Here is a 47,015-nt window from a genome sequence, read left to right as displayed (position 1 = left end):
GGTGGGGCACACCGAAATCAACGCTTGGGGACAGACCGATCTCTACTCTTTGATGGCAGCATCAACGAGCAAATCGACTGATTGATCCAAGAATCCCCGCGCCTTCAAGGCCGGGGAGTGTCAAACAGCTTAATATCCTTCCGGGCCGATGGTAGTACGATCGCACTCAGCGTCAGATAAATCTCCCAAACGCGATCGAAATAAATTACACCCAGCTAATTGAGCCTTGGTGAATTTGGCATTTTCCAAGTTAGTTCTGCTTAAATCAGCATTTCTCAAATCTGCATAGCTCAAATCAGCATTGTACAAATTCGCACCTTGCAAATTAGCTTTCTGTAAATTCGCACCTTGCAAATTCGCGTGGCGCAAATTAGCTCTTGACAAATTAGCACCGGACAAGTTCGCTTCCGACAAATTAGCTTGATAAAGTTGAGTGTCACCCAATTCAGCATCTTGAAACTGAGTTTTAGAAAGATTAGCTTGAGTCAGATTTCCGTAGGGTAAATAAGTTTGCCTCAAGTTACTGCCAGAAAGATTGATTTCTTGCAAATCAGCTTGAAACAAGTCATTTTCACTTAAATCTACGGCGTCAAAGTTTCGCTTGCCCTCAGAATACTGAGCCAGCAATTCCTTAGCGCTTAGCTTTTGCATTTTTACCCCTTTATGACTACAGCCAGTGCTGCCCATCCATTAGAATAATTAATGGATTTGTTTCTGCGTATTTATACCTATTGATTTCCTTATGTTAAGCTTGTGTAACAACGATCGCATTTTTTCTAAGATTTTTTTTATATTTGTCCATTTATCCGCTGCTAGTAAGTAGTTTGTAATGTCAAGATCGAATCAGCAACCAGAGAGGCTCCAACTCCGACTATGCCAGAAACTACAGTATCCATTGCTCAGCACTACCACCAACGGACCAAATATGACCCTGAAACCATTGCAGCCAAAAGCAGACAGCTAGACTGGGAAGAGCAACCTGTTCCTTTCAAGGAATATAAAATAGGAGCATATTTTGACCTCAAGCCCTATCTCAAAGAGACATCACAGGATTCCTCAGCAGATTCTCATGACAGTTGGTGGCATCGATTGTCCAACTTCCTGTTGTGCAGCTACGGTTTGACTGCTAAGGTGTCCACCATGGATGGGAGCCCGCTGTATTTGCGATCGGCACCGTCGGCTGGCGGGCTTTACCCCGCAGAGGTTTATTTAATCTCCCGTGGCACTAAGTATTTGCCAGCCGGACTTTACAATTATCAAGTGAGAACTCATTCGCTAGTGCACTTTTGGGATAGCGAAGTTTGGCTAGCTCTACAAGCGGCTTGTTTTTGGTCGCCAGCCTTAGAAGATACCAAATTGGCACTAGCAATTACCAATGTCTTTTTCCGTTCTTCTTGGCGCTACGAAGACCGAGCTTATAGACGAATTTTCCTAGATACAGGTCATTTATTGAGCAACATCGAATTAGCTGCGGCACTCAATGATTACCGACCTCACCTGATTGGAGGATTCGCAGATGAAGCCATCAATCAATTGCTTTACATAGACTCCAAGCAAGAAGGAGCAATCTGTGTAGTTGCTATAGCGGACTTGCTAGATATCAACCAAAACTTGCCAAGATTCAGAACAGCTTTACCTGGAAAAAGCACCACAGATTATCCGCACATTCCCGAAGGTCAACTGCTAGAATACCTCCATCAAGCTACACAATTAGATTCCGATACGACTGGTGCAGATGGCTGGAAACTAAATGAAATTGAAGAGGGAATAGAAGATAAATATAATTTCCCATTTTGTACTAAAGTATCGACGGTGACTCCTTCGATCAGTTGGGGATTTCACTTAGATAATTTAGAGAATACAATTCTGAAACGGCGTTCGACTCGTTCCTATACAGGTGCTTCCTTGAGCTTAGCAGAACTGCTAGCCCTGCTGGATTTTACTTATCAACCACATCACTACACAGACCAAGGATTAGACGGTTATCCTGACTATTTCGATTTGAGTTTAATCGAGACTTTTGTAGCAGTATCTGCCGTGAATGGTCTCGAAGAAGGCTGTTATTATTATGCTCCTAAAGCTCAAGAGTTGCGACAAATTAGGTTTAAGAATTTCCGTAGGGAGTTGCACTATTTGTGCTTGGGCCAAGAATTAGGCAGAGATGCGGCGGTTTTGTTGTTTCATACGGCGGATTTGAAGAAGGCGGTGGCTAAATATGGCGATCGCGTTTACCGTTATTTGCACATGGATGCGGGTCATTTGGGCCAGCGGCTGAATTTGGCGGCGATTCAATTGCGTTTGGGTGTGAGTGGGATTGCCGGATTTTTTGATGATAAGGTAAATGAGGTTTTGGGAATTCCCGCTGATGAAGCAGTGGTTTATATTACTACTTTGGGTAGACCTAGATCTTGATGTTAGTTGTTAAGTAGATGAGTGGGAAAATAGAAGGGTAGGCACGGTGGCGCTACCCCTACAAAACCATGATTTGTCACCAGAATGAAACAGCCCTGCCCTAGCCCCCCTTAAGAAGGGGGGAACAAGAGTTTTCTCAAAGTCCCCCTTCTTAAGGGGGATTTAGGGGGATCTAGACTCGGCTATGAACGAGAGATACAAAGGCTTTCAGGCGATTGTTGACACTAATGGGTAATGCCCTATGCCCTTCCCCCCTGGGGGCAGAGCTCTTTCATTCTCCAAAAAACGATGATTTTGTACGGGCGGTGGATGGTGCCTGTCCGCCCTCATGGCCTGTTGAGAAAGGCTATATATTTGTTGGGAAAAAATAGGAATCAAAAAATTACCCTGACTTGGAAAATAGTCAGGGTAAATGAGTTTCCATTCAATTAGTTTCCCTAGCGAGTAGAGACCATTTCGTGTGCTTGGTGTAACGCTTGCCGTTGCCAGTTTCCATTCAATTAGTTTCCCTAGCGAGTAGGGAGGAAATAATAACGAACTGTCCAAAGCCGAAGAAATCGTTTCCATTCAATTAGTTTCCCTAGCGAGTAGGGAGGCAGTTATCGGAACCTGCTGAACACCTTCCCGAAATGTTTCCATTCAATTAGTTTCCCTAGCGAGTAGGGAGCCAAGCCAAGTCTGTGTTTACAGATATTGTGTTTCCATTCAATTAGTTTCCCTAGCGAGTAGGGAGACAAACTTTGACTTTGCCAAACGGTGAAGAAATGAAAAGTTTCCATTCAATTAGTTTCCCTAGCGAGTAGGGAGAGTTCGCCGCAGAGACCATACCCAGAGCGGGATTCAGCCATCAAATCGACGCACCTCCCAAATATAGCATAGATGAATCACAAAAAGGAGCAAACCATAGCCCTCAAACCCTATCCCCACTTGGCATCGACGCACCTCAACGAAATTATAGGGGTTTCAGAGATTCAGCGAGGTGCGTCGATATTGGCTTAGGTTGCCTCTGTAATGCACAAGTGAGAAGCAGAAAATATAGGCTGTAATTCAATGATAGCAAGGGTTTCACTAATTTATAATTTTAAAATATTCGAGCAGGTTTCTATCACATCACCCTAGGAGGCAAAATTTGGTGAAATTGCCAAAACTACGATCGCCCTTTTACAGTTTTGCACACCACAGTCACAATTACAGGGCTGAATGACTCCGCCAAAGAAACCGGGTTTTTCATGAAAATTATGGTTGGAAATTAAGTATTTTGGTAAAAAACCAGGTTTCTGAGTCTTGGATGGACTCCCGCAAAGAAACCGGGTTTTTCAATGAATTCCTATGAGAAGTAAACATTTTGGTAAACAACCGGGTTTCTGGGACTCTCTGCTTATTTGCCAATACAAAATCTACTGAAGATTCTATCTAATACTGATTCTGTCACTTCCTCTCCCGTCACTTCTCCTAGGGCTTGAATGGCACCACGCAAGTCTATGGTCCAGAAATCTAAGGGCAATTTATCGCTAATCGTAACTAGGCATTGTTCTATACAAAATTTGGCTTTGGTGATGGCTGCTGCTTGCCGCTGATTAATTGCTAAGTCTAGGTTTTCTGCTTGCAAGTTGTCGCTGTTGACGGCATCTAAGATGGCGGTTTCTAAGTCTTCTATGCCTCGATCTAGGGCGGCGGCGGTGGTGACTATTCGGTGATTTTCAGAGGAAAATGGTAGTTTTGGGGTGGTTTTTACTAGGTCGATTTTGTTGAGGATGATGATGAGTGGGCGGTGTTTTACTTGTTGGTAAATTTCTGAGTCTGCTTCTGTCCATCCCGATTGTGCGTCTATTGTCAATAATACTAGATCGGCTTGCTTTGCTGCGATGCGCGATCGCTCAACTCCTATCTTTTCTACTTTGTCTTCCGTTTCCCGAATTCCCGCAGTGTCTAGCACCTGCACTGGAATTGGGCCGACAACTAACTGCGATTCTACTACATCCCGCGTTGTACCGGGCAAGTCAGTGACGATCGCCCGATCGCTCCTACTCCACGCATTCAACAAACTGGATTTTCCCACATTTGGGCGGCCGACGATCGCCACTTTCAAACCACTTCTCAACAACTCTCCGCGATCGGCTGTGGTCAAAATAGTTGACAATTGCGCCAAAACCTGAGTTATTTCTAACACTATTTGAGCCTCATTTAAAGGCGGCAAATCTTCCTCAAAATCTATTCTCGCTTCAATTTCCGCTAACACATCTAAACAAGTTGTTCTCAATTGACGAATGGGCTTAGCCAATTTTCCTTGCAACCCCGCCAAAGCACTTTGGGCAGCAGCCGGAGATTTAGCTCCCACCAAATCAGCGATGCTTTCTGCTTGAGTTAAATCTAGTCTTCCGTTCAAAAAAGCTCGCAGGGAAAACTCTCCCGGTTGCGCCAATCTGGCTCCGTTTTCCAAACATAATTGCAAGACTTGCTGCACCGCCATAATCCCGCCGTGACAGTGAAATTCTACCACATCTTCGCGGGTGAAAGAACGGGGTGCTTTCATGATTAATAGTAAAGCTTCATCGACTAATTCTTGACTTTGGGGGTGGTGGATATAGCCATAAATAATTCGGTGAGAGTCCCAAATTTGCTTTCCTGGACTGCGAAACAAAGTTTCGGCAATTTTGAGAGCTTGGGAGCCGGAAACTCGCACAATGCCGACACTGCCTTGTTGGGGGACGATGGCAGTGGCGATCGCTGCGATCGTTCCTCCTTTTGTTAATGATTCAGCCATTTTTAATTACTTATATTGAAAGTCTGAGGTATCTTACAGTTTATTATTGCATTTCCCCATGGATCTTCTTGCTTCTTCTATAAGTTGAGGGTGGGGTTCTCTGGTCCAAGAGACCTTTGGCATAATTCCTGTGGAACAGGCTATAAAGCCTGTTCTTGAGTGTGTTTTTAGCAGATGTCTAAGGACTACGGGGATCGGACTGATGCTAATTTTAATGCTATACTCATTGATTAACTATCCTGATTTTATGCGAAAATTCAATCAGTAACAGGGATGAGGGCATATCATGATTGGTCAACTTCTAGACAGACGTTACCGCATCATTAAAGTCACAGACTCAAATGAGGTGGGAACCACCTATTTGGCAGCAGATACTCACCGTCGGGGTTCTCCGCAATGCCTGGTTAGAAAAATGCGACTTCCCGGTAAGAGTTCGCAGATTCCTGAATCAGTCCAAACTATCTTTCAAAGAAATGCCGAAAAAATTGAAAAATTGGGAAAACATCACCAAATTCCCGAATTATCGGCTTATTTTGCAGAAAATCGAAGTTTATACTTAATTGAAGAATTAATTGCTGGGGAACCTTTAAGCACGGAACTAATCCCCGGTCAACCTTGGACTCAAAAGAAAGTAGTTGGTTTGCTTGAGGAAATATTAGAAGTTTTGATGTTTATACATGAGAACGGCTTTATTCATGGCAGAATTCAACCAGATAATCTGATTAGGCGTGAGTCCGATGGGAAATGGGTGTTAACGGACTTTCGTTTAGATGGGGAACTGAACCCGGAAATAGCTAATTGTTATTTGTCATTACCAACTTCCTCGAATTCAATTAAATGGTCTGTTGCCAAAAAACAGTCGGTGGTTGCCAAGACAGTATATACGCCGATGGAACAATGGGAAGGCAACCCTCGCTACAATAGCGATATCTATGCTCTAGGTACGATCGCTCTGGTTGCTGTGACAGGAGTTTCGACTCTTGAACTGGCTTCCTTACAAAATCAGCAGCAGAAAATAAATGGTGGCGATCGGGCAAATTGTTCTGTAGCTTTAGCAGATATTATTGAGAAAATGGTGCGCTCCGACTTTGAGGAACGCTATCAGGGTGCCGCAGAAGTTTTAGCCGACTTCAAAAAAATCAGACGAAAAATCAAGGTTGAGCCACCGCTACCAACCACCATTACTCCAGCTATGAGTCAACCGCCTCTGAAGCCGAGTCAAATCATCCTGCTCAGTATTGCTGGAACATTTTCCGCTTTAATCTTGACAGCAGGACTCATTTACTATTGGCAGACTCAAGATCCAGCGAGGTCACAGGAATTGTTCGTCCAGGGTCAACAAAAGGCACTGCAAGGGGACAAAACAGGTGCGATCGCTGATTATACCCAAGCGCTGGCCCTGAATTCTAAGGATGCCGAAGCTTTTTACAAGCGGGCTAACGCTCGCTACGACCTTGGGGCTCGCGAACAAGCAGTAGAGGATTATACTCAAGCCATTAAACTCAATCCTAGTCACAGTAAAGCCATCTACAATCGAGGTTTGGTCCGCCGGGAACTAGGGAATAAGCAGGGTGCTCTGGAAGATTTTACCCAAGCAGTCCGGCTGAATTCCACTGATGGCAATGCTTTTTATCAAAGGGCTTTGGCTTACTACGATTTGTCCGAGTATCAGGCGGCAATTGAAGATTATACCCAAGCAATTCGGTTGAATCCCAATGATGCTAAAGCTTATAGCAACAGGGGTTTGGCTCGCTCCGCTGCTGGGGACAAAACAGGAGCGATGGCAGATTTTACCCAAGCGATTCAAATTAGCCCCACAGATGCTGGTGTTTATTATGGTCGGGGTCGATCGAGATTTAATGTGGGAGATTATCAAGGAGCAATGACAGATTACACTAAGGCGATCGAATTAGCGCCCGATCGAGCTGATGCTTATACCAACCGATGCAGCGCTTATTTGAATTTAGCAACCTACGATAAAGCGATTGAAGATTGTACCCAAGCAATTACCATCGATCCAAAAGACGAAGCTGCTTATAATAACCGCTGCATTGCTTACCTGAATTTAAAACAATTTCAGAAAGCCGTTGAAGATTGTAGTTTAACCATCGAACTCAACAATAAAAATTCCAAAGCATACAGCAATCGAGGATTGGCTCGTAACGCTTCGGGAGACAAGGCCGGTGCCATCACCGATTTTACCGAAGCAATTCGGCTCAATCCCAGTGATTCAGTTGCTTATAGCAATCGCGGTAATATTTACTCGGAAGTGAAAAACTATAATTTAGCGGTTGCAGATTTTGCACAGTCAGTGAAACTCAACCCCAACAATGCTACAGCTTTCTACAGTCGAGGTCTCGTCCGTCGCCAACTCAAAGACCGTAATGGGGCGATCGCAGATTTTCAGAAAGCTGCAACGCTGTTTATAGAACAAGGAAGAGGCGATGGTTTTCAAGACGCGCAAGCACAAATTAACGAACTTAACTAAATGCTTCATCAGTTAACTGTTAACTGTAGTCCTTACCAATTCCTATCCGAGCCGGGGATTTTAGATTTAAGTTAGCCATAAATTTAAAATCCCAAATCCCAAATCCCAAATCCCAAATCTAAAATTCTTTCATTACTCATTACCAATATGAACATGGTTGGTCAACTTCTAGACGGACGTTACCGCGTAGTCCAAGTGCTGAGCTCTGGGGCTTTTGGACAAACATATTTAGCTGTCGATACTCGCCGCCCTAACCACCCTCAATGTGTAGTCAAACAACTGCGACCACCTAGCAATACTTCCACAGTTCTCAAAACTGCTTATCGATTATTTAAACAAGAAGCAGAAATTCTAGAAAAATTAGGAAAACACGATCAGATTCCCTTTTTATTAGCATATTTTGAAGACAGCAATCAGTTCTATTTAGTGGAAGAATTTGTGCCTGGACAAGCACTAAACAGGGAAATTGTAGCTGGTCAATACTGGCCGGAAGAACGAGTGATATCCCTCCTAGAAGAAGTCTTAGAAATTCTCGCTTTTGTCCACTCTCAGGGAGTGATTCACCGCGATGTTAATCCGTCCAATTTAATCCGCCGTAAACCCGATGGAAAATTGGTTTTAATTGACTTCGGCTCGGTCAAAGAAGTTACGACTCACATCGGTGAATATGATACAGAATTTCCGAGAACGATTGCCACAGGGACTCCGGCTTATATGCCGATCGAACAATTTCAAGGCAACCCACAATTTAGCAGCGATATCTATGCAGTCGGGATGATGGCTATCCAAGCTATTACGGGATTGCCCGGTACTGATTTGCCAAAATTGCAAGATCCAAGCCCTTCTCATACCGGAGAAATTGTCTGGCGCAACCGCTCTCAATGTTCTAACAATTTGGCTAATATCATTGACAAAATGGTCTGTCATCAATTTGGCAAGCGCTATCAATCTGCTGAGGAAGTTTTGCAGGCTTTGAGCAAGATCAGACATCGCCACGATCCAGCAAATAATTCTCAAAAAAACAGCCTTTCTCAGTCCAAATTCAAGTCTTATGGTAACTCGTTTTTCAATTTGGGAAGCAGGTTTTGGTTGCTGGCTTTCGCTGGGTTGGGGACTCTACTAGGTTTGATATTGCTGTTCAATTACTGGAATCGTCCCAATCCTGTCAAAGCTACGGAATATTACGAACAGGGGGTGGCAAAGTCTCGCGATCGAGATGCTGCTGGGGCAGTGGAGGCTTTTAGCCAGTCACTGAAATTCAATCCTAACAATCCTGAGACTTTGTATCGGCGAGCTAATGCCAATTATGATTTGAAAAAGTATCAGGAATCCATTGCTGATTATTCTCAGGCGATCGCTCTAGATCCTAATTACTATCAGGCTTATTTTAACCGAGGGTTAGCTCGCTACGATTTTAACGACAAGCGAGGCGCTCTTGAGGATTACACTAAGGTTTTGAGTCTCAAACCTAACGATGTTGATGCTTATTATGAGCGAGGTGTTGTTTATTTGGATTTACAAGATTACAAAACGGCGATTCAAGATTTTAGTGAGGTGATTCGGTTGCAACCTCAACTGGCTAAAGGTTATCATTCGCGGGGATTAGCTCGCGCTGCGGGGGGAGATTTGCAGGGAGCTATTGGGGATTATACAGAAGCACTTAAACTCGATGCTCAAGATACTAAAGCTTTGTACAGTCGGGGGAGAGCTCGCTTTCATTTGGGAGATTATAAGGGAGCTTTTGCCGATTATTCTCAGGTAATTGCGATCGATCCCAAGAATGCAGATGCTTATGCTAATCGGTGCAGTACGCAGTTAAATTTGGCGGCTCATCAAGCAGCCATTGACGATTGCACTCAGGCTATTGCGCTGAGCGATGAGGATGCGGTTCCTTATAACAATCGCTGCATTGCTTATTTAAACTTAAAAGATTATCCCAAAGCAATTGAGGATTGCTCTCAAGCTGTGAAAATGAATCCCAATGATTATAATGCTTTTAGTAATCGGGGTTTAGCTCGCAACGGAGGGGGAGATGCACAGGGGGCGATCGCGGATTTTACCTCAGCCATTGGCATCAATCCCAACGATGCTGAAGCTTACGCCAATCGAGCCAAGATTTACCAACAATTAAATAATTACAATAGTGCGATCGCCGATTATGTGCAAGCAATTCGGATCAACCCCAATTATGCTGCGGCTTACTACGGTAGAGGTGCTGTGCGTCGCTCTTTAGGAGACAAAGCAGGAGCGATTAGTGACTATGAAAAAGCCGGAAAAATCTTTCTCGATCAAGGACTTACCGGCGGTTACAAAGATGCACAATTTGAGATAGAAAAACTCAAATAGTCAGGGGACGATAGTTAGTTGTCTGTTGATTGTGGTGAGGAAACAATCAACAGTCAACTATTCCCAATTCCGTTTACGAGTCTTGAATTCGCTTAACCAACTCATAAAAAGGTTGCCAATTATCCTCAATAGCTATTTGCTCCCAAACCGCCTCAATCGTCGGTCTCAATAGCGATTGTTCGGGATTGCACCTGCGTAACCTTTCCGCCATTCGATCCAGATCGTCGGAGGACAAAGTTTGCAAAACGTGACAATAAAACTGCCGCCAATGTGCTATTAAATCCGTCGGTTCCGCTTCACTAAAAATTTGACTCGCATCATCTCGCCAAGTGGGAGCAAACTGTTTTCGCAACTCAAAAAAGAAACCTTGATAATCGACTTGAGACTCCGCCAGCAATTTAATTGTCAGTTGCAACAACTCATCAGCATCAGCCTCCGGCAATTCTTCAAATCCCAATTTATTGAGCATCAACTGTCGATAAGCTGCATTATAATAATCGCCAAACTTTGCCAAAGCAGCATCCAGATCGGTTTGAGCGATCGCACAAACTAGCGGTTTCTGAAGTTTCTCTAAATTCCCCTGGCAAACAAACGGTTGATTCCCGTAACAATAAAGACCATAATAGTCAAAATAAGCCGCGGTAAACTTAGGATTATAAGTAGGGATAAAAGCAAAAGGTCCATAGTCAAAACTTTCCCCAGTAATCGACATATTATCAGTATTGAGTACAGCATGACAAAATCCCGCCGCCATCCACTGAGCCACTAATTCGGCTACCTTCTTGACTAATTCAGCATAGAACAGTGCATACTTGTCCCCTGGAGCAAGACCCTCATTGCTGGCTGCCAAATGCAATTCAGGATAGTAATATTCAATCACAAAATCTAAAAGTTTTGTAATTAAATCCGGGCGACGGATGTAATGCAATCTTTCAAAAGTACCGAACCGGATGTGAGAATGACTAAAACGTATCATGACAGACGAGCGCGTGGGAGAAGGTTCGTCCCCACGCCACAAAGATTCCCCGGTTTCAACTAAACTAAAACAGCGAGATGTCCGCACTCCTAACCTATGTAAAGTTTCTGCCGCTAAAACTTCCCTAACTCCCCCTTTGAGAGTAAGTCTACCATCAGCAGACCGCGAATAAGGTGTGCGGCCAGAACCTTTGGTGCCAAAGTCATAAAGTCTGCCATCAGTACCGCGAACTTGACCGTACAAAAAGCCTCTACCATCGCCTAAATTGGGATTGTATTCGTTAAATTGATAGCCGTGGTAGCGGAGTGCGAGGAAGGGACGGACGCAGTGAAATTCCCCGAATGCTTGGATGAAATGTTCGTCGGTTACTTGTGCTGGATCTAAACCCAATTTCGGCAATAATTGGTCATTGCGAAAGCGGAGGATGTGCTGGGGAAAATTGGCCGCGGGGACTTCATCAAAATAGTCGCCACCGAGGGATTCGATGGCGGGTTCGTAGTTGAGGCTGAGCAAGGGATTGGACATTTTTGTATTTGATGCTGAAATTCGCGATCGCTCAATTATAGCGGAATAAACAAAGCCCTTGGACTACGTTCAGGGATTCGACTAGGCTCAGGGATTCTACTGCGCTGAGGAAGCCGGTCTTAAACTACCACAAGATTTGGCTCTAAACTTGCCACTAATTTCAGATTGTACTCATCTTCAAAAGCAGGTTTTTTGTAATCTAAACTCCACAGTTCCAGAGCGCAATCATCATCAGTATGTTGCGGTGTTAGTTGTAAATGAAACTCTCTAACTTCCGGTCTTACCTCGCATTTAAACTTAGCTACTGCTCCAATTTGCCTCCTATCTAAAGCGACTGCTAACCGCAAAAAAGGATGTAAATTACCAACTAATATTCGATATTTACGAGGGAGAATCATAAAATTTTCATGCTTCTTTTTCGGAGGACTTTTGCGGTGATAGCGGGCTAAATTAGCAATAATTTCAATCTCTGTTTCAGTGTAACCCAACAACTCGCCATTCCGAATTAAATAATAAGAATGCTTGTGGTGAGCCGAATGGCTGACATACAAACCGCAGTTGTGTAAAATTGCTGCCGCCCACAACAATTCCCGTTCTTCCGTTCCCCAATGATGCAAAATTCCTTGGGTTTGGTCGAACAAATTGAGCGTAAATGCTGCGGTTCTTTCGCTATACTCTAAATTAACTTGATATTTTTGGGCCATGTGTAAAATGCTGCGCTGGCGGATTGAACCTTGGTAACGCAAGCGGTTTTCTATCAAACCGTGAGACAGCATCCAGTCAACTATTACGCCTTCTCTCAAAGAGCGATCGCAAACCGTGAGAAAATCCATTCCTAATAGCGTCATGGCTTCCTGCAAAATCAAAGCACCCGCCAGAATAATTTCCGCCCGCTTGTCAGACATTCCCGGAATTGCCAACCTTTCGGCATAGGAAAGTTTGCGGAAACGATTGACTAAATCCCGCAAATCCTTTAAACTTAATTGATAGCCAGCCAGAGGACTTGGCACGGTTCCAAATTTTTCGCGAGCGTTAATAGCCGCTAAAGTTTCGATAGTGCCAGCAGTACCAATTAAACGTAGAGTTTCATCACCATTAAATTGAGCGCGCAATTCGTCGATCGGTCTTTCCAGCGCAATCCGAATATAAGCTTGCAAATAGGCAAACTCTTCCCTGCTAATCGGGTCAGTTTTGACAAATTCTCCAGTGAGGCGAACCGCACCAATTTTGGTACTGGTGAGACACCGAGGTTCTGCACTGTCTCCTAAAATTAATTCAGTAGAACCGCCCCCTATGTCAATAATTACCTGGGATTGATTGTTAAATTCCATTCCTGAAAGTACGCCGAGATAAATTCTCCGCGCTTCTTCCTGGCCGGAAATTAAGCTAACATAAAGGTCTAGTTCGTCCGCAACTTGTTTGAGAAAATCTCGACCATTAGGGGCTTCTCGAACCGCACTGGTAGCCACAGCGATTACTTGTTCGGCATTGAAGGTTTTGGCAATACCTTGAAAACGGCGCAAAGTGGCGATCGCCCTTTCCATCACCTCAGACTTCAAACACCCTGTTTTTGTTTCACAATCACCCAAGCGCACCGTATCTTTTTCTCTAGCAATAATCGTAAAAGCCGGCAATTTCGCATCGATGCGCGCCACCACCATATGAAAGGAGTTAGTACCCATATCAATAGCAGCAATAATGCGATTTGACTCCGCAGAAGCAAGTGAATTAACCATTAGAGTGTATCGGGGTTGACAGATATTTTTCATTATTTCACGAATCTACAGAAGCATCGAATCTAATTATTAAAAATTAAGCAAGGCTGACAGGGAAAGACTTTCACCGATTCGAGATGGCCGGTTTTCCATTGGATGCAGCCTTGAGCTTGGGCGATCGGCGCCTAAATTTTGATAAAATTAAAAATTAAAAATCTTAAATCTAAAATAGAAATGCTTACCAAGTCCGATCGCCCAACCGAATCCACATTCCTAGCCGTCGTGAGGCTTTTGAGATGGGACAAGCCAGCAGGACGGCTAATTTTAATGATTCCAGCCCTCTGGGCGGTATTTTTAGCAGCCCACGGGAGGCCACCCGCAACCTTGGTGGGTGTGATTGTGCTCGGCACCTTAGCCACCAGTGCGGCGGGATGCGTCATCAACGACTTGTGGGATCGGGATATCGATCCCGAAGTCGAAAGAACGCGATCGCGCCCCCTAGCATCTCGCGCCCTAAAAGTGCAAACTGCGATCGGAGTAGCCTTAATTTCCTTTGCGTGCGCCGCCATTCTCGCATTTTATCTCAATCCCTTAAGTTTCTGGTTGTGCGTCGCCGCCGTACCAGTAATTATCTGCTATCCCCTAGCAAAAAGATTCTTTCCAGTCCCACAATTAGTATTATCAATAGCCTGGGGGTTTGCCGTTTTAATTAGTTGGAGTGCAGCCGTTGGAAAACTAGAATTAGCGACTTGGTTGCTGTGGGGTGCTGTGGTGCTATGGACCTTGGGATTTGATACTGTTTATGCCATGAGCGATCGGGAAGATGATTTGCGTTTAGGCGTGAATTCCAGTGCCATCTTTTTTGGGGATAATGCCGCTAAGGCGGTGGGTTTTTTCTTTTTAGCTACAGTTGGTTTATTAGCGGCGATGGGGATTAATTTACAGTTGCATATTGGTTTTTGGTTGGCTGTGTTGGGCGCGGCAATTTTGTGGTTTTTGCAATACAGTGAACTGCGGAAGGCAGATATTCCGAATCCCGTTTATGGTCAAATATTTCGCCAAAATGTGTGGGTTGGGTTTGTATTGTTGGCAGGGATGATTGTTGGAGAGATTTTTTAATAGACATCGACCATATTTATTGTTGAACAGGCCGGAAAGCCTGTTCAAAAAGCGATATTAGCAGTTATCGTCAGGTGGAAAAACGCCAAATCTTAATAGTTCTATCTCGGCTACCACTTACGAGAGTTTGTCCGTCTGGACTAAAGGCAAGACAATAAACAGTGTCTGAATGTCCTAGAGTGTGAATCGGTTCTCCGGTAAATAAATCCCAAATTCTAATAGTGCGATCGGCACTACCGCTGGCGAGATATTTGCCATCAGGACTAAAGGCAATAGCGTGAACATCATCCGTATGTCCTGTCAAGTTGCTTTTGATTTCTCCACTGCTTAAACGCCACAGTTTAATCGGTTGCTTCGCCCCGCCGCTGGCGAGAGTTTGTCCGTCGGGACTGAAGGAAACAGTATAAACGATGTTGTCGCTAAAAAAAGAACGAGTCCAACCAATAGGGCCGTCCCCAGGGCCGTTTAAATTGCTGATTTCTCTGCCTGTGTGAAGATTCCAAAGCTTGATATTGCTGTCGAAACTTCCACTAGCCATTATATTGCCGTCGGGAGCGATCGCAACGTCATGAACTGCCCAAACATGACCTCTGAGAGTGTGTCGCAATTCCCCGTTTTCGAGGTTCCAAACTTTCACGGTACTGTCAGCGTGGTGTCCGCTGACTAAAGTTTTACCATTGGAGGTTAGGGCGATCGACCATACAGAAAGAACCACCCAATCATCGCCTTTGAGAGTGCGTTTTAGTTGCCAGGTTTGAGTATCCCACAATTTAATAGTGCCGTCAGGATTGGCGCTGCTGCTAGCAAGAGTTTTCCCATCGCTGCTGAAAGTAACGCAAGTCACGCCGCCAGAATGTTCGGTGAGATTTTCGAGAAGTTCTCCTGTTGTCAAATTCCATACTTTAATCGTTTGGTCCAGACTGCAACTAGCGAAAATTTGACCGTCTGGGTGAATCGCGACTGATTTAATAATGTCTGAATGATCTGTGAGAGTATGTTCTGTTTTCCAAGTTTTTTTAAGTTCCCGAAATGATTCTTGAAATTTTGTTTCAGTTTTACTGAGAAAACCTTCCCAAGTCGGAGGTTCTACAGCGGGATTTTGGCAAATTATGGGCAACCAGCTAACGCCACAATATTCCTGATTCCAAATGTCTTCTAGCTTTTTACGTGCCGATAGTACCGACCCATAAAAAGAACGCTTAAGAGCAAAATTAGTCAGAAAATACTGCAAAAAATCCTGTGCTACTCGATCGGGTACTGGTTCTCGCATCACAATACTTTGAGGAATTTGTAATTTAGCGAGTTCGTTGGCCAGTCCCAAGCCATCACAAGAATTAAAAATAGCCAGTTGCAAACCGTGGGATATCGCCAGCTTCAGTGTATTTTTAAGCTCATCGATATTTATAGTTTCCTGATGATTAATTTCAAATAGTCCTATTTGGCCATCAACTGTTGAGCTATGACCAGCAAAAAAGAAAATATGCCATCCTTTTTCATCACTAAGCCACTCGATAAGCTGCTTTTTTGTTGGCTGTTCTAGAAATTGACAGTCGGTCTCGTCTGGGTCTAAAAGTTCAAATATTTGCCTGTCAAACTGGATATCTATACCATCGCTATTGCCTAAAACAGCGATAATTCTGACTTTCTCAGCCTTCAATCGTGGTTTCCCAGCGCAATAATACTCTGGTTCGCTTAAGGCAATTTCAGCTTTTGTGTAATTATCTGCAAATAAATCCCAAACCTGCCAAGGAAGCTGTCTTAACTCATTGTTGCGTGTTTGAATAATTACTCTAATTTCTTCAGATCTTCTTAAATTTTGCTGTAAACTGTCTCGGATTTTTTGCCACTCACTATTTCCACAGTTGAGCCATTCATTGATGCTGAATATTAACTTTTTAGCAGATTCTTTACAAGAAGATTTACTCTGGCGTCTAGCTGTCGCACGAGATCGATTTCCTGACGCATTGTCAGAAAGTGAACTCACCTTTTTACTAAATGCAGCTTGCCATTCGCCAACTAATTGAGGAATATGAGATGCAGCGGGTAGATGACCTCTAACTACAATTTCGGGGCGTAATCCCTCTTGCCCAATCTCTAAAATGGCAGTAAACCCAAGCTCGAAGTTTCCTTCTGATAAATTCAAAATTACAAGCTTTTCCATTGATTTTTACTTATTAGCTTTCATTCAGTGAACTCAAAAATCTTCTGTTATACTAACGTCTCCCAAAATAATTTTGATACTGAAAAGCTCTGTAGGTTCGACACCAAATTCTAATTCTACGGAGTCTTCTGCATCTCCTGTTTGTTCTTCCATAATAATAGATTCAGATTCATCGAGGGCTATCACTTGTAAATTTTGTGGCAAATGAGCTGCATTATTAGTGGGATAAACCCAGACACAAATCCCTACTTCAGTCTCAGATTCAAGTGTGGTTTGGACAACAAGTGCGACTGCATGATTTCCCCCTAAATCAATTTCTTTGGCTCGCCTGACACTGTTTTCAGGTGCTGGGGTATCAACGCTTATAGAACGAGCTTGCTTTCTGGATAATATAGATTCTACAGATTGCCAATCTTCAATTAATACGAGACTACTAGAGTCAAGTTTTTGTGTTTTAACGATCGCATTTGGAGAACATTTCTGAACCTGAGCCACGAGTTTGTCAATTAATGGCTTATCTATTTCTTCGAGGGTAGCTTTCAACTCTAGTAACCATTTTAATTCAGATGATGGAGAGTCTTCTAAAGGGAGAGTTTCTTCAACAATGTCTTCCCAATTATCCACTCCTACAGCTTTACAAATACTGACAAAGTTATCTTGCCTAATGGGAATTCGTCGCCAAAACTTTCTCAAAGCTGCTTCACCGACTAAGGCATTTTCACGCCAAGGCACAGCAATTTTTGTCCATCCCTTTTTCTTTCTGGCTAAGTCAATAATTGCTAGTCCTTTTTTTGATGCTTTGAGTGCGATCGCCATTATTACCTCTACTTAACTCCTTGTCTAATTCATTTGTAGTTAATCCGATCGCTTTTGGGGGTAGTACCAGAGGGGGTACCAAAAGTGACGCAATCAAACCCATAGCCAGCAAGCATCCTAGATGTATGAAGACAAAAAAGTTAGGCCTAACTCAGTTGTCCTTTGTTCAAAAAATTGACTTGGAGACAAGAGTATGAATTGCAAAGTCTTGATTTCACCCCTCCTCATCTGCTCGATGGCGATCGGCAACATAAGTCTGGTAATAGCCGCAGTTTCAGGTGCTTCCATCGCCCGCATCGCCTTTGGGTCAGCCACCAATCACATGATACCTCGAATCTGTATCGACCGATATGGCAATGAATACCCATGTCCTTGATTAATTACTCTGGGACTCATGGGGTATCAAAAACCGGGTTTTTCTAAGAAAATATACAGTTTGCAGCCCGCAAATTTAGTCAAAAACCCGGTTTTTTTAGTCAGAGTGCGATCGCGCTGCGATCGCACTTTACCTTTAATTACAACCATTTATTTGCTTCAGACGCTGACGAGCCTTACCAATGTAAAAATCTTCATCGGGTCGATCGCACTTAGCATATTCCAGGCATTTTTTCCAAGCAGTCGCAACTTCTGCATGGTTCCCCAGATTTTCATACACTTCCGCCATAATGCCATAAGTTAAACCCCGATCGCCCTCTAGTTTCATAGCCTGTTGCAAATTGTCCAAAGCTTCTTCATAGCATCCTTGTTCCTTCCAAGCCCAAGCAAGATAAGTTAACAACCCTGCTTTGACTATTTTGTCATGCTGAACTTTCTCCGTTTCCACCAGTTTTAAACCTAGCCCAATTTTTTCAACGGATTTCCGCAAATCTTTATATTCAATGATATACAAGCGGCCCAACTTGCAGTAAGCCGCAGCAAATCCTAGGAATGCAGCCTGCTGATATAGTTGCATAGCGCGATCGACTATTCCCGCTTCTTCATACATCAAGGCTTGATTGTAATAAGTTGCTGCATTATCTGGATTAATTTTAATTGCTAGATCGAAGTGTTTTCTCGCTTCAATTAATTGCCCAGCTTCTTTTAATTTAAACCCTCGATTGTTAGCATCCCTCGCCTCCCCAATAAAAGTCACTTCTATTGGTGGGACCACAGGCTGCGATCGCTTTTTTATTGCTGCTTCCATCGCCAGCCTGAATCTTTTTTTAGTAACTTTTTTTCCTTCCCCAATCACCTCTGATACTAGAGCCCACAAACCTTGTGCTAGCCTTCTCTCGATATAGCTAGGTTTGTAGCCATAAATGTTCATATCTGCATAATCTACCTCCAGCCAGCTTAGGCGAATTATCTCTTTTTCCGCCCAATCCAGCGATCGGCCCTTCTTTTCCAAAACCCACGCATCCAAAACCTTCAACATTTCTGCCACTTCCATTGCTTTCCCCAGTTAATCTATTTTTTTTGTAATTATAAGATGATTTTTGTGATTTTTGTGATTTTTGTGATTTCTTTATAAAAATTGTGAACTTTGTGTGTGAATTTTAGCCTTGTTTTGATGATGCCACTCCTGGAAAATGTGTAGAAGTAACAACTGTACCAAACAAGGTTTAGGCGATCTGTGCGAATTGTACCTAAAGCCCTTGAGTGAGTTTAATCATTTTTCATCTCTACCAACCTAAACCAAAGTTTGTACGGTGTTACATCGGGTACATTTATTAAAAGGGTGATTATGGAGCGCATAAATGAATTGAGGTTGAAACTGGAAAGATATTCCGATCGCAGTCCCCAAGACGAGCGGTTATGTCAGCTAATTTTAAATATCTGCTTGCTATCAGGGGATAATCCCCAGCGTCGAAAATTGGTCGATCGATTATTTCGGCAACTGCAACTCTCACCAAAATTGTCAAAAGTTTCTCATCCCTATTATTATGAAGCCCAGAATAAAACTTGGCTATGGTTAAACAAGCACCTTCACGAGTTTAATCCCCAACATTCTCCGATTCAAGCCAGCCTCGTCACTTGGGTGAACGGTCATCTCAGGTATCGAATTAAAGATTTATATACTTCCCAAAATAGCAAATATCTAAACACAGTTCCTTTAGAGGCTTTAGAAACCAGTGGATTTTATGGCTGTTTGGATGCTTTGAACTGCGAAATCGAACGGATTGAGAGAGAAGAAAAACAAGCTTTAGCACGGGATATAGCCAATTATTTTAAGGGAGATCCACAACAGGAACTTCGCAACTGTCATCCTCGCAACCGTCCCGACTGCAACTGCCAAATCATTGCTCAAAAATTACTTTTGGATGAATCGCCCGCCAAAATGGCAACCATCGCCCGCCAATTGAATATCAAGGAACAAACTATTCGCTCTTTTTGGAGGCGTACAGGATTTTCCAAAATCCAAAAAATAGCGGTAAAAATTGCTGAAAAATACCCGCAATTTCTAGCTGAATTGTGATTGAATATAAATTTTATTTTAAGTCGCACGCGAAACAAGCCTTTCATCCCACACTAACCTTAGATCGGTATAGTGTGGGGATTCCCGTCTGGCTAGCTAAACTATGAAAAAAATCATTATTGGTATTATGGGGCCCGGCGAAAGTGCCACCTCAACTGATTTAGAAAACGCCTATCAACTCGGACAACTCATCGCCCAAGCAGGATGGATATTGCTGACTGGCGGCCGCAATGTCGGCGTCATGGAGGCGGCAAACCAAGGCGCAAAAGCTGCTAATGGTTTAACTATCGGTATTCTTCCGGGGAATGATACTCGCGGTATTTCTGAATCTGTAGATATTGCGATCGTCACTGATATGGGAAACGCCCGTAATAACATTAACATTCTGTCTTCCGATGTCATCATTGCCTGCGGTATGGGTACGGGCACGGCTTCGGAAATAGCCCTCGCTCTCAAAGCTGACAAATCAGTTATCTTGTTAAATGACAGCGCTGAAAGTAAAGTTTTCTTTGAAAAACTAGCAACAGCTAAAATTTTTGTGGTAGAGAATGTTGTAGAGGCGATCGCTCAAACTGGTAAAATCCTAGCAAATTCCACAGGAAATTCAAGATGAGACTCAGTAAAATCAACTTATGTGCGATCGGTGCCATCCTCACTTTCGGGATTTTAGTCACAGCCCAAGCAGAGGGGGGAATTGCACAGTTCAGTTTCCGCAACAAATTCACTCAAAAGTTAGCACAAACCCCCCCACCTCCTCCCCCTTCTACATTACCAGTAATCCCACAGACAGCACCCCCTATTACTAGCGAATCCCTGCCGGATCAAGTAGCTTTAGCAACCCATTTGCAGACCATTAGAGCCAGAATGTACGGTGCTTACTGGTGTCCTTATTGTCACCAACAACAAGAACTTTTTGGCAAAGAAGCATTGACTGCAATTACTTACATTGAGTGCGATCCCAGAGGAAAAGATGCTCAGCCAGATTTATGCAAAGCCGCCAATATCAAAGCTTATCCTACCTGGGAAATTGGGGGTAAATATTATACAGGTATGCAATCATTGGAAAAACTTGCTATCTTATCCGGGTATAAAGGTACTCGCAACTTTCAGCCCCAAGTTCCTACTCCTTAAAATATTTAACTGACAAGCTAAGTATTCTCAGCAACGGAGGACAAGGCATTGCCGTTTCCCTACAATTAATCGGGGTAGGGAAACGGCAATCCCGTGTCCTGATTATGGCTAATATTAATTGCGATGCTACTGGATTTAATATGGTTTCGGATTTTATTTTTTCCATCAACCGAAAATTTATCTATGAATCTTAATAAAAAAATGATATGTAACTTATAATTACTAAAAAAGTTAGGGGAACACTTTCCGAATTAACCTGCTACAGTTGAATGGACTTGCCTTGTCTGCGATCGCATCTCTAACAAGTATGATGTGATTAGCGATCGCATGACCATGCCAGCCGATCGACTCATTGCAAATTTGAATTATTCACGATAAAATTTAGTGGAGGTGAAATCCACCGTCATATCAATCAAAAATCTATTCACCAATTTTAATTTATTACAAAATATTCAACAACTTGTAAATCAAATAGTCGGATCGCCTTGAATAACGTAGGCATGGTAAAATGAAACAAAATTTAGTGACACTAATTGTAAGTGCGATCGCGCTTCTTGGCCTGCCCAGTTGCACAACGACAAGCAGCACACCCCCCACCACCACAACGCCTACGACTGTGGCAGCATCAACCCAAACCTCGTCGCTCAAACTTGGGGGATCGAGCAGCACATTGGGTCTGATTAAGGTGGTGCAAACCAATTATGAAGCTAGCACAAAAAATGTCAAAATTACCCAGCTAGAACCGGGGCAGTCCGAAAATATCATTGATGGAATTAAACAGGGAGTAGTCGATATAGGTGCAATCTCGAAAACATTAAAGCCAGAAGAAAATGATGGCAGCATCGAGTCTCGCGAAATTGCCCATGATGCCGTTGTGGTTGCGACTCATCCTAGTGTCACAGGGGTCAAAAACCTGACGACTGAAGATATCAAAGGCATTTATAGTGGTACGATCGCCAACTGGAAGGAAGTTGGAGGCAACGATGCTAAAATTGTGTTGCTCGATCGCCCAGAAGATGAATCTGCCAAACGACTCCTACGCAAACATTACTTAGGAACAGATTTGAAGAGTTCACCAGAAGCAGTAATATTGCGGAAAGAAACGGAATTGATCCAGACAATTCAAAGCACTCCTTATAGCATCGGTGCTTTTTCCCTTGCTCAGGCTATTTCCAATAAACTACCTGTCAACCGCCTCAGTCTCAACGGGGTTGAACCAACACTAGAAAATGTCAAAGCGGGGAAGTATCCGATGGTGCGGACAATTTCATTTGTCTGGCACAAAAATCCTTCCGAGGCTACCCAAGCGCTAATTCAATACATCTCTAGTCCCCCATCAATCAACGCGATGGAGCAGTCTGGCTTTATTTCAGTGACGACTTCCGCCAAGAATTAAGGGCTATGGCAATTCAATCCAGATACGCGCAATTACCCGTTGCCGTCAAGTTGTTATCACCTCTGTTGCTGGCATTTCTGAGTCTATGGACTGCCGGAACATTGAGTTTTGGTTATTTTGCGAGAAACAACTTAGAACAGATGGCGCAGAAGGAGATTTTGGATCTGGCTAGTTTGCTCAGGGAATCTTTAAAGCAAAGACAAGAATCAGTCAATTTGAAAGCTCGTTCGATGAGTGAGAATAATGATGCGATCCGAGCCTTAAATACTGGCGATCGCGCTTTATTACTACGGACTATATTACCACTCCAAACAAGTTTAAAACTGGATTTTGTCAGAATAGTTAATGCTGAGGGTCAAATCTTAGTGTCTTCGCAGTTAGGAGCCATTGGACAGGCCAAATTGCAGGATACCTCTATCAACCGCGCCGCTCGCACTGGACTAGAATTATCGGGAATTATGTTGTCAGAAAATACTGCTCCATCTTCGATGATTGGCTTGATCTCGATTAAATCATCTCAAAAGATACTGGCTGGCTTGGTTGCAGGATTAGCCATTGACGACGCAGTGTTAGAGTCAATTCGGGGCGACACATCGATAGATTTAGTGGCTTTTGATGACGAGAGAGTGACGGCAGCTACTTTGCCACTTAACCGCGATCAGTCTTGGCAATTCCCCCAACCAGATGATTGGCCCACCAAAATCATGATTGCCGGCGAAAAATACATGATCAAAACAGTCAAGCTAGAAGGTTTCGATCGGGCAACTCTCAAAATTGCTGTACTCCATTCTGCTAAGGAAATCGAGAAATCAGAACAGCATTTATGGTTTGTGGTGGGTAGTTTTGGTCTATTAGGAAGTGTCCTGATCGCAGTTGTGATGATCGGAGGATTCCGTATGACTCAAGCTCTCAGCCGTCGAATTCAAGGATTGACTAAGGCAACTCAGGAATTAGCCACAGGCAATTTAGCCCTTAGTATTCCGGTTGATAGTCAGGATGAAGTGGGTCTTTTAGCTCAGGGATTTAACAGTATGGCAGAGCAAATTACGGATCGCGATCGGCAACTGAACGAACAAGTGCAACAATTAAAAATTACCCTTGAAGAATTGCACCGCACCCAAAGTCAAATAGTGCAGAGCGAAAAAATGTCGGCACTGGGGCAAATGGTGGCGGGAATAGCGCACGAAATCAACAACCCGGTCAACTTTGTCCATGGCAATTTGCGTCATATAAATTTATATATTCAAGACTTATTCCGATTACTTGATTCCTATCAAAAACAATATCCAAACCCACCTCAATCTCTTCAAAATGAGCTGGATGATATAGATATAAACTTCTTAACTCAGGATATGACTAAGATTCTTCAGTCGATGAAAGTTGGGACCGATCGCATTCGGGATATTGTGCTTTCCTTGCGTAACTTTTCTCGCCTGGATCAAGCGGAATTCAAGCCTGTAGATCTGCATCAAGGCATTGATAACACCCTGATGATTTTGCAACATCGCCTCCAAGCTAACGAAGAACGACCAGCCATTGAAATAGTTAAGGAATATGCAGAACTACCATTTGTAGAATGCTATGCAGGTCAACTGAATCAAGTGTTTATGAATTTGCTATCAAATGCGATCGATGCTTTGGAAGAGAGTAATGCAGGGCATAGTTTTGAGGATATTGTTACCAAATCGAATCGGATTTGGATTAAGACTACCACAATTGAACCAGACTGGGTGCAAATTGCGATCGCGGATAATGGTACTGGCATTCCAGAGAAATCGCGATCGCGCCTATTCGATCCTTTTTTCACAACCAAACCCGTAGGTAAGGGTACAGGATTAGGGTTATCCATTAGCTATCAGGTGGCTCAAAAGCATGGTGGCAAACTATGGTGTGATTCCACCCTGGGTAAAGGCACAAATTTTATAATTGAGATTCCCATACATCAGCCGTTAATGCCTACTTGAAAATCAATTTGTGGTGTTTAAACTAACTGTCCTATCTATTTCGGTAGCATCGGAATTATTAGTAGCCGAAATTAGGAGACTCCAGGTGCCGTCTCCTTTATATCCTAAGGAGTGCAACCGGAATTGATATCAACTATCAACTATATTCTCACTCAAATACTCCTTAACAATTTTCAAAATCCGTGCCGCTGCCAAACCGTCTCCAAAAGGATTGATGGCCATTGCCATTGCGTTGTAAGCATCGGCATTGCTCAGTAATTCGGCGGCGGAGTCTGCTATTAAATCGGCATCTGTACCGACGAGTTTAGCAGTGCCGGCGGCAATTGCTTCTGGTCTTTCTGTGGTTTCTCTTAATACTAAAACAGGCTTCCCTAAACTCGGTGCTTCTTCTTGTAAGCCGCCGGAATCTGTGAGGATTAAATAGCATCTTTGAATCGCTCCTACTAATTCTGCGTAATCTAAAGGTTCAGTTAAAAAGACTCTGGGATGGTTGCCCAAAATAGCTTGTAAAGGTTCTCTAACTGTGGGATTTTTATGCAGTGGTAATAGCAAGGCTGTGTCGGGAAATTGCGCTAAAATTTTGAGAAATGCCTTGGCAATTCCTTGTAACGGTTCTCCCCAATTTTCCCTGCGGTGAACTGTGGCTAAAATAGTGCGATATTTGCTCCATTCTAAGTTGGGAATATTACATTTGGGTTCGCGTTTGGCTACTCCCAGCAAAGCATCAATCACTGTGTTGCCTGTGCGGTGAATTTGTCCCAAAACGGACGATCGCACCAAATTTTCCGCAGCCAGGGCTGTTGGGGCAAAATGCAGCCGTGTGAGCTGAGATATCAACCGGCGGTTAGCCTCTTCTGGGTAAGGATTGAACAGGTCGTCTGTTCGTAATCCGGCTTCTACGTGACCTAGAGGTATTTTTTGGTAAAATGCAGCTAAAGCAGCGGCAAAAGCTGTGGTTGTGTCTCCTTGTACTAGGACAATTTTTGGTTTTAGTTCTTGAAACAAAGCTTCTAAACCTTGCAAACTGCGGCAAGTAATATCTGTCAAGGTTTGGTGGTGCTGCATAATTGCTAAATCTCGATCGGCTTTTAGATCGAACAGTCCCATGACTTGCTCGACCATTTCTCGATGTTGGCCTGTTAATATTACTTGGGTGTCAAAGGATGGGGAATTTTTGAACTGTTGAATTACTGGGGCTAGTTTAATTGCTTCTGGGCGGGTTCCTAGGACGATGCAAATGCGGTGTGTGGCTTCGGGCATGGTAAAGTTAGGTGTATGTTTATTTATATTGCTGTTGGGTGGGGGCGGGTTTTTGAGATTGTGAGTTTTAGGCAATTATTGTTGGTGAAACCCGCCCCTACAAAAATATTGGTCTGGATGCAATATCTGAGTAGGTTTATTCATATTGCCATTGGTGGGGGCGGGTTTTTGAGATTGTGAGTTTTAGGCAATTATTATTGGTGAAACCCGCCCCTACAAATTTATTGAGATTAGTACATTTTAAATTTTTAATTTCTTATGCCTCGTTATATTCTATTTTACAAGCCTTACGATGTTTTGACTCAATTCACTGATAATTCAGGAGAAGTTAAACGCCGAACTCTGAAAGATTATATTCCGATTCCTGACGTTTATGCGGTCGGAAGGCTCGATCGCGATAGTGAAGGTCTGTTGTTGTTAACGGATGATGGACAAATGCAGCACCGACTCAGTGACCCGAAATTCGCTCATCCCCGTACTTACTGGGTGCAAGTGGAAGGGATTCCTGATGCAGGTGCGATCGCTACTTTGCAGACTGGTGTCACTATTCAAGATTATCGGACTCGATCGACAAAAGTGCAATTATTATCAGCGGAACCCCTGTTACCGCCACGGGAACCGCCGATTCGATTTCGCAAGCATATACCCACAGCATGGCTGGAAATGACCCTGACAGAAGGCCGCAATCGACAAGTCCGCAGGATGACCGCAGCAGTAGGCTTCCCGACTTTGCGGTTAGTCAGAAGTGCGATCGGAAATTTGCGTCTAGAAGGCCTCAATCCTGGTGAGTGGCGCGAACTCACCCAAGCTGATTTGAGATTTTAAATGGGATAATTACCAATACATTTAAAAGTAAACCCCCAAGATTCAACTACTTTCTCGGTGGTAAAATAAAACTCTCTTTTCCATTTTTATCCTTTCGTACCTGAGCTCCCAATTGGACAAGAGCTTGTTTCGCCCTTTGGCGCACAAGTTGGTCTTTTGTTTGAGCATAAACCATATTCCAAGCCGAAAAGCGTACCTGGACGCTATCGGGGTCTCGACGCAAATATTCAGCAGTAGCACGAAATATCGGTGCTAATTTCTGACCTTCTGGCGTTTTTTCTACCCAGTCAGCAGCCATTTCGTGCGATCGAATAGACTCAGGAATATCACCCAGCAGCAGCAATTCGTCAAGTCCTTTATTTCGCCATACCGTCCACGCTTGGGGGTCAATTTGTGGCGACAGGACATTAGTACCGCGTTCCATTAAATCGACTGCAATTTCTGGTTTTGCTTGGTAAAAAGAAACAGCAACTGACAGAAATGGGTAAATTTCCACTCGCCTGGGGTCTCGTTTAGTGATGATGTCAAAATAATCTTGACTGAGGCTGTAACCAGTGATGTCTCTGGCTTCGTCATCGCCAAAATATTGCAAAAATTTCAGAAATGTCCAATCTGCAATTAAATTGTCAAATCCAAAACTGGGGATGGCTTTGAGAATTTTCAGCCGCAGGGCTTCTTGCTGTTCGGATTGCTTGAAAGTAGCGGCCGAGATGGTCGGTAAGGGCTTTCCCCCCTCAGTTTCCCTAGCAGAAATTCCGCCGAATTGCTCCTGGGACTGCATGGTAATGACCCCGCAAGCGGCTGCTATACCAATAACTCCACAGAGGAGCAGACTCAACCACTTGTGAGAAAATTGTTCGATTTTAGCTTGCACGGCACTTGGAAATTTAGGATATTAATTAAGTTTAAAGGATTAGTCGGTCAGCGTAAAATTCAGTAAAATAGATTGGTGATTGGTTGGCGATCGGTGAAAAAGCTAGTTAAACTGTTCAAAAGGATGCCATAGCCTCCGCAAGAAAGTTTATTTACAGTGATTTGAGATTTTCTAGCAATCGAAAATCTTCCATCAAAAATCTAAAATAGAATTGAGCCAAATTCAATGAATATAGCCCGCAGACGCTTTTCTAAATTACAGGCAGCCCTGTTCAATGGGGCTCTGGCGACAACCGCTTCCATATCTTTGTTTGTACCTGGCCTGAGTCAATCCGTCCGTGCTGAGCTTCAAGATAGCCCCAAAGCTGTTTTAGACGAGGCCTGGCAAATTGTGAACCGAGAGTATGTTGATGGCAGTTTTAACAAGACTGACTGGGAACTTACCCGCCAAGATTTGCTCGGCCAAAATTATACCTCTCGCGAAGCAGCCTATACTTCTCTCCGCAAGGCATTAGAGAAGTTAAACGACCCCTACACCCGCTTCATGGACCCGAAGCAGTACGAAGCGTTGACTAATCAAACTTCTGGGGAACTAACAGGGGTAGGGATGAGGCTGGAAGCGGACGAGAAAACTAAGGCGATTACGGTGGTTGAGCCGATGGAAAATTCCCCGGCCCTCAAGGCTGGGATTCAAGCGGGCGATCGCATTTTGGTGATTGATGGTAAACCTACTACAGGCATGACTGTTTCTGATGCTGCTCAAATAATTCGGGGCGCTGAAGGCACTAAAGTCACCTTGCGGATTGCTCGGCCTGGTAAAAGTGAGTTTGATATTACCCTGACTAGGGCCAGAATTGAGGTAGCGGCAGTTCGCTACAGTCTCAAAAATGAAGGAGGTAAGAAAGTCGGTTATATCCGTTTGCAAGAGTTTAGCTCCCACGCCGGAGAACAAATGCAAGCAGCTATTAAAAAGCTCTCGGATCAGAAAGTTGATGCTTTTGTGTTGGATTTGCGTGGCAATCCAGGGGGTTTGCTACGTGTAAGCATTGATATTGCCAGGATGTGGATGGATACCGGGGCTATCGTCCGTACAGTCGATCGAGCCGGAGATTCTCAGGAAATGAAGGCAAATCGGACTGCCCTCACTGACAAGCCTTTGGTAGTCCTTGTAGACGACAATTCTGCCAGCGCCAGCGAGATTTTGGCTGGTGCTCTCAAGGACAATAAACGCGCCACGGTGATGGGTGGTCAAACTTTTGGCAAGGCTTTAGTACAATCGGTGCATTCTTTGTCTGATGGTTCGGGATTGGCGGTGACGATCGCTCACTACTATACTCCCAACGGTACTGATATTAGTCACAAGGGCGTTACTCCCGATGTCAAAGTCGAAGTCACCGATGCACAAAAGCTGAAATTAGCTAACAAACCGACTTTGGTTGCTACTAAGGACGATCCTTGTTACGCCCAGGCGATCGCACTTTTGAAAACTACCGCTTCCTCAGCTCGTCCTGTTGCTGCGAATGAAATTGTTGTTCCTCAGAAGTAGATGAAATTGGCACTTAACAATTAGCTTGAAGATAAAACCCGCACCGGCGGGTTTTATTTTGGAAACTGGGTTTTCAACCCTGTTTTAAAATAAACTCTAAAGGCAAACCATCTGTATCGGCAATAAAAGCTACTTCGTAAACATTTTCTCCGATCGCCTGTTGAGTCGGTTCTAATAAAACTTTCAGCGGCTGAAACTGGCTTGGTTCCTCACAAGCTGCTTGCTCAAACCGTTGTTTGAGAGACTCTAACCAAGTAGGCAAGTCAGATGTCACCTCAGTTAAATCAAAGGATAGATGATAATATCCAACATAATGCTCGTCTCCAAAAGCATCTGGGGCTGGTTTGGGTTCTGGGATTTGGATGAGTTCAATGCGTCCGTTGAGGCCTTCCATCCAACAGGCTAGAGTGTAACCGGTGGTAAAGCGATCGCTCACAGTAAATCCCAACTGTTCGTAAAAGGCGATCGCCCGGTGAATATTAGCAGTACGAATCGAGGCGTGGTGCATTTAACTAATGACTATTCAAACAACCGAAAATAGGGATATCGAATCGGAACTCCTGGCTCTTTTTCCAAATCAAAATTAATCACTTCCCAGCAAGGTTCCTCCTCAGATTGGGGGCTAAAATCCACAGGTAAACCGTAAAGCTTCGGCATTGCAGATTCCGATTGACCCCGCCAAGATGTGCTGCGCTCTAAATACACGCTGATTAATTCCCTATAGCGTTGGGCAATGATGATGCGAGTTGCTCGATAACCTTGAGTATATAGTCGATCGAGCGCTTCGTGAATTTCAAACCGAATTCCATCGGGGTGAGTGTGCTGACGATACCATTCATTTTCCCAGTGACGCCAGTGTCGCCCCGACTGAAGGTGAACTAAATCTCCCGTTTTTGGATCGGCCTCAAATGCCCCGTGACGCGGACACAAATAGGTATCCGTGAGGGTGAGAGCCGGAATTGTTTGGCGACAGTGGGGACACTGAATCTCCGGGCCAAACATCGGGTATTGCAAGGCTACTTCGATCATGTAGTGCGTCCCAAAATTTTTTCTCTGCAAAAGTCCCAAATACTTGTATTATATCTTGTATTGAGCCTTGGTTAAGGTCAACCCATTTTTTCGATTAGCAATCCCAAGGAATCCGTGACTACACTTCCTTCTTATTGGCCGATTCCCGATCTCTCCCAAGCTGCTTTTGTCGCCCCAGGTGCTGTGGTTATGGGTAAGGTAGAAGTAGGTGTGGGGGCGAGTATTTGGTACGGGGCGGTGGTGCGAGGGGATGTGGAGCGGATTGCGATCGGCTCTTGTACTAATATCCAAGATGGATCTGTTTTACACGGCGATCCAGGAAAACCGACGGTTTTGGAAGATTTTGTGACAGTGGGACACCGAGCGGTGATTCACTCAGCTTACATTGAACGGGGTTGTTTGATCGGGATTGGGGCGATCGTCCTCGATGGAGTTAGGGTAGGAACAGGCTCGATCGTGGGTGCCGGTGCGGTTGTCACCAAGGATGTACCCCCTTACACCCTAGTTACCGGAGTACCTGCGAAGCGATTGCGGGATGTTTCCCAGGAAGAAGCGGCGGAATTAATCGAGCACGCTAGGCGTTACGAAAAGTTGGCTTTAGTCCATGCAGGTAAAGGGAATGATTTGGGATTTTTTGAGGTGAAGGAATAAGGTTTTCAACATTCATATCAACTTAAAACTGAAACCATCTGTCTCTCTCGTTTTTATCGAAGTCTAGATCCCCCTCGCATCCCCCACCCCCCCCTACCCCCCCCCAAGGGGGGAAAAAAGGGGAGTAGGGGTTGACTTTGATCGGAATCTTGTCCCCCCCTTATTAAGGGGGGCTAGGGGGGATCTCCGAGCTAGTTTTATTTGACATCAATGCTAAACAATAGTAATTAAAATCAAGCAAAAAAGTATTGATTTCTAATGATTTACACTACAGAAAAATTCCTAACTGAAGTCGCCAATTTCTAGAAGGCATGGATGACATCCTTAAGTACAGGTTCTCGCAAATGTTGTTTTAAAGATTTCAGAGTTCCCAAATCGACTGAACATCCCAAAATATCCTGCAAATAAAGCCGCACTTCGATAAATTCAAAGAGTCCTACAGGTTGATTAAATTCAACTAAAAAGTCTACATCACTATCTGAACGAGCTTCATCTCGTGCTACTGAACCAAACAAGTTAAGAGATTTTACTCCCATTTTCTGCAACTGTTCTCGGTGTGCGGCTACAATTGCTAGTACATCATCGCGTTTCATAGCTTGTTTCCCAAAACTAATTTAATATTAAGGTAGTATGTTGAGAATTGGATGATATGGGCGATCGCAAATCCCTGATTGATTTTGTGACAGGCGGGGTTATTGCCGACGGGATAGCTGGGTTTCAAAGGCTTTTTGATGGGTTTGGGAGAGTGCGGGCGATCGCCTAGATATGTCTTTGGGAATATGGTAAACTCAAAAACATCCGGCTAAGGCTGTCGGAGGAGTAAAGGTGAAAAGTAATCATAAAGTACCCCAAGTAGCCTATTAACTGATTTAGAGAAAAATTTAATGAATCCAGACGTATTTTTGGAACAGAAAGATGTTTCGCCTTTGATAGCAGCATTAACTCGCTGGTCACAGCAGGTTATCATTGCGAGCGATCGCCAAGATGTGTTGAATAATTCTGGCATTCATCAGGCTTTATTAAACCAGATTAAATTTGATAATAAGGCTCCACTTTTTGCTAATAATTTAGTAGCAGAACTCAAAAAATATTCTTTTTCATATCAAAAAGCTGATTATCATCCGCTGGTTAACTTCCTGCAATATTTGTGCGATAGCGCTCAATCAGAAATAGATGAATTGCCCGAAGAAGATATTGCTTTATTTGGCAAGTTACTGGAAGAAGGAAAGGACAAACTTAATGCTTTAGCAAGTCGTCATGCCGTAGGTAGGATCGAATCACCAAAAGGAACTGGTATTGGTACTGGAGTATTAATTAAGCCTGATTTATTACTCACCTGCAATCATGTTTTTACTAAAAGTCAAGCAAAAAAAGCATGGGTGCGTTTTAACTGCAAGTCTGGAACCCTCCCGTTAGACAACTATTTATTTGAACTAGACCTTAGCCCTGATGTGGCGAAATCCGATCGAAAACCGATGGTGTTTAAAATCGAAGATTATTTGCGGGAGATCGGTTTACAAAGCAAAGGAGAAAGGCGATCGCTCTATTCCATCATGCAGCGCCCTTTACCGCCAATTGATGATGAGACAGAGGCAGAATTGCGATCGCTGGAAACACTTTTTGAATAAAATAAAATTTAGGAGTTTGAATCAATGACTATAGAAGTTCTTACCCAGGTGGACAAAAAAAATATTCTGGAGAGACGGTTCGGAGTTTCACAAAAAGCAATTATCGAGTTTTGTCAACGTTGGCAGATCATTGAATTTGCAGTATTCGGTTCGGTTTTGCGATCGGATTTTCGTCCTGATAGTGATATTGATGTGTTAGTGACTTTTGCGCCAGAAGCTAAACGGGGTTTGACTGAAACTCTAGAAATGCAAGATGAGTTAAAAGCAATGTTTACCCGTGAAGTAGATTTCATCATCAAGAAAGCCCTGGAAAAAAGCGAGAATTGGTTACGTCGTCAAATTATTTTAGATTCAGCACAAGTGATTTATGCCACGCGATAAGGAATCCTTGATTGATATAGAAAGAGCCACCAGACGAATATTGCGTTACACTGACAAGATAAGTCGAGCTGAACTGGAAATGAATGATGAAAAATTATCAGCCATTCTCTACCAGATTGCGATTATTGGCGAAGCAACCAAACGGCTATCTCAAGATTTTCGTCAGCAACATCCAGAAATCCCTTGGAGAGAGATAGCTGGAATGCGAGATATGTTGATCCATAAATATGACCAAGTTGATTTTGATGTAATCTGGGATGTTGTACAAAATAAGCTTCCTGAACTTCTAACTCAATTTGAACCAATCCTCCCATCTCCTGAAAATTAATTGTGAAAATCACAAACCAAAAGTAATTAATTATGGCGACTAACTATGAACTTGTTAAAGCCTGAAGAACAAAGAAAGCTTAAGGAAATTTTAGCCAATAGTTCACAACTGAAAACTGCTGACTCTCGCATTGATTTTATCGGAGCAAGTCCTCTAAGTAGTTTTCTTAATTTGATTCGTACAGATCAAAGGGATTTTAATGGTTTTTTTAATCACCTGATTACTGAGATTTCTAAAGTTAGACCTATCAAAGATAATGAAAGCTCGGAAGAAAAATTGGCATTAGTTATTTTATTAGAATATTTTATTCATAGTGAACAAAATTTATCTCCGGAAGATGAAGAGTTTATAAAATATTTGATTCAAAAAAATCAAACAAAAAAGAGTGATGAAGATAAAATAGATTGCCCGTATCAGGGCTTGTCAGCATTTACAGAACAAGATGAACACCTATTTTTTGGACGGGATAAGTTTGTCGAGCAGTTAGTGGAGGCTGTGAAAAAATATCCTTTAGTACCTGTCATTGGTGCGTCTGGAAGTGGCAAGTCTTCCGTTGTGTTTGCTGGACTAATTCCCCGGTTGCGGGCAGAGGGAACTTGGCTAATTCAGTCTTTTCGTCCGCAGAGTCAGCCGTTTTATGGGCTGGCTTCTGCTTTGGTGCGTTTACTCAAGCCGGAATTGGATGAAATTCAGCAACCTGGACGAGCAGCGGAACTGGCCGATGAGATGAACCAGGATGGGTTGATGATATCGCAGGTTGTGGCAAGTATTTTGGATCGTAATCCAGGCAAACGAATCTTGTTAGTAATTGACCAATTTGAGGAATTGTACTCGCTGTGTCGGGATGAGAAGGAACGTCAGCGCTTTTTAGATCAATTATTAAGCGCAGTTGAGGTAGCACCGGCTCAACGAACACCTAATTTTACCTTTGTTTTCACTCTGCGGGCTGATTTTTACGGATATGTGCTGTCTTACCGTGGGTTAGTGGATGCTCTCGAAAAGTCTACCCTGCCACCGTTGGGACCAATGAGTCCTCAAGAGTTACAAGAAACGATAGAAAAGCCTGTGGAGAATTTGGTGGAATTAGAGTCGGGGTTAACTGAACGCATTCTGGGGGATGTGGCGGCGGAACCGGGAAATTTACCGTTATTGGAGTTTGCTTTAACTCGATTATGGCAGACACGGCAACAGGGGAAGTTTACTCATGCAGCATATCTGGAGATGGGCGGTGTTAAGCAAGCTTTGGCTAAACAGGCTAATACGATTTATAACAAACTCAGTTGGACGGAACAGGAACAAGCACAACGTATTTTCGTGCAAATCGCAGGTAATTAGCCAATGAATAAAATAGAGAACTATCGCACCCTAATCAAAAAGATTTTGAGCGAGTACGATCGCCTTTTTCAAACTTACCTAGCTAACTCTAATTTTGGCTCCCGCTGGTTCAAATGGTAACTAGCGCTTTCTTCGAGCAATTGACGAACAAAATTAGGTTCTTGGGAGTTCAATGAATGCAAAATATCTCGATACAAACGACAAGCATCATCATCGTTTAAGATCCGGCCGTGAAGGATTCTCGTCCATTCCGAAGCAACAAGCATTAATTGCGGTACAACTGTAACAAAGGCTTGAATCTGGGCTGACACATCAAAAGATTCTAGAAAATGAATCAAACCAAACATGACTTCTGGCTGTTCGCAGCGATCGTCTAAAATCAGATGTAAATCTGGCAAATCTTCATTTTGAGGACGATCGGCAAGTGAGGCTAAAGCTTTTTCAAAAGCTGTAACTTCATCAGGCGATCGCATCAATTTATTTACTTGTAAAATGTTAATCCAGATATTTTCCTTCATCAGCTATTACCTTCCTCATCTGATTCACCTATCATCGGTTTTTGAGCAGCGTGTCGCACAAAAATAATCTGAACGCTATCATCAACAATCGTAAACAGAATCCGATACGCATTTCGTCCCTTACCGTAAACCAGTTGTCGTATTTCTTCATTAAAAAAACGATTTTCATAGGCTAAGGAACAGTGAGAAGGCATATTTTCTAGAGATAAGGTTGCTTTATACAATCCTTATAACCAAGTTCTAGCCTTCAGAGAAGAATGATTACTAAACCAAAAAATAAGATTCCTCGATTGCTTTTTGTGCTGCGGGTTGGATAATTACTTGATATTTCTGATTCATGGCTAACTGTCTAGCTTATCAAACAGTTGATTGAAAAAATCCTCCGCTTTTTTTCCTTCCCCTCGATCCATTTGTGCCAAACCCAGCTTAATTCCCTTTAAAGTCTCTAATAACTCAACCGCATCTAAAAGTTTCTGATAGGATTCAGCATCCTGAATAACTAACTCTGCTTTCCCGTTGACAGTTAGAACTAAAGGATGTTTTGTTTGTTTGAGCCGCTGCACAAACTCAGTCGTATTACGTTTGAAATCGGTGAGAGAATGTATGTCTCTTGAAAGGTTAATCATAATGATGACATGAAATTAGCATCTAATTAAATGTTAAACGATACCTGCGGAGTTTGTCAATCTAAGCTGAGATGATATATTGTCGGTAACGAGAGTTCTTGTAGGGTGCGTCGCTATCAGATTTTTCGGGTTTCCAAGTAGATGACTGATGGCGACGCACCTGCTCGATATCTGAAATCTAAATCAGAAACTGGGTTTTTTGCGTAAGTCCTACATATACTATTAAGGTTCTGCCGGAATTTCACCGATCGCCTTTCCCCATACAAATCAATCATGAACGATCGCACATCCCATCCAAACATCCCTCCACACACCTGGAAACGCGCCATAGGCCTCGGTTGGGACAACCCCTACACAGTCCGCTACGCCAGCAATCTCGACGATGGTCCTTGGCACGGAATGCCCTTGGGTGGCTTCGGTGCTGGGTGCATTGGTCGATCGCCCCGTGGAGACTTCAACCTGTGGCACATCGACGGTGGAGAACATATTTTTAATAGTTTGCCCGCTTGTCAATTCAGCGTTTTTGAAGAAACTGCTGGCAAAAAACAAGCTTACGCACTGTGTACTGAACCGCCTACAGATGGCAGTTTATCTAGTTGGAAATGGTATCCCAACGAAGGAAGAAGGAAGAAGGAAGAAGTCAACCCCCCGCAACCCCCCCCAAGGGGGGAAAATAAGAGGGAAGAGGAAGAAGGAAGAGGGGAAGAATTTCAATCTTCTGGGACTTATCATGCTTTGTATCCCCGGAGTTGGTTTGTTTACGAAAATGTATTTCAGGCACAATTAAGTTGCGAACAATTTTCGCCAATTTTGCCGGATAACTATCAAGAAAGCAGTTACCCAGTTGCCATGTTTGAATGGGTGGCACACAATCCTACAGATGCGCCGATTACTCTCAGCATCATGTTAACTTGGGAGAATATTGTCGGCTGGTTTACTAATGCTATCCCCCCCCAGCCCCCCCTGACTGAGGGGGGGTACGGGGGGGTTCCCGTTAAGGTGCGGGATGATGGAAGTCCCGCCTATGAGTATCAGCCTCGGTGGGGAGAAAGTGGCGGAAATATGAATTTGTTGGTGGAAGATTTTCACCGGATTGGCTGTGTCATGACGCGCTTAAATGCTGATGATGAGCCAAAAGAAGGGGATGGACAATGGGCGATCGCCACTATTACCAATCCAGCGGTAGAAGTATTCTATCAAACTCGCTGGAATCCTGTGGGGAATGGAGAGGATATTTGGCGACACTTTTCTGGGGAAGGTTTGTTGTTGGATGATAAAGACGAGACACCCTGCACCCCTGGAGAACGATCGGCCTGTGCGATCGCCGTTCGCTTTACAATTAGACCAGGAAAAACTCGCAAAATTCCATTTATTTTAGCCTGGGATTTCCCCATTACTGAATTTGCACCCGGAGTTTGTTATTACCGCCGCTATACAGATTTCTTTGGGCGCAATGGCAAAAATGCTTGGCCGATGATTCGTACTGCTATGAAGCATTCCGATACTTGGCGCGAAAGTATAGAAGCTTGGCAAAAACCGATTTTGTCACGGGAAGATTTGACTGATAGCTTCAAAATGGCTTTGTTTAATGAGTTGTATATCCTCACTGATGGCGGTACTCTTTGGACTGCGGCGGATGAACGCGATCCGAAGGGTCAATTTGGAGTTTTGGAGTGCCTTGATTACCGTTGGTATGAAAGTTTAGACGTGCGTCTTTACGGTTCTTTTGCTTTATTGATGTTGTGGCCGGAATTAGAAAAATCGGTAATGATCGCTTTTGCGCGGGCAATTTCTACAGGCGATGATACACCGAGAATTGTGGGCTGGAATCAAGCTGCTGCTATTAGAAAAGCTGTGGGTGCGACTCCTCATGATTTGGGTGCTCCTAACGAGCATCCTTGGGAGAAAACGAATTATACTAGCTATCAAGATTGCAATTTGTGGAAGGATTTGCCTTCGGATTTTGTGTTGCAAGTTTATCGCGATTTCCTGTTGACTGGTAGCACAGATTATGAGTTTTTGCAAGATTGTTGGCCGGCAATTGTTGAGGCTTTGGCTTATCTGAAAACTTTTGATGAGGATGGTGATGGGATTCCTGAGAATTCGGGAGCACCGGATCAGACGTTTGATGACTGGCAAATGCGGGGAATAAGTGCCTATTGTGGGGGTTTGTGGTTGGCTGCGCTCGAAAGTGCGATCGCGATCGGCGAAATCTTAGAAGATAGAGCGCCAGAGATAATTCCAAATCCTCAAGCAAAGATTGCATTATATCACAGTTGGTTGGAACAAGCCCGACCAAACTATCAAGAAAAACTCTGGAACGGTCAATATTACCGTTTGGATAGTGAGAGTAATTCCGCAGTGGTAATGACAGATCAATTGTGCGGTCAATTTTACGCAAAACTGTTAGGTTTGCCGGATATTGTGCCGCTAGAATGTGCCATTAGTGCTTTAGAAACTGTCTACGAATCTTGCTTTCTGAAGTTCAAAGATGGTGAGTTTGGGGCGGCTAATGGGTTGATGCTCAATGGGGCACCGGAAAATCCGAATGCGACTCATCCTCTAGAAGTTTGGACGGGGATTAATTTTGGGCTAGCCGCTTTTTTGGTGCAGATGGGAATGGAGGATAAGGCATTTAAGTTGACTGATACGGTGGTGCGACAAATTTATGACTATGGGTTGCAGTTTCGGACGCCGGAAGCGATTACGGCAACGGGGACTTTTCGGGCTTGTCACTATTTGCGTCCCATGGCTATTTGGGCTATTTATTATAGCCTTTGCATCAAGGACAAGCAGGATGTCTAATATCTACCCCCCCAACCCCCCCTTACTAAGGGGGGGCTTTGAACTAGATCTGTAGTAGGACTTTATGAAAATGGTATAATCTACTCCCCACAATAATTTTGGGAGATGTCTATTAGACATCTCCTAAAAAGACAGTCAAGAACAGGCATCTTGTCTGTTCCACAATGATTATGACAGAGGTAGATTCAGCTCAACCGATTAATTTAGCAACTCGCAAAGCAGACGTAATCGCTCCTTCATGCAAACCATCACCCAAATAAGCCCCCGCATGATAAGTATGATTCTCTCCATTAGTCTCGATAATTTCATTTCGATATCGGAAAGATTCCACTGTATATAAAGGGGTGTGATGTTTCTGAATGTGAATAATTTGGTCTTTTGCAATCAATTCATCCAGGTGAAAAGCTAAACTGTATTCCCGCGGAGATGAGATGCCACAAAGCTGATTTAAACTCGCATTATAGCCCCATCCTTTGTCTGTTTCAAAAAAATCAAATTCTGATAACTTGCGAATACCGTAGCGATCGTACATGGATGTATCCGAATGCAGCAAAGTAGTCGCATAATTGGCTTCCCATGCCGAAAACCGCTTAGTTTCCGCCTCCGTCGGGTCAGACAACAGCTTCATTACGCGATCGGGAGGTGTGGCAAACACAACCTTATCAAACTCCTGAATCTCCCCAGTAGACAGCACAATTTTTACACCATCAGCGCCTCTACAAATACTCTCAATTTCCACATTCACCAAAATTTTACCCCCAAAGCACTCAATAATTTTTTCAATGTAAGAATACACGCCACCTTTAATCCTTACCCAGTTCACCGACGCATATTCCCGTAGCATGGGAATCGCCAATTCTGCTGGAAAATTGTTGATGATTTCAAAAGGTATCGAGTAGCTATACATCGTCAGTAACTTGAGCCAAGTATTGCGTACACAGGAGCTATTTAAAGGCTGACCCAGTGGCATATCGTAGAAATCATGCGTTTGAGAAAATCGCATTTTCAGGATGAATCCAGCAGAACGAGCATAGAGAGCATCGAGTTGTAAATATTCAATCAGGCGTTGAATTCCCGTGAAGTTTTTCTGAATGGCGACTGCTGATAAAAAGTGGCGACCGTCTTTAAAAAATAGCGAAGAACCTATTTCCACAGGTTCTAATTCTACTCCTAGCTCTTCCATGAGAGTAGCAAAATTATAAAACACTGTCGGAAATTCTAATACTCCATTTTCTAAGATATCTTTACACTCAGATTGATTGGGCGCAACGTTTTTGTTGAGTGTCCGAATATGTCCGCCTAAAATTGGCTGTTTTTCAAACACTGTAACATCATGCTTCTGTTTATCGAGCCAGTAGGCTGTGGCCATTCCACTAGCTCCGCCTCCAACAATTGCAATTCTCATGGTTCTCTCCTAAATTGATAGAAGGAAGATGGAAGATGGAATATGGAATATGGAATAAATTATCGTTCCCAGGTTCTACCTGGGAACGCATTGCTAGAGGCTCTGCCTCGTGTTTTTTATTAGAGAATTCCTCCTAGCCTAAAATTGGATCGCCTGATAAACGTTGATACAAAAGTGCTCCTGTCCAAAAGGTCGGCGCAAATCCTGGGTAGCCGGAGGAGGCATTACAGAAATAGAAATTGTTGAGGGATGTTTCGTGATTTAGGCGATCGACTCCCATGTTACGGGGCGTTAGACTAGAACCATAAGAATTGCCATTAGGACACCAGCAGAAGCGCTCGTTAGTGGTGGGACTTCCTGTAATATGAAAGACCATGTGTTTGCGGAAATTCGGAACGTAGTGTTTCTCAACTACGTCTAAAATTGAATCCAAAATTTCTTTTTTCTTGTTTCGATAAGCTTTGCGATCGCTATCCCAGAGTTGCTTAAAATAACTGTAATTAGCAACAGTGAGAAATTCAACTATTTGACAATCTTCGGGACAATCTCTCCGTGATTCAGTCAATAAAGTTGGAGTTGTGATGGCAAAACTGGGATTAGAAAAATCATTTTGCTCGTACATTTGAGCAAATGCTTCATTCAAATCTTGATGCCCAGAATGAAACGTATTCCACTTGCCAAATCCATAGTCTCGGAGATCGATATCTTTGACAACACAGTAGACCATGTAGTTAGATGCAGAATACTCATAATTCAGTTTCCGCCTTACTGTTTTAGAGAACAGTTCCTCACCAATCATTTTGGCTGCTTTTTTCGGATCGAGGTTGCAAATCACGGTGTCTCCGGTGAATTCATGAGTTTGATGGGAGGTCAAATCCATTGCTTGCACTCCCGTAACAGTTCGGTTGGTGAGTCTAAAATTGATGACTTCATGATTTAGCTGCACCTTGCCGCCGTGGGATTCAATGACTTGAACTAAGGAATTGATGACATCCTCAAAATGTTGGGTTGGGTAAAATGCACCTTCTTGATAGCCTCTAAATAAGGCAATCCACGCATAGAAAGAAAGTTGATTTGGTGGCAGTAGAAAATCAGGCCATTGCAAGGCTAATAAGGTTTGGGCTGCTTGTGGAAGTTTAAATTTATCGAAAACATCCTGAAGTGTACTATTGAGATATTGAATGGCACAAAATACCTCACTGAAATGTTTGACTAATTCCACTGGTTTGATGGGAGGAGCTAGTTTTTTTAAGCCGGCGGCAGTCTTTTCAACTTCGTTGATAAATTGGGAAATTCGAGTGGCATCTTCAGGAAACAACAGGGACAATCTGCGGCTCAATTCTGTTGATTCTGAAGGAATTTCCAGGGAATATCCAGGCATTTTCATGTGATCGAAGCCATTGGGATCGTAACGCTCAAAAGTTACATCTCGATCCAAACCTAGCTTTTTGAGTACGCGATTGACAGTGTGTCCTTCACCGCAATCCCAAACGTAGTGAAATTGGGCATTAAACGTATATTTTTTTGCCATTGTAAAGGTATGACCAAAGCCCCCCGGATGTTCATGGGCTTCGAGGATGTGCACGGTTTTGCCAGAATTTGCCATCAAGGCCCCAAAAACCAGTGCGGATAAACCACTGCCGACAATCAGGTAATCTGTTTTCATAAAAACCTCGCGGGAGCTTGGAAACCCAGTGGCTTTAGCCCTGGGAGGAAAAGTAACACGGGATAGTTTAGTGTCACATCAATGGGATATTTCCTCGATCGAGTGAATCGGGCGATCGTTCTATCTTGAGACTAACTCTCAATTCTGAGGAAATTATGAAGACAATTGTTGATATCAATTCCGGTTGTATCGGCATGATTTAACCGCGAAGGCACCAAGGACGCGAAGGAAGAGAAGAGAGGATTTTATATGATGGGTATTTCAGCCGGGTTTGGTATCAGGTAAGTGTGTGGAAGAGAATGTCGATCGCCTTCGCATTTGCTTGTACTCCTTTGAGTATAGCTAAAAGTCGATCGCTGGAGGCTATCCTGATGAAAGTGGCATTGTTTTCTGGGATGATGCGGAGTCGATCGACTGTCAAGTTTCCTGTTAAAATAAGCACATCTTCATCCGGGGTAAAATCAGTAATTACATCGCTGCCTTCGGGCGCAGTTAATACAAAGTAATCTCTTCCATTTCCACCTTGTAACGTATCATCGCCTAAATCTCCCATTAGCCAGTCCTCACCTAGGCCTCCAATCAAAGTATCGTCATCTTTGCCACCTTGAAGAGTATCATTTCCTTCACCACCGCACAATTGATCGGTATCGTCATTGCCAAAAATGAAGTCATTGTCATTACCGCCACAGAGGTAATCTTTTTGAGCGCTAACATCTGGGGAAATATTATCCATATCTCCCATAATTGTATCGTCTCCTGGGCCGCCACAGATGCTGTCATTGCCTAAATCTCCTAATAGTAAATCATTGCCGGTATTGCCGAAGATTAAATCGTTATTTTTGCCACCGTGTAAGGTATCATGAGATTTGCCACCAGACAGAGTGTCTTTGCCTTCTTGTCCATGGAGAAAATCTCGATCGCGATCGCCAAATAGCAAATCTCGTCCCGTTAAATCGCCATCAGACGAGTTAGAAGTGCCACCAAATAGACTATCAGCACCTTCACCGCCAACTAGAGTATCATTGCCCTTATCGCCCCAGATTAAGTCATGGTTTTTGCCACCGATCGCCAAATCATGATCCTTACCTGAATAAATAATATCATGGCCAGCATGAGCGATGATATAGTCATTATTTTCGTTACCAAATATGGTGTCGCTGTCTGTATCCGGGGCGACATAAATGTGACTAGGAAATCCACCATAAATATAGTCGCCACCTTGCAATCCAATCAGCAAGTCGCTACCCTTGAAACCATTGATAATGTCGTTAAAATTAGTCCCGGTTAAGGTATCTTTACCCTCAGTAGGGCTGAAAGTATGTTGAGTAATATTGGGGTGAAGAAGGGACGGGATATCTGGTAAAATAGTGCGATCGCAAAAGCAGTTTTCCGAAAAAGTATCGATATTTCCCCCATCAAAATCAGTCAGCATTTCCACAGGTGGGAGGGGCGTTGGATGGTGGGTACCCATCCCCACTGAAATCGCAGTCGGAATCTGAGTCAAATTTTCAGCCAGAATTATAGTCACCGTTGGAATGACAATTTTCTGTGGAATCGGAGTTTCCGCAGGCGTCTGAGTCGGAATCGGAGTCGGAATTTCCGCAGGTGTTGAAATTGGAGTCGGAGTTTCCGCAGGTGTCGGTGTCGGAATCGGAGTCGGAGTTTCCGCAGGTGTCGGAGTCGGAGTTGGAGTTTCCGCAGGCGTCGGAGTCGGAGTTGGAGTTTCCGCAGGTGTCGGAGTCGGAATCGGAGTTGGAGTTTCCGCAGGCGTCGGAGTCGGAGTTGGAGTTTCCGCAGGTGTCGGAATCGGAATCGGAGTCGGAGTTTCCGCAGGTGTCGGTGTCGGAATCGGAGTCGGAGTTTCCGCAGGTGTCGGAATCGGAATCGGAGTCGGAGTTTCCGCAGGCTTCTGAATCGGAGTCGGAGTTTCCGCAGGCGTCGGAGTCGGAATCGGAGTTTCCGCAGGCGTCACAATCGGAGTCGGAGTTTCCGCAGGTGTCGGTGTCGGAATCGGAGTTTCCGCAGGTGTCGGTGTCGGAATCGGAGTTTCCGTAGGTGTCGGAATCGGAGTCGGAGTTTCCGCAGGCTTCTGAATCGGAGTCGGAGTTTCCGTAGGTGTCGGAGTTGGAATCGGAGTCGGAGTTTCCGCAGGTGTCGGAGTTGGAATCGGAGTTTCCGTAGGTGTCGGAGTCGGAGTCGGAGTTTCCGTAGGTGTCGGAGTCGGAGTTTCCGCAGGTGTCGGAGTCGGAGTTTCCGTAGGTGTCGGAGTTGGAGTCGGAGTTTCCGTAGGTGTCGGAGTTGGAATCGGAGTCGGAGTTTCCGTAGGTGTCGGAGTCGGAGTCGGAGTTTCCGTAGGTGTCGGAGTCGGAATCGGAGTCGGAGTTTCCGCAGGTGTCGGAGTCGGAGTTTCCGCAGGTGTCGGAGTCGGAGTCGGAGTTTCTGTAGGTGTCGGAGTTGGAATCGGAGTTTCTGTAGGTGTCGGAGTTGGAGTCGGAGTCGGAGTTTCCGTAGGTGTGGGAGTTGGAATTGGTGTCGTATCTACAATAGTCAAAACAGCCGTAGAAATAGCCCCCAAATCAGCCCCATTAGTAGGAGAAATTAATCTTAAATTAACAGTTTCATTTCCTTCTACTAAGGTGTCATCAATAATTTCAATAGTGAAAAATTTACTGGTTTCGCCGATCGCAAAATTCAAAGTACCAGATGTTGCGGTATAATCACTACCAGCATTCGCCGAGCCATTACTTGTGTTATAATCGATACTAGCTAGTGCATTGGTCTCATCAGTGCGAGTCACAGTAATTGTCGCAAAATTACCGTTTTCATTAACCGTATAATCGGCTTGACTAAAGTTAAATGTACCTGTATTATTGACGTTGATATTGAAAGTTTGATTGGGCGAAGTATCCACGCCACCGTTATCACTACCGCCGCTGTCTTTGAGATTTATAGTAATCGTAGCACTACCAGTTTTACCTGGGGCGGGCGTAAACGTTAGTTGTCCTAAAGAGTCGATCGCAGGTGCTACACTAAATAAACCTGTATTGTCATTCCCCACCACTTGAAAGTTGAGGCTTTGTCCCGACTCGTTGGCTGGCCCTGCGGAAATCGCTGTAGCCCATCCAGTAACGCTTTGCGGGCCTGCGTTGCGGTTGAGAGTGCGATCGAACCCTTTGACAAACGACGGCGCATCGTTAACTGGATTAACAGTAATTGTAGATGTTATGGCATTAGTGCTAAACGGTGTTTTTCCCCCAGTGACAGAAGCATTGACACCCGTTGTACCGCTAGCAATTCCGTTACTTCCATCCCACGCGCGAAAGGTAATTTTTGGCTCGCTACCAGAGGTACTATAATAGTCTGAGTTGGGTAAAAAACGCACTTTCCCAGGTGTTTGCACCGAGACTCTTGTCAGGTTAATATTAGCTTGGGCTGAAGTATTATCGTCTCCTAGAAATATAAAATTAGGAGTTTCGTAAGGATCGATCGCACCGCTAAAGGCAGTATAATCTCGGAGTGGGCCGGTTAGGATTACCTCGCTATCATTATAAAGAAAGTAATTTGCGCCTTGCACTTTCAGAGTATAATTAGTAGCAAGATTAGTGTTGTAAGCAACATTCTCCGCAGCCACAAATAAGCTATTAGTTTGCCCCCCTGGATTAGGAGTAATGCCGTCTCCCTGAGCAAAAATATTCCCAGAAGTTGCAGATAGCTGTTGAAAACCAATTTCAATTGCTTTGCGATCGCTTGTTACCGCTATAATACTAAAACCAGCTCGATTGGGATTAGTGCGCGATTCGGAAAGAATTTGCAGATTAAAAGATATACTAAAGCCCGAATTGCGATCGAGGATCGGAAATGAAGGATTTAAAGGATTGTTGGTATACCCCGCATAAATATTATTAGCAGCAGTGCTATTTAAATTAACTCCATTCCCGCTAAATATTTCCGAAGCAATAACCCCAGGAGTCGCAGCATTTAAATTAGTAAAATTCAGCCAACCTTGCTCGCTAGGAGTGTTACCAAGTAAGCCATTATAAACAACATTCGTTCCTAAAACAGTTGCTAAATTTTCAGAAACATTACCAAAATTTGTCCAACTATTGCCACTATTAGTCGAGAATTGCCAATTGCCGTTAATATTTTCAACTCCCGTAACAACGACCCCTAACATATCCTGATTAGCATCAGTACCCAACTCCGCAAGATAGCCACCAAAACTAAATCCTGTGTTAGCTGAGTTAGTTATATCTTCGTTAATCTGGAATGATGGATTAACAGTAGGATTTGCCAAATTTGGAGCGCTATTTACCTGGGGATTGCGGAGGTTATTAATATAAATAGTGTTAATTCCACCATTGGGCAAACCGAGGGAACCGGGGCTGTTGACAGCATAATTTATAGTTTTATTAACTCCGCCCAAAGCACTGGAAAACTCGACAATGCCACCGTTGTTGGCTGCTGCAATTTGTACTTTAGCTGCATTGCCAAATTCTCCGTGGGTTCCTGATGTCCTCCAGGCGATGGAATCTACTGTATTGGTTGTAGTGAGAGGGGTAGTATTATCAACATATACAACATCGGAAGCAGCTAAATCGCTATCAAAGTTTCCGACTGGTAGTAACTTGGTCAAAAATCCACCTTCGGCACTCAATGTAATATTCCAATCATTATTTGTGCCAAGCGGTAGAGGATTGTAAACAATCTCTTGATTAGCTGGAGGGCCACCAATAGCAATTATTGTTCCTGCTTTAAAAACAGGCGCAATACTCGCCATATTAGTAAATCTGTAAGCTGAATATTTAGCTGTTGTAGGAACAGTTGAATCCCCCACAAAATAGCTCTGAAGCTGAGTTACAGTTAAATCTTCTGTCAGCAATAACTCGACATACTCGTTGCCGGTAATATCTCCTGTAGCCCTGCGGAATTCGTTGATAATTATCTGTCCCATATAGATGCACCTAAATTTCAAATAAAAACGATGTTTTATCTGTCAAGCAATGTCGCCCTAGGACTGGGAATACCAACTTTTTATGAGGCCCCGTAGAATTCGATCCCCCCTAGCCCCCCTTAAGAAGGGGGGGACCGGAAGCTTTTTGAAGTCCCCCTTTTTAAGGGGGATTTAGGGGGATCGAGATATGTGCAACGACCCATTAAATTGGTACAACCTAAATTGATTTTGGTCTCAATATTGTACGTAATAATACTGAGATTAAATCCCAAATTAGTATTAAATATGATAAAATATCATAATAATACGGATGAGCCTTGTCAAGCATAATTTTAAATAATTAACAGGACTCATATCAAATGGGGTAGCACCAAGCTGCATTCATCTCTCTTATCTCCCTCTGTGTCCTCTGCGTTCTCTGTGGTAAAAATAATTCCGGTTGTATCGGAATGATTTAACCGCGAAGGCGCAAAGGGCGCGAAGGAAGATCAGAGAGAGATTAATAATTCTGATGAAGAGAGGATTTGATATCAAATGTGGTAGCATCGTCCTGTATTCATCTGTCTTATCTTCCTCTGTGTCCTCTGCGTTCTCTGTGGTAAAAATAATTCCAGTTGTATCGGAATGATTTAACCGCGAAGGCGCAAAGGGCGCGAAGGAAGATCAGAGAGAGATTAATAATTCTGATGAAGAGAGGATTTGATATCAAATGGGGTAGCACCAAGCTGAATTCATCTCTCTTATCTTCCTCTGTGTCCTCTGCGTTCTCTGTGGTAAAAATAATTCAAATTGCATCGGAATGATTTAACCGCGAAGGCGCAAAGGGCGCGAAGGAAGATCAGAGAGAGATTAATAATTCTGATGAAGAGAGGATTTGATATCAAATGTGGTAGCATCGTCCTGTATTCATCTGTCTTATC

General features: G+C 43.6%; 37 protein-coding genes and 1 CRISPR repeat array. Of the genes, 18 read left to right on the top strand and 19 right to left on the bottom strand.

What is annotated here, in order from left to right; translation table 11 throughout:
* Positions 1-129 precede the first annotated feature (129 nt).
* Positions 130-651 carry a pentapeptide repeat-containing protein gene (locus AAFP14_RS22665; RefSeq protein ID WP_341734449.1) on the bottom strand — a complete coding sequence of 174 codons (522 nt, stop codon included), beginning with the start codon at positions 649-651 and terminating at the stop codon, positions 130-132.
* Positions 652-873: 222 nt separating this feature from the next.
* Here AAFP14_RS22665 and AAFP14_RS22660 point away from each other — a divergent pair, with 222 nt between their 5' ends.
* Positions 874-2,412 (top strand): SagB/ThcOx family dehydrogenase, encoded by a 1,539-nt coding sequence (locus tag AAFP14_RS22660; protein WP_341734448.1) that lies wholly within the window; start codon positions 874-876, stop codon positions 2,410-2,412.
* A 416-nt stretch (positions 2,413-2,828) separates the two neighbouring features.
* Positions 2,829-3,219: a CRISPR direct-repeat array (repeat unit 36 nt; unit sequence GTTTCCATTCAATTAGTTTCCCTAGCGAGTAGGGAG).
* A gap of 571 nt (positions 3,220-3,790) precedes the next feature.
* Here AAFP14_RS22660 and mnmE read toward each other — a convergent pair.
* Entirely contained in the window at positions 3,791-5,176 is a 1,386-nt protein-coding gene (mnmE, locus tag AAFP14_RS22655) for a tRNA uridine-5-carboxymethylaminomethyl(34) synthesis GTPase MnmE (RefSeq protein ID WP_341734447.1), read from the bottom strand.
* A gap of 286 nt (positions 5,177-5,462) precedes the next feature.
* Here mnmE and AAFP14_RS22650 point away from each other — a divergent pair, with 286 nt between their 5' ends.
* Both AAFP14_RS22650 and AAFP14_RS22645 read left to right on the top strand, forming a co-directional pair.
* Complete coding sequence (locus tag AAFP14_RS22650; protein WP_341734446.1) at positions 5,463-7,664, top strand: tetratricopeptide repeat protein; 2,202 nt, start codon at positions 5,463-5,465, stop codon at positions 7,662-7,664.
* A 153-nt stretch (positions 7,665-7,817) separates the two neighbouring features.
* Positions 7,818-10,010, top strand: coding sequence for a tetratricopeptide repeat protein (locus AAFP14_RS22645; RefSeq protein WP_341734445.1), 2,193 nt, complete (start codon positions 7,818-7,820; stop codon positions 10,008-10,010).
* Between the two features lie 73 nt (positions 10,011-10,083).
* On the opposite strand, the gene AAFP14_RS22640 is transcribed toward AAFP14_RS22645, so the two are convergent.
* On the bottom strand, positions 10,084-11,511 hold the full coding sequence (locus AAFP14_RS22640) for a protein adenylyltransferase SelO (protein ID WP_341734444.1): 1,428 nt from the start codon (positions 11,509-11,511) through the stop codon (positions 10,084-10,086).
* Positions 11,512-11,630: 119 nt separating this feature from the next.
* A complete protein-coding gene (locus tag AAFP14_RS22635) occupies positions 11,631-13,247 on the bottom strand; it encodes a Ppx/GppA phosphatase family protein (RefSeq protein WP_341734443.1) in 1,617 nt (538 codons plus the stop codon).
* 213 nt (positions 13,248-13,460) lie between these two features.
* On the opposite strand from AAFP14_RS22635, the gene AAFP14_RS22630 reads away from it, so the two are divergent.
* Positions 13,461-14,345 carry a 4-hydroxybenzoate solanesyltransferase gene (locus AAFP14_RS22630; protein ID WP_341734442.1) on the top strand — a complete coding sequence of 295 codons (885 nt, stop codon included), beginning with the start codon at positions 13,461-13,463 and terminating at the stop codon, positions 14,343-14,345.
* Between the two features lie 70 nt (positions 14,346-14,415).
* Here AAFP14_RS22630 and AAFP14_RS22625 read toward each other — a convergent pair whose 3' ends face one another.
* Positions 14,416-16,506 (bottom strand): WD40 domain-containing protein, encoded by a 2,091-nt coding sequence (locus AAFP14_RS22625; protein ID WP_341734441.1) that lies wholly within the window; start codon positions 16,504-16,506, stop codon positions 14,416-14,418.
* Positions 16,507-16,539: 33 nt separating this feature from the next.
* Positions 16,540-17,322: a DUF1822 family protein gene (locus AAFP14_RS22620; protein WP_341734440.1), complete on the bottom strand. Its 783-nt coding sequence runs from the start codon at positions 17,320-17,322 to the stop codon at positions 16,540-16,542.
* Positions 17,323-17,515: 193 nt separating this feature from the next.
* Here AAFP14_RS22620 and AAFP14_RS22615 point away from each other — a divergent pair, with 193 nt between their 5' ends.
* Positions 17,516-17,698: a hypothetical protein gene (locus AAFP14_RS22615; protein WP_341734439.1), complete on the top strand. Its 183-nt coding sequence runs from the start codon at positions 17,516-17,518 to the stop codon at positions 17,696-17,698.
* Positions 17,699-17,724: 26 nt separating this feature from the next.
* Here AAFP14_RS22615 and AAFP14_RS22610 read toward each other — a convergent pair whose 3' ends face one another.
* On the bottom strand, positions 17,725-17,847 hold the full coding sequence (locus tag AAFP14_RS22610; RefSeq protein WP_341734438.1) for a hypothetical protein: 123 nt from the start codon (positions 17,845-17,847) through the stop codon (positions 17,725-17,727).
* A complete protein-coding gene (locus AAFP14_RS22605) occupies positions 17,834-18,751 on the bottom strand; it encodes a tetratricopeptide repeat protein (protein WP_341734437.1) in 918 nt (305 codons plus the stop codon). Before AAFP14_RS22605 ends, AAFP14_RS22610 begins: the two co-directional genes overlap by 14 nt.
* Before the next feature lie 294 nt (positions 18,752-19,045).
* Between AAFP14_RS22605 and AAFP14_RS22600 the strand changes: the two genes are divergently transcribed.
* The 5 genes from AAFP14_RS22600 (at position 19,046) to AAFP14_RS22580 (ending at position 24,268) form a co-directional block, all read left to right on the top strand.
* The gene (locus AAFP14_RS22600) at positions 19,046-19,777 is read left to right on the top strand and encodes a hypothetical protein (protein WP_341734436.1); all 732 of its coding nucleotides are present in this window, start codon (positions 19,046-19,048) and stop codon (positions 19,775-19,777) included.
* Between the two features lie 103 nt (positions 19,778-19,880).
* The gene (locus tag AAFP14_RS22595; RefSeq protein ID WP_341734435.1) at positions 19,881-20,390 is read left to right on the top strand and encodes a TIGR00725 family protein; all 510 of its coding nucleotides are present in this window, start codon (positions 19,881-19,883) and stop codon (positions 20,388-20,390) included.
* On the top strand, positions 20,387-20,908 hold the full coding sequence (locus AAFP14_RS22590; protein WP_341734434.1) for a hypothetical protein: 522 nt from the start codon (positions 20,387-20,389) through the stop codon (positions 20,906-20,908). Before AAFP14_RS22595 ends, AAFP14_RS22590 begins: the two co-directional genes overlap by 4 nt.
* 508 nt (positions 20,909-21,416) lie before the next feature.
* Positions 21,417-22,304 (top strand): substrate-binding domain-containing protein, encoded by an 888-nt coding sequence (locus tag AAFP14_RS22585; protein WP_341734433.1) that lies wholly within the window; start codon positions 21,417-21,419, stop codon positions 22,302-22,304.
* 5 nt (positions 22,305-22,309) lie between these two features.
* The gene (locus AAFP14_RS22580) at positions 22,310-24,268 is read left to right on the top strand and encodes a sensor histidine kinase (RefSeq protein WP_341734432.1); all 1,959 of its coding nucleotides are present in this window, start codon (positions 22,310-22,312) and stop codon (positions 24,266-24,268) included.
* Positions 24,269-24,397: 129 nt separating this feature from the next.
* On the opposite strand, the gene wecB is transcribed toward AAFP14_RS22580, so the two are convergent.
* Positions 24,398-25,528 (bottom strand): non-hydrolyzing UDP-N-acetylglucosamine 2-epimerase, encoded by a 1,131-nt coding sequence (gene wecB / locus AAFP14_RS22575; RefSeq protein WP_341734431.1) that lies wholly within the window; start codon positions 25,526-25,528, stop codon positions 24,398-24,400.
* A 258-nt stretch (positions 25,529-25,786) separates the two neighbouring features.
* Between wecB and AAFP14_RS22570 the strand changes: the two genes are divergently transcribed.
* Positions 25,787-26,353, top strand: a complete 567-nt coding sequence (locus AAFP14_RS22570; RefSeq protein ID WP_341734430.1) for a pseudouridine synthase — start codon at positions 25,787-25,789, stop codon at positions 26,351-26,353.
* Between the two features lie 46 nt (positions 26,354-26,399).
* On the opposite strand, the gene AAFP14_RS22565 is transcribed toward AAFP14_RS22570, so the two are convergent.
* Complete coding sequence (locus AAFP14_RS22565) at positions 26,400-27,227, bottom strand: hypothetical protein (RefSeq protein WP_341734429.1); 828 nt, start codon at positions 27,225-27,227, stop codon at positions 26,400-26,402.
* A 225-nt stretch (positions 27,228-27,452) separates the two neighbouring features.
* Between AAFP14_RS22565 and ctpB the strand changes: the two genes are divergently transcribed.
* Positions 27,453-28,772 (top strand): carboxyl-terminal processing protease CtpB, encoded by a 1,320-nt coding sequence (gene ctpB, locus AAFP14_RS22560; protein WP_341734428.1) that lies wholly within the window; start codon positions 27,453-27,455, stop codon positions 28,770-28,772.
* A 73-nt stretch (positions 28,773-28,845) separates the two neighbouring features.
* Here the strand turns inward: ctpB and AAFP14_RS22555 are convergent, their stop codons facing one another.
* Together AAFP14_RS22555 and AAFP14_RS22550 are read right to left on the bottom strand one after the other, a co-directional pair.
* Complete coding sequence (locus AAFP14_RS22555) at positions 28,846-29,280, bottom strand: VOC family protein (protein WP_341734427.1); 435 nt, start codon at positions 29,278-29,280, stop codon at positions 28,846-28,848.
* Positions 29,281-29,291: 11 nt separating this feature from the next.
* Positions 29,292-29,801 carry a TIGR02652 family protein gene (locus AAFP14_RS22550; RefSeq protein ID WP_341734426.1) on the bottom strand — a complete coding sequence of 170 codons (510 nt, stop codon included), beginning with the start codon at positions 29,799-29,801 and terminating at the stop codon, positions 29,292-29,294.
* Positions 29,802-29,915: 114 nt separating this feature from the next.
* Between AAFP14_RS22550 and AAFP14_RS22545 the strand changes: the two genes are divergently transcribed.
* Entirely contained in the window at positions 29,916-30,452 is a 537-nt protein-coding gene (locus tag AAFP14_RS22545; RefSeq protein WP_472851083.1) for a gamma carbonic anhydrase family protein, read from the top strand.
* A gap of 302 nt (positions 30,453-30,754) precedes the next feature.
* On the opposite strand, the gene AAFP14_RS22540 is transcribed toward AAFP14_RS22545, so the two are convergent.
* The gene (locus AAFP14_RS22540; RefSeq protein WP_341734425.1) at positions 30,755-31,045 is read right to left on the bottom strand and encodes a nucleotidyltransferase family protein; all 291 of its coding nucleotides are present in this window, start codon (positions 31,043-31,045) and stop codon (positions 30,755-30,757) included.
* A gap of 291 nt (positions 31,046-31,336) precedes the next feature.
* On the opposite strand from AAFP14_RS22540, the gene AAFP14_RS22535 reads away from it, so the two are divergent.
* The 4 genes from AAFP14_RS22535 to AAFP14_RS22520 are packed head-to-tail and all read left to right on the top strand — an operon-like array spanning position 31,337 to position 34,124.
* Entirely contained in the window at positions 31,337-32,080 is a 744-nt protein-coding gene (locus AAFP14_RS22535; protein ID WP_341734424.1) for a hypothetical protein, read from the top strand.
* Between the two features lie 24 nt (positions 32,081-32,104).
* Entirely contained in the window at positions 32,105-32,461 is a 357-nt protein-coding gene (locus AAFP14_RS22530) for a nucleotidyltransferase family protein (protein ID WP_341734423.1), read from the top strand.
* Positions 32,448-32,789 (top strand): HepT-like ribonuclease domain-containing protein, encoded by a 342-nt coding sequence (locus AAFP14_RS22525; RefSeq protein ID WP_341734422.1) that lies wholly within the window; start codon positions 32,448-32,450, stop codon positions 32,787-32,789. The genes AAFP14_RS22530 and AAFP14_RS22525 overlap by 14 nt, the downstream gene beginning before the upstream one ends.
* A 45-nt stretch (positions 32,790-32,834) precedes the next feature.
* Positions 32,835-34,124: an ATP-binding protein gene (locus AAFP14_RS22520; protein WP_341734421.1), complete on the top strand. Its 1,290-nt coding sequence runs from the start codon at positions 32,835-32,837 to the stop codon at positions 34,122-34,124.
* 74 nt (positions 34,125-34,198) lie between these two features.
* Here AAFP14_RS22520 and AAFP14_RS22515 read toward each other — a convergent pair whose 3' ends face one another.
* The 3 genes from AAFP14_RS22515 to AAFP14_RS22505 form a co-directional block, all read right to left on the bottom strand.
* Positions 34,199-34,642 (bottom strand): Imm30 family immunity protein, encoded by a 444-nt coding sequence (locus tag AAFP14_RS22515; RefSeq protein ID WP_341734420.1) that lies wholly within the window; start codon positions 34,640-34,642, stop codon positions 34,199-34,201.
* The gene (locus AAFP14_RS22510; RefSeq protein ID WP_341734419.1) at positions 34,642-34,866 is read right to left on the bottom strand and encodes a type II toxin-antitoxin system RelE/ParE family toxin; all 225 of its coding nucleotides are present in this window, start codon (positions 34,864-34,866) and stop codon (positions 34,642-34,644) included. The genes AAFP14_RS22515 and AAFP14_RS22510 overlap by 1 nt, the downstream gene beginning before the upstream one ends.
* A gap of 117 nt (positions 34,867-34,983) precedes the next feature.
* Positions 34,984-35,268: a type II toxin-antitoxin system Phd/YefM family antitoxin gene (locus AAFP14_RS22505; protein WP_341734418.1), complete on the bottom strand. Its 285-nt coding sequence runs from the start codon at positions 35,266-35,268 to the stop codon at positions 34,984-34,986.
* 273 nt (positions 35,269-35,541) lie between these two features.
* Here AAFP14_RS22505 and AAFP14_RS22500 point away from each other — a divergent pair, with 273 nt between their 5' ends.
* Positions 35,542-38,073 carry a GH116 family glycosyl hydrolase gene (locus AAFP14_RS22500; RefSeq protein ID WP_341734417.1) on the top strand — a complete coding sequence of 844 codons (2,532 nt, stop codon included), beginning with the start codon at positions 35,542-35,544 and terminating at the stop codon, positions 38,071-38,073.
* A gap of 190 nt (positions 38,074-38,263) precedes the next feature.
* On the opposite strand, the gene AAFP14_RS22495 is transcribed toward AAFP14_RS22500, so the two are convergent.
* The 3 genes from AAFP14_RS22495 to AAFP14_RS22485 all read right to left on the bottom strand — a co-directional run bounded on the left by AAFP14_RS22495 (position 38,264) and on the right by AAFP14_RS22485 (position 46,095).
* Entirely contained in the window at positions 38,264-39,478 is a 1,215-nt protein-coding gene (locus AAFP14_RS22495) for an FAD-dependent oxidoreductase (protein ID WP_341734416.1), read from the bottom strand.
* 133 nt (positions 39,479-39,611) lie between these two features.
* The gene (locus AAFP14_RS22490) at positions 39,612-41,144 is read right to left on the bottom strand and encodes a phytoene desaturase family protein (protein WP_341734415.1); all 1,533 of its coding nucleotides are present in this window, start codon (positions 41,142-41,144) and stop codon (positions 39,612-39,614) included.
* Between the two features lie 277 nt (positions 41,145-41,421).
* On the bottom strand, positions 41,422-46,095 hold the full coding sequence (locus AAFP14_RS22485) for a choice-of-anchor Y domain-containing protein (RefSeq protein ID WP_341734414.1): 4,674 nt from the start codon (positions 46,093-46,095) through the stop codon (positions 41,422-41,424).
* Positions 46,096-47,015: the final 920 nt, after the last annotated feature.

The sequence above is a fragment of the Microcoleus sp. EPA2 genome, assembly GCA_020882975.1.
In the GTDB taxonomy this organism is placed as follows: domain Bacteria; phylum Cyanobacteriota; class Cyanobacteriia; order Cyanobacteriales; family Microcoleaceae; genus Microcoleus.
Note: the sequence above shows the minus strand (reverse complement) of the source record. Positions and strands in the feature narration are given on the sequence as shown.

Coding starts and splice junctions, on each gene's coding strand:
- AAFP14_RS22665 (WP_341734449.1), bottom strand. CDS start 651: ATGCAAAAGCTAAGCGCTAAGGAATTGCTGGCTCAGTATTCTGAGGGC.
- AAFP14_RS22660 (WP_341734448.1), top strand. CDS start 874: ATGCCAGAAACTACAGTATCCATTGCTCAGCACTACCACCAACGGACC.
- mnmE (WP_341734447.1), bottom strand. CDS start 5,176: ATGGCTGAATCATTAACAAAAGGAGGAACGATCGCAGCGATCGCCACT.
- AAFP14_RS22650 (WP_341734446.1), top strand. CDS start 5,463: ATGATTGGTCAACTTCTAGACAGACGTTACCGCATCATTAAAGTCACA.
- AAFP14_RS22645 (WP_341734445.1), top strand. CDS start 7,818: ATGGTTGGTCAACTTCTAGACGGACGTTACCGCGTAGTCCAAGTGCTG.
- AAFP14_RS22640 (WP_341734444.1), bottom strand. CDS start 11,511: ATGTCCAATCCCTTGCTCAGCCTCAACTACGAACCCGCCATCGAATCC.
- AAFP14_RS22635 (WP_341734443.1), bottom strand. CDS start 13,247: ATGGTTAATTCACTTGCTTCTGCGGAGTCAAATCGCATTATTGCTGCT.
- AAFP14_RS22630 (WP_341734442.1), top strand. CDS start 13,461: ATGCTTACCAAGTCCGATCGCCCAACCGAATCCACATTCCTAGCCGTC.
- AAFP14_RS22625 (WP_341734441.1), bottom strand. CDS start 16,506: ATGGAAAAGCTTGTAATTTTGAATTTATCAGAAGGAAACTTCGAGCTT.
- AAFP14_RS22620 (WP_341734440.1), bottom strand. CDS start 17,322: ATGGCGATCGCACTCAAAGCATCAAAAAAAGGACTAGCAATTATTGAC.
- AAFP14_RS22615 (WP_341734439.1), top strand. CDS start 17,516: ATGAATTGCAAAGTCTTGATTTCACCCCTCCTCATCTGCTCGATGGCG.
- AAFP14_RS22610 (WP_341734438.1), bottom strand. CDS start 17,847: ATGGTTGTAATTAAAGGTAAAGTGCGATCGCAGCGCGATCGCACTCTG.
- AAFP14_RS22605 (WP_341734437.1), bottom strand. CDS start 18,751: ATGGAAGTGGCAGAAATGTTGAAGGTTTTGGATGCGTGGGTTTTGGAA.
- AAFP14_RS22600 (WP_341734436.1), top strand. CDS start 19,046: ATGGAGCGCATAAATGAATTGAGGTTGAAACTGGAAAGATATTCCGAT.
- AAFP14_RS22595 (WP_341734435.1), top strand. CDS start 19,881: ATGAAAAAAATCATTATTGGTATTATGGGGCCCGGCGAAAGTGCCACC.
- AAFP14_RS22590 (WP_341734434.1), top strand. CDS start 20,387: ATGAGACTCAGTAAAATCAACTTATGTGCGATCGGTGCCATCCTCACT.
- AAFP14_RS22585 (WP_341734433.1), top strand. CDS start 21,417: ATGAAACAAAATTTAGTGACACTAATTGTAAGTGCGATCGCGCTTCTT.
- AAFP14_RS22580 (WP_341734432.1), top strand. CDS start 22,310: ATGGCAATTCAATCCAGATACGCGCAATTACCCGTTGCCGTCAAGTTG.
- wecB (WP_341734431.1), bottom strand. CDS start 25,528: ATGCCCGAAGCCACACACCGCATTTGCATCGTCCTAGGAACCCGCCCA.
- AAFP14_RS22570 (WP_341734430.1), top strand. CDS start 25,787: ATGCCTCGTTATATTCTATTTTACAAGCCTTACGATGTTTTGACTCAA.
- ctpB (WP_341734428.1), top strand. CDS start 27,453: ATGAATATAGCCCGCAGACGCTTTTCTAAATTACAGGCAGCCCTGTTC.
- AAFP14_RS22555 (WP_341734427.1), bottom strand. CDS start 29,280: ATGCACCACGCCTCGATTCGTACTGCTAATATTCACCGGGCGATCGCC.
- AAFP14_RS22550 (WP_341734426.1), bottom strand. CDS start 29,801: ATGATCGAAGTAGCCTTGCAATACCCGATGTTTGGCCCGGAGATTCAG.
- AAFP14_RS22540 (WP_341734425.1), bottom strand. CDS start 31,045: ATGAAACGCGATGATGTACTAGCAATTGTAGCCGCACACCGAGAACAG.
- AAFP14_RS22535 (WP_341734424.1), top strand. CDS start 31,337: ATGAATCCAGACGTATTTTTGGAACAGAAAGATGTTTCGCCTTTGATA.
- AAFP14_RS22530 (WP_341734423.1), top strand. CDS start 32,105: ATGACTATAGAAGTTCTTACCCAGGTGGACAAAAAAAATATTCTGGAG.
- AAFP14_RS22525 (WP_341734422.1), top strand. CDS start 32,448: ATGCCACGCGATAAGGAATCCTTGATTGATATAGAAAGAGCCACCAGA.
- AAFP14_RS22520 (WP_341734421.1), top strand. CDS start 32,835: ATGAACTTGTTAAAGCCTGAAGAACAAAGAAAGCTTAAGGAAATTTTA.
- AAFP14_RS22515 (WP_341734420.1), bottom strand. CDS start 34,642: ATGAAGGAAAATATCTGGATTAACATTTTACAAGTAAATAAATTGATG.
- AAFP14_RS22505 (WP_341734418.1), bottom strand. CDS start 35,268: ATGATTAACCTTTCAAGAGACATACATTCTCTCACCGATTTCAAACGT.
- AAFP14_RS22500 (WP_341734417.1), top strand. CDS start 35,542: ATGAACGATCGCACATCCCATCCAAACATCCCTCCACACACCTGGAAA.
- AAFP14_RS22495 (WP_341734416.1), bottom strand. CDS start 39,478: ATGAGAATTGCAATTGTTGGAGGCGGAGCTAGTGGAATGGCCACAGCC.
- AAFP14_RS22490 (WP_341734415.1), bottom strand. CDS start 41,144: ATGAAAACAGATTACCTGATTGTCGGCAGTGGTTTATCCGCACTGGTT.
- AAFP14_RS22485 (WP_341734414.1), bottom strand. CDS start 46,095: ATGGGACAGATAATTATCAACGAATTCCGCAGGGCTACAGGAGATATT.